Origin of the sequence: Williamsia sterculiae (assembly GCF_900156495.1) — a bacterium.
GTDB lineage: Bacteria > Actinomycetota > Actinomycetes > Mycobacteriales > Mycobacteriaceae > Williamsia_B > Williamsia_B sterculiae.
In genome coordinates, this window is record NZ_FTNT01000013.1 from 57,672 (window position 1) to 114,795 (window position 57,124).

A 57,124-nucleotide genomic window follows, 5' to 3' on the forward strand; every position below is an offset into this window, starting at 1 on the left:
CGAGTATGCCCGCCGTGGCGGCACCACCCGTCGGTGACTGCGTGGCGGTACCGCCACCGGCGACCGGCCGCGCAAGGCATGATGACAACCGATGTCCTCTCACACCGACGGAACAACCAGCCACGACGGGACCCCCACCCGGGACGAGGCGCCCCACCCCGAGCAGAGCCACCGCCCGTCTCTGCGACAGCGCATCCTCGCCCACCCGGTGCGGGTGATCCTGGCCGCGGTTGTCGTCGGCGCCATCGTCTTCGGCGCGGTGGCGGTGGCCACCGGTCTGTTCGACCATCGTGGCAACGTCGACGAGACCGGGATCGGCGGCGACGAACGCGGACCCGCACCCAACGCGTTCAACCGCTCGGTGCCCGGTGACTGCCTGAACTGGCCGGCCGGTGATCCCGGCAAACCGGCCAAGGTGGACTGCGCCGCCCAGCACTACTTCGAGGTCGCCGGTGTGCTGGACACCGGCGTGTACCCGGGGTCGCAGTTCTCCTCCACCGCGCCGTGGCCCGGCGCCCAGTTCTTCAGCCAGTTCCGCGATCAGCAGTGCCCGCCGGTGGTGAACGGTTACCTCGGCGGCAAGTACGACCCCAACGGCCGGTTCTCGGTGGGGCTGATGTACCCGTCCCAGGCACAGTGGCAGGAGGGTGAGCGGTCGTTGCGATGCGGCCTACAAGTGGTCGGCCCGGGTGACACGCTGGCGCAGTTCCTGGGCCGGGTGGCCGGTCAGGATCAGTCGTTGCAGTGGCCCGTCGGCACCTGCGTCGGCATCGACAAGGCGTCGCGACAGCCGACCGCCCCGGCCTCCTGCGCCGAACCGCATGCGTTCCAGGTGACCGGACTGGTGAATCTGGGCAAGAAGTTCGGGCCCGCGCCGGCACCGAGCCGAGCGCAGCAGAACGAGTACCTCACCACCACCTGCCCCACCATCACCGAGGGGTATCTGGGCGGCAGGAAAAAGTTCACGGCGACCACGCTGAACGTGCAGTGGTCCACCATCGAGGCCACCGGGTGGACGGCGGGGAGTCGCACCGCGGTCTGCTACATCGGCCTCCCCGCGAAAGACGGCGGGTTCGCCACCCTGGTCGGCGACGCCAGGCAATCGCTGCTCATCGACGGCAAGGTGCCGCAGCCGGCCCCCGAGGCACCCCCGGGCCGGGTGAACCCCACGCCGGTGCCGCTGCCGTCGGGTATCCAGCCCAACCCCGAGGAGATCCCGGCGCCCGTCGGCGGCGGTGGCGGAGGCGGCTGATCGTGCCGGTCCCGATGTCGGACGCGGATTTCGAATCGCTCGTGGCGGATGCGCTGGACCAGATCCCCGAGGAACTGACCTCGGCGATGTCGAATGTGGTGGTGCTGGTGGAACCGCACCACGAGTCGGTCCCCGACCTGCTCGGGCTGTACCACGGCATCGCGCTGACCGACCGCGACACCACCTACGGCGGCATCCTGCCCGACACGATCACCATCTACCGCGATCCCCTGCTGGCGATGTGTGACACGCCCGAGCAGGTGGTGGCCGAGGTGGCGATCACCGTTGTCCACGAGATCGCGCACCACTTCGGGATCGACGACGACTGGCTGCACGCCCACGGCTGGGGCTGATCACGAGTCGATCAGCCCATCGGATCGGCCTGCGGGTCGCCCTCCTCCGGGGTGAAGGGCGCGGTGTCGCTACCCCACCGCAGCAACTCCCATCGAGCGCCGGAACCGTCCTCCGCCGAACCGCTGTCCCGGAGACCCAGTTCGACGGTGCCGGTGTTGCGTAGATGGTGGGTGATGGCGAACTCGGGAGACACCTCGGTGAGATGGGCGGCGATCAACCGGATGGCCGCGCCGTGGCTGACCATATACACGTCACCCGCGCCGTCGCCGCTGAGGTACTTGGCCACGATGTCGTCGATCACCGGCAGGTACCGCGCGAAGAGTTGCGCGAGGCTCTCCCCGCCGGCGAGGGCCGCGTCGAGGTCACCGGTGTGCCACTTCCGGACGGTGTCACCGAACAGGTCGTGGGCGTTGTCGTCGATCCGATCCTCCAGGTCGCCGACCTGGATCTCGTGTATGCCGGTGAGCACCTGCGGCTCGAGGTCCCAGACCGACCCCATCAGTTCGGCGGTCTGCCGGGCGCGCCTGGCCTCGGAGCAGATCAAGGCCACCGGCGCGGCATCCGGCCGTTCCAACGCGAACCGCACGGCCTGCCGGATGCCGAAGTCGGTGAGCCCGGCACCGGGCAGTCGGGTGTCCAGACGCTTCATCACGTTGGACGTGGTCTCGCCGTGCCGGACGAGATGCAGGGTGGGCATCTATTCTCCTCCCCGCCGCAGCGCGTCGAGCCAGTCGAGCTCCGGCCGGTGGTCGGGCGGGGGTGATCCACCGGGCCGCTCGGCGGGCCACGACCCGAGATAGGTGACGTCGCGGGCCTGGCGGTGCAGCGCGGCCAACGCCTCGGCCACCGCGGCGTCGTCGATGTGACCCACCGCGTCGAGATAGAAGTAGTACTCCCCCGCCTGCGCGGCCGGCCGCGATTCGATCCGGGTGAGGTCGATACCGCGGTCGGCGAATTGCAACATCGCGCGGACCAGCGACCCCGGTTGGTTGGGCAGGTCGAGGATGACCGAGGTCCGATCGGCCCCGGTGCGTCGTGGCACCGGGCCGGGTCGCCCGACCAGGACGAATCGGGTCGCGGCATCGGCGGCGTCGGCCACGCCGTCGGCCAGGGCGGTCAACCCGGAGATCTCCGCGGCGAGGGCGGTGGTCACCGCGGCATCGGCGCGACCGTCGGCGACGTCCTGCGCGGCGGCGGCGTTGGAGTCGGCCGGCACGAACGTCGCGTCGGGGAAGAGCTCCTCGACGCTGCGACGGACCTGACGGGCCGCCACCGGATACGCGGCGATCGTGCGCACGGACTCCACCGGGATCGATGACGCGGCGGCGACCGTGAAGACGATGTCGAGGACGCATTCGGCATAGATCTGCAGCCGCGGCCCGACGGGCAACGCGTCCATCGTCGACGGCACCGACCCCTCGACCGAGCTCTCCATCGGCACGCATGCGTAGTCCGCGTCACCGGACCGCACCAGGCTGAGAGCCTTCTCGGGGCTGCCGGTGGTGATCTTCTCGGCGTCGACCGCGATCACCGGACCCGACTGCGCGGGCAGCCGGTCGCCGAGCACACGGTCGAGCGCCATCTCGGTGAACGTGCCCGACGGACCGAAGAACGCCACGGACTGCGCGGTCATCACGCCACCCCTCCTCGCCTCGCCGATCGACCCGTCACCGTCGCCTGCCCATCATCATTACGAGGTTAACCCGCCGCGGATCGGTCCGACTCCCCCGTTGCGCGCGCATCGCGGAGACGTTTAGGTTAGGATTACCTTCATTACACTGTGGGTCGTCGCCGCCCGGTCCACCCGCACGATCTCGACTGGAGAACGCCCATGCACCAGACCGCAGGACGCCCGTCCGACGCCGAGGCGATCCGGACCGCGTGTATGAACGTGGACGGCGCCACGCTGGCCGCCGAGGGTCCGGGCGGGCCGACCGAGCCCATGGCTGTCAGCATGGTCCATCTCTTCGACGGTCAAGCGTTCGTCCTGGTTCCCAGCCACCTCGCCGACCCCCACGTGATCTCCGCGCAGGGGGTGCCCGCGGTACTCGAGATCGCCGACTGCGCCCCCATCGCACTGCGCGAGCGGGTGCGGTCCCTGATCTGGCTGAACGGGGTGCTGCACCTGGTCCCGGGCGATCTCGAACGCGAGCTGGCCATCGAGATCGCCGCGGACCACCCGCACGACGGTCTGCTCGACATCGGCCACGGCGCCGCGATGCTGCGGTTGCAGATCAGCACCGCGGTGATCGCGACGTCGTCGGGTGCGGCGTCGGTACCCGCCGACGAGCTGACCGCCGTCGGACCCGATCCGTTCTGGGAGTTCGAGGCGCACTGGTTGTCGCACCTGGACAACGACCACGGTGACCTCGTCGGACAGTTGGCCCGGCATCTGCCGGAGAATCTGCGACAGGGGCGACTGCGCCCGCTGGGCATCGACCGGTACGGGATCCGCTTGCGCGTGGAGGGCGGCGACGGTGACGCCGATGTGCGACTGCCCTTCTCGCGACCGGTCGACGACGTCGCCGGGTTGTCGCGAGCCCTACGGGCGCTGGTCGGCTGTCCCTTCCTCAACAGTCTGCCCGGCGCCGGCTGAGCCCCGCCGGTACCGGCGGTTCCCGCACACTGCCGATACCGGCGCATCCCACCGGAGACGACTACCCTGCGCGGGGTGGACGGTGGTCGGCTCGGTCGGTTGATCCGTCCGCATCCTCCGGCCGACATCGAGGTGCTGAGCGACCCACGAGAACGTCGCGCGGCGCATGTCGAGATCGTCGTGGTCCTGCTGCTCACCTTCGGCATGTCCGGCATCTCGTCGGTGCTGTCGCTCATCGAAGCCGAACTCCAGCGCGGCGGCATCGGCGGTCAGACGGTCGCGCTGAACACATCGCAGTCCACCCTCGATCTCATCGACCTGATCCGTCAGTTGCTGGGCGCGGTGCGGCTGTTCGCCATCGCCGCACTGGCCGGTTACCTGATCTGGCGGTCCGGGGTATCCCTGCACCGGGTGGGTCTGGATCGTCTCCGCCGATCCGACGTCGGGTGGGGTGTGGTGGCCGCGGCGGTGATCGGGTTGCCCGGGCTGGGGCTGTACGTGATCGCCCGGTCGCTGGGGGTGAACGCCGACGTGGTCCCCAGTGCACTGACCGACACCTGGTGGCGGCTGCCCGTGTTGGTGGTGTCGGCCTGGGCGAACGCGGCCGCCGAAGAGGTGCTGGTGGTCGGATACCTGGTCACCCGGCTGCGACAGCTGGGGTGGCGGGAGAACTCGTCGCTGGTGGCCTCCGCGGTGCTACGCGGCAGTTACCACCTGTATCAGGGCGTCGGCGGTGGGGTCGGGAACCTGCTGATGGGGTTGGTCTACGGCCGCTTCTTCCAACGCACGTCCCGACTGTGGCCCCTCATCATCGGGCACGCGCTCATCGACACCGTCGCCTTCGTGGGTTTCGCGCTGCTGCGCGATCAGCTGAACTGGCTCAGCTGACGACGGCCACGTCCGACGACTCGTCGTCGTCGGACGTCGGGAACGGGAGCGGACCCACCCCGACCACCCGGACATGCCCCCACGGCGTGACCTCGGCCAACCGCGCCGCGACGCGGTGGGGATCGTCGCCGATCAGCACCTCTGTGGCCCGACCGTCCTTCCAGGCGCGGACCTGCTCCCCGTAGGCGGTGCCCACCCAGTGCTGCTTGCCGTCGAGGGGATCGAGATGCGCCGCGAGACGCACTCGGGCCGCCGCCGACTGGTCTCCGCAGCGGATGGTGAGCTCGCGGTCGATCACCTCGTCGTCGGGGTTCTCGGGGCCGTTGAGCACGTAGAGGTTCTCGTCGAACGCGCGCAGCCGGCGGATCGTGCGGCGGGAATCGCGGTTCCGACGCCGGCACCAGGCGCGTTGCACGGGTGCGCGCAGCGTGATCCGCGACGCGCCGGACACCGTGAACGCCTCGACCGCGGCGGCCAGATGGTCGGCGACCAGTCGCATATCCGCACCTTCGAGACCGAGGGTGAACTCGTTGGGTCTGCGGTGGTCGACCACACCGAGGTAGCTGTCGTCGGCACCGCGCCGCATCCTGATCAGCAGATGGGCGCGGCGTCCGTCGTCGAGGGTCCAGCAGTCGTCGGCCGCATCGAGGACGGCGTCACCGGCATCGACGTCGAGGATGGTCGGGGACAGCCTGCTTCGCGCGATCCGGCTGATCATCCGAGCACGATCGCGGGTGCCGCCGCCCAGGACGGCGACATCCGCGACAGCCTCATGAGGCCCGACGACTCCGTCAGGCTCGCACCCCTCCTCAGGCAAGGAAACCCCCGCGACGCCAGCCCCACCGGGAGAACCGGGTCATCAGTCCGTTCTCCTCGAGGAACGCGGCCAGCGAAGCAAACCCGATGACCTGCTGTTCCCGGAAACAAGGGTTCGCGCGGGCGATCTCGGCGGTGCGCACCGGGTCGAGGCCCGCGTTCGCGTACATCCGCGGATTGGTGAACACCCGCTGGAACAGCGGCCCCGCCAGCCCGTGCAGGTTGGCGGCGAGAAACGTCTCCCAGCGACCGCGGATCGGGCGGCGCCGCCGCACACCGTCGCGGGCGAAGCCGATGTGCCGGGCCTCCTCGGTCACGTGCACCGCCATCAGTCGCGACATCAGCGGTTGCAGTTCCGGATCGTCGAGCATGCGTCGCTGCAGGGCGTCGAAGATCTCCTCCCCGATGAGGGCGGCCATCCACAGGATGGTGCCGCGCATGGGGTAGGCGAGTGTGTGCATGAGCAGTCGCTGCCACAACACCATCTGATAGGGCCGGGCGCCACAACGCTCGATGGCCTTACCGAACATGACCATGTGTCGGCACTCATCGCCCATCTCGGTGAGTGAGTAGATGGTCTCCGGCGACGACGGGTCGTGCTTCATCAGGTTCTGCAGCAGGGCGCGGTTGAGCAGGTTCTCGAACCAGATCCCGGTGGACAGGATGTTGGACATCTCCTGCCGGGACAGCTCGATCCGCTCGTCGACGCTCATCCGCTCCCACAGGTCGGTGCCGTAGACGGTGATGAGCGCGGGCGGCAGGAAGTACTTGTCGTCGTCGAGCGGCGCGTCCCAGTCGAGGTCGACCACCGGGTCGTAGGAGCGTTTGAGGGAGCCGTTGAGCAGGCGTTCGGCAACCGCGCTGCGTGGCTGTTCATCGCGCGCTCGGGCGCTACGGGTGGTGTTGGCGGCAGGCGCGGACATGGCGACTCCTCACGTGGCTGTGATCTCCGACACTATGCTCGGTGCAGGGTTCCGTCAACAGCGAATGGGCCAGTTGTCGATGGCACGATTCGGTGTCGACAGCGACGCACTCGCGGACGTGGTCGCGTCCGACCGCTCGACGGCACCCGCCGCACGTATGGTCGGTCTGTGAGCGACGAGCCCCCCTTCCTGCGGCGTACGCCGCCCCGGGAGCCACGCCGCGAGCACGGTGGGGATGCCCAGGGAAGCGACGGTCGGGATCGCGACCCTCAGCGCATCCGACGGGGCCCCGATGATCGCGGATATCCCCCACGGGATCAGTCGTATCGTCCGCGCGACGGTGGCCCGCCGCGGCGGGATCACCGCGATCCCCGCTCTCGCCACGCCCAACCGCAGAACCGGGGTCGTCACGACGGCGTTCCCGGCTATGCCCCGCCCCAGCGACCGGAACCGGTACCCGGTGCGCGCCCGGTGCAGCACGAGCGCCGGCCACCGCCGCGGCGCGGTGGTCCGGACGGATTCCGCCGCGATCCCCGCATCGAGGCCGCGCGCGCCGAACGCGGATTGCCGCCGCGTCGCGACGACGCCGATCGGGATCGCGCGCGTATCGGTGACCGCCCCCCACCCCACCAACCGCCGCCACGACGGCAGGTCGCACCGGAACGTCCTCGTCGACGTCGCACGTGGTTGCGCAGCCCCGGATCGATCGTGCGCACACTCGCTGTGCTGGTCGTGGCGCTGTTGGTCCTCGGGGTGGCACTCACCTTCTATTTCGACACCAGGTTGCACCGCGTGGACGCATTGGGCAACTACGCCGGTCGCGTCTCCGACACCCCGGGGACCAACTGGCTGATGGTCGGATCCGATTCCCGCGCCGGGTTGTCGGACGCACAGAAGAAGGCCCTGGCCACCGGCGACAGCGACGGCAGTCGCACCGACACCATCATGCTGGTGCACATCCCGGAGAGCGGGAAGGCGGTGATGGTCAGCATCCCGCGCGACCTCTTCGTCACCATCCCCGGTCAGGGGCAGTACAAGATCAACGCGGCGTTCAACTTCGGGGGTCCGCGGTTGCTGACCCAGACCGTGGAAACGGTGACGCACGTCCACATCGACCACTATGCGGAGATCGGGTTCGGTGGCTTCGATTCCTTGGTCGACGCGGTCGGCGGGGTGAACATCTGCCTCGACCAGTCGATCCGGGATCCGCTGGCAGGCATCAACCTGCGGAAGGGGTGTCAGAACCTCGACGGGCAGCAGGCCCTCGGACTGGTGCGTACCCGCGCCTTCCCCAACGCCGACATCGAGCGGGTGATCAACCAGCGGAAGTTCTTGGGAGCGTTGATGTCCAAGGCGGCGAGTCCGTCGACGCTGCTGAACCCGTTCCGCCTGTTCCCCCTGATCAACGGAGCCATCGGTTCTCTGACCGTCGCCAACGGCGACCACATCTGGGATCTGGCCCGACTCGGTTGGGCGCTGCACGGCTCACCGATCTCGACCAGCATCCCCACGCTGCCGTCAGAGGTCACCAGCGACGGCTTGGCCCTCATCCCCGGTGACAACACCGCCGCGTTCTTCGATCACATCGCCAAGGACGAACCGCTGCCCGACGACCTCATCCAGAACGCCGGCGGCGCGCTCGGCTGAGCCGCCGGCGGGACGTCGAGCGGGCCGTCGTTCGCGCCGAGCAGGCCGTCGTTCGCGCCGAGTGGCGTCTCGACGTCAGCGCAGCGTGACCTGGCGGCCGCGGATACCGTCGCGGGACCGACGTTCGGCGGTGCTCAGGTCCCCGGTCTGAGCGAGTGCCTGGGTGAGTTGACGGTCAAATTCCGCGCACCCCGGCAACCATTCGTCGGGATGCATCTCCGGATCGAGGTCGAAGACCGGAACCAGCAACCCGTGGGTGCGGAACGAGCCCGCGAAGCGTGAGCCCTCGCCCAGGGTCAGACCACCGGCGGCGTGCACCCGGGCCAGAGCGCTCATCACCGCGTCCTCGTCCTCGGGCCGAATCCAGCGCAGGTGCGCGCGTTCGCCGGCGTCCACCCACCACGGCGCGCCCGGGCCCTCGACGTCGAGGCGGGCGGTCGGCAGGATCGACTCGCCGGCCTGCTCCACCATCTGGCGGATCTCGGCGGGCGGTTCGGCATCGGCGAACCACCAACGGAAGTCGTCGTGCACGGTGATCTCGAGCTGCTGGTCGGGGTCGATGACCTCGGCCAGCGGGATCGACTCATCGCCGGCGCTGAAGGTGTCGTCGGCGGCGGCGGACACAGCCCAGGCGAGCGCTGCGCCCAGTCCGCCCGCGACGTCGTCGGGCACGGGATCGGTCTGCAGTGCCGCCAACCCCACCTGCTCGCGCCCCACCGCGCCGACGGCTCCCGGGAGGATCGTCGCCAACCGGACCTCGTTGTCGCCGTGCACGTCCGAGCGCACGGTCACCGGCGACGTGGCCGACGCGACGAAGGTGCGCAGGGCCACCAGATCGCACTCCGCCGCGAGTCCGGCGAAGGGCCGGGGCGGCGGCGCCATCGCCGCCGACTGCCGGTCCCGCCGCGCGGCGACCCGTTCCGCGCGATTGCTACCCGGCCGTGGTCCACTGCCCCGTTTGCTCTTGCCCATCCGGTCAACCTATCGTGCCGCCGGTTGTGAACATGGGCACGGTCGCTGCCGACAACGGCCCAGTCGACGTGAACAACGGCCCAGTCGACGTGAACGAGGGCACGCTCGACGTATGGCCGGGTCGGTCAGGCGAGGTCGGCGAACCAGCCGCCGAGGCGCGCGGGAAAGTTGGTGGCGACCCAACGCACTCCGAGGTCGGCGCACAGCTCGGCGTCGGGTCGTTCGTCCACGGTCCAGCAGTAGGTCACCCGACCGGCGGCGGCGTCCCGGTCCACGGTCCGCTGGTGGTCACGCAGCGTGGTGATCGACGGCCCGGTCCCGGTGGCGCCGACCACCCGCGCGGCGCTGCCGCCGAGGAACCGCGCGGTGTCGCCGAGCAGCACGGTCGGCAACAGCGGCGCGTGTCTGCGGATCCGCCACAAACTGGCCGCGGAGAACGAGATCACCGCGGCGCGACTGTGATCCGCCGACGGTGGTGCGGCCACCCCGAACCGGTGCAGTTCGGCGAGCAGCTTCTGTTCCACCAACCCGCCGAAACGCACCGGGTGTTTGGTCTCGATGAACAGCCGGACGGGGCGTTCCCAGTCCAGGGTGAGGGTGAGGAGCTCGGCGAGGGTCAGCACCTGCGCGGAAGCACCGTGCGGATGCCAACTGCCGAAGTCGTGTTCGCGGAGTTCGTCGAGCGTCAGCTCACTGACCACCCCACTGCCCGACGACGTGCGGTCGATGGTGCGGTCGTGCACACAGACGAACTGCAGATCCTTGGTCAACCGGATATCGCATTCCAGGCCGTCGGCCCCCTGCGCGAGGGCCAGTTCGTAGGCCGCGACGGTGTGTTCGGGCAGCTCACCCGACGCACCCCGATGCGCGACCACCGCCGGACCCGGCCGACGATCCACCGCGAGGGGCTCGGGTCGAGCCGCACCATCCGGCCGTCCGACGGTCTCGTCCACACCGCTCTCACTCATACCGGGCCTCGTCCGTCCGGTTCGCCCGTCTCATGCCACGGCCAGCCAACGGGTCGCGGGCACCTCGACGGCGCGCTCGGTGAACAACCGGTTCAGCACCCATAAGGTGCCGGCCAGGAACGCGGCGCCCGCCAGATCGGAGGCGGCGGTCAACCACACACCGTTGGCCGCCCACTGCACCGAGTCGGCACACCACCGGACGAGGACGGTCAGATAGGCCAACACACTGACCGCCACCCAGCCGACCCACCAGCGGCGCAGTATGCGCGAACACCGCGGGGACAACACCTCCAGGTCGTCGCCGGGCATCGGCCATTGCACGTCGGTCCGACGGTTGTCGGGATAACGGGCGGCGAGTTCGTGGAAGAACGCGGCAGGCCAGGCCAGGTTCAGCACCGGGACCACGCATCCGACGACGAGCTGCCAACGTCCGCGCGGATCCACCCGGTCGTCACGGCGATAGCGGTCGACACGTTCCTCCCGCAGCCAGGCGATCATCGTCGCGAACACCGCGACCACGGCCAGCAACGACGCGATGCCCACCACCAGATTGATCCCGATCGCGATCGCCGCGTGGGTGCGGTTGACGGGTTCGGTTCGGTTGGCGATCAGCAGTGCGTAGACCCAGATCTCGGCGGCGGCGGCCAGGATCAGCAGCACCATCGCGATGATCACCGAGTTCCGCAACACCTGCCGGTTGGCATGTGCTCGTGGCCGTGGCGGTTCGGGGGCCGGGTCGGGCACGTCGACCAGCCCCCACCGCGGGATCTGCCGATACCGGGGAATTCCGGGTGGCCGCGGGGGCGGCGGTAACTCGGGGGGAGGTATCGCCTCCGGTGGGCGTCGAGCGATCCACCGCACGTACCGGTTGGACGGCCGACGGGCGGCCGACGGCGGGGCGGGACGCGGCGGCGACTGGGCACCAGTCGCGACGGGTCCACCGCCGATGACCATCAGTGGACCCCCGCACCGAGGACAACCGGGGCGGTCCGGACGATGACGCGCCTGGATCCGACACCGGGGGCAGTAGTCCATCATCGGCATCGCTCCATCACCGGTGGCGGCCCACTGCCGACGGGTCGACCGTCGCGCAACAGCGTGGCACGGTCGGCCTACGCACCCGTCACGACGGGCCGGTTGTGCTCGGCCCAGGCGATCATGCCGCCGCGGACGTTGGCCCCTTCGTAACCCCGTTGATTCAGGTACTCCAGCACCCGCATGGACCGACCACCTGAGTGGCAGATGACGAGTAGATCGGCGTCCATGTCGATCTCCTCGATACGCGCCGGGACGTCACCGAGCGGGATGTGCAGGGCCCCGCGGACGTGTCCTGACTCCCACTCGTCGGGTTCTCGCACGTCGAGCAGAATCCGCGACTCGTCACCGGTGAAATCCTCGGGGAGGTCTGCGACGGGGACCATGCGGATGTCGGACATGCTGCCATCGTGGCACGCGGTCGTCGGGGTGTCATCCGAGCCTCGATCGGACGTCTATGGCGACGCGAGGACCGCTGTCTCCACACGTTGTCCACAGGGGTCCGCTCGTATGCGCGATCGTGAACTCGAGTGATGAGATCGCGCAGGTTAAAGCCATTCGGGGCCTAATTCGGCCCAATCGACGTGATCGCGGTCACCATCACACCGGATCACACCCCTGTTTTCCACAGTTTCCACAGCCTCATCCACAGGTCGAGGGTGGTTGTGCACCCTCTCAGCCAGCCGAAGTGCACTTCACCTGTGGATGAATTCGGGTGCCGGCCACAGCTTGCTCACAGGCCGAAGGAGGCCCGACGAGATCGGACATCGGCCGCGGACACCAATCCTCCGATCGCGTCGCCGACGACCGCCGACACCACCGCCGAGCCGGCCTCCACCGCGCTACCGGTGAGACGGGACAACAACGGTCGGGGCGGTGCGACGACCTCGATCTCGGCATCGGGATAACGCTCGGCGACCACCGACCGCACCACCCCCACCCCGTCGACCAGACCGACGTCCACCGCGCGCCTGCCGATCCACACGTCGCCGGTGAACAACGTCTCGTCGCTCTCGGTGAGTTTGCCCGCGCGTCGCTGTCGTACCCACCCGATGAACACCTCGTGCAGATCGGCCTGGATCCCCGCCAACCACGCCACGTCGGCGGGGCTCTCCGGCAGGAACATGTCCAACCGCGCCTTGTCGTCACCCGCGGCGTGCACCCGCCGTTCCAGTCCGAACCGGGACAGCAGGTCCACCGCGCCGAACCCTGACGAGACCACGCCGATCGACCCCACCACCGAGGTCTTCGCCGCGAAGATCTCGTCGGCCGCACACGCCACCCAGTACCCACCGGAGGCGGCGACGTCCTCGCAGAACGCCAGCACGTGCACCGCGTTCTCCGAGGCGAGCTGGCGGATACGTTCGGCGATGTACTCCGACTGGGCGGGTGACCCACCCGGCGAGTTGATGACCAACACCACGGCCTGCAACCGGTCCATGGTGAACGCGCGCTCCAGGGTCTCCTCCACACCGTCGGCGCTGAGCCCGTGCCGCCCGACTCCCGCGTTGCCGATGATCCCGTCGAGTCGGACCATCGCGATACGGTCGGCGTGCGCGGAGGTGACCTTGTTGACCAGGGACTTCCAGGGAGCGGGACTCATGGCGACCACTGTATGCGGCGGCCCGTGACAGACTCGCACGATGTGTGTGTCATCTCGTCGCAGCCGGTGAGGGCCGACCGCTGACCGGTCCGGAGATCCGCTGGGCGTCGGTGCTCTTCGACTTCCCCGCCGACGAGTTCGGTGAAGAGGTCACGTTCTGGCGTGCGATCGCCGGCAGCACGGTGTCACCACCCCGCGGCTCGCGACGACAGTTCGCCTCGCTGGAACCGTTCAACGGTGATCCGCATCTGCGCGTGCAGCGCACCGACCACGGAGAAGCCGGCGTACATCTCGACCTGCACGTCGAGGACGTCGGCGCGATGGTGGGGTGCGCGGTCGACCTCGGCGCCACGGTGGTCGCCGAGCGCTCCGACGACGAGTCGGTGACGCTGCGCTCCCCTGCCGGATTCCCGTTCTGCGCGGTCCGTTGGCAGGGCGAGGCAACCCGCTCACGACCGATCCGCTGGCCGGGCGACACCATCAGCATCATCGACCAGCTGGCGATCGATGTCCCCGCCGCCGACGCCGAGGCAGAGGCGGCGTTCTTCGTCGGGTTGACCGGTTGGCAGCCATGGCCGGGACGACATCCGGAATTCGTCACCCTGCGCGGCCCCCGGACGTTGCCGATACAACTGCTGATCCACGCCACCGGTTCCGGACCGTTGAGCGCTCACGTCGATCTGGCCAGCACCCACCCGGAGGAGGAGGTCGCACGTCATGTCGACTGGGGTGCCACGGTGGTGGCGCGGATGTCGGATTGGACGGTGATGGCCGACCCCACCGGGATGCCGTATTGCATCACCCGCCGCAATCCCCGCACCCACGAACTCCCGGGGTGACGCGGCACCGCCTACGTTCCCGGCGGCGTCCGCAACAACGTGGTGAGCAGGTCGACCTCGGCGTCCACTGCGGCACGGTCACGCGTTCCGACGGGCCGCAGCAGGTCCACCGCGACCGCGTCGTCGGCGCCCACCGACCACGTACCGCTCACCCGGCCGTCGACCAGCACAAAACCGGGTGAGCGTCCGTTCGGGGTGGCGATGGCGGCCATGACGTCCTCGTCGATCACCCGCCGACGGTCGGCCTGCGCGAACACGATGTTGTCGTAGGGGGCGACCAGGCGCACCGGCGCCGGCGTGTCCTCGTCGGCCACACCGAGACCGTCGAGGTCGAAGAGTTCCTCCCCGTCCGGGCCCTCGATGCGTTCGAGTTCCCAGTCCGCCTCCATCGCCTCGACGAGCGGACCCAACCCGGTCAGACCGGCCCAGGTCTGGATGCCGGCAACGGTCGCCGGACCGAAGCCCCGAAGATACAGACGGATCAGCTCCGCGCGTGCCTCGTCACCGGTGAGCGCCGGGTCGCCGGGACCGACCCAATCGTCGAACAGGGCATACGTGGGGCCGCCGCTGCGCCGCCACAGTCCGCGCGGCGGTATCTGCACCAGCGGGAGTCCACAGCGGGCGATCGCGACCAGGGTGCCGGGTGCCTCGTCCGGCCGGCGCTCGGCCAGTGCGATGCCGAGATCCCTGCCCGACAGCGCCGTCCCCGACAACACGGCCCGGGCGTCGTCGACGATCTCCGCCGGTGCGGCACGGACCAACCGCTTCGCGTGCGCGGTGCGGACCTCGGCGTCCAGCGCGGGCTGCGCGGCTGACCGCACCCAGCGGGCGTCCTCGGCGTCCATCAGGAACAGGGTGCTGCGCAACGACGCCATCCGCACCACCTCGCGATCGGTGAGCAGTGCGTCGAGGTCCGCCGGGACAAAATCACCGATGCGCGACCACAGGCCGACGAACGCCGCCCGCGGGTCCTGACTCTGCAGTCCGACACACCGATCGAGCACCTCGAGCAGGTCCTCATCGATCCGGGCGGTGAGGTGTTGGCGGGTCAGCAGCGTTCGGTTCCACTGCCGCAGGCTGATCTTCACGTCGCGCGCCTCAGGCGGTCCCACCGTGCCTGCGCACCTCGGCCAGCTCACCGAAGGTCGCCATCCGCGCATCCGAGTGGGCTCCCGCCGGGGTGACGTGCTTGTCCACCAGGATGACCTGGCCGATGAACGGTTCCACGATGCCGACCATACGGATGGGCGCGGCGATCATCAGCTGGAAACCGAACTGTTCGAACGCCCGCAGCGATTGGCTGCTGAACGTCTCGTCGCTCTTGCTGAACGCCTCGTCGAGCATCAGCGGCGCGAACCCGGGCCGGTGATCGTCACCGGTCCGCAGCGAGAAGCTCAGCGCCGCGGCGAGACAGAAGGCGACCAGTTTCTCCTGTTCGCCACCGGAGTTGGTGGCGGTGTTGCGATAGGTGTGCACCGGTGCGGCGTCCGCGGCGGAGCCGGCCGCCAGTTCCTTGCCGTAGAAGGTGTAACTGTTGCGGACGTCGAGAACGTTGTCGCACCAGCGCCGCCCGTCGGTGTCGGTGGCGGTCAACCGGGTGACCAGGTTGCGGATCCGGTAGAACTGGCGGGCCAGCACCGCCCCGTCGCCCGCACGGGCCGCGGGCGCGTCCCGGGTCATCGCGTCGACGATCCTGGTGAACTCGCGGGCCTCGTCGGTGGGGTTGTTGACCACCGCGATCTGCAGGTAGGTGTCGGAGTTGAAGTCGACCTGACACAACCCCGAGTTGACCTCGGCGATACCGGCTTTGATGCGCTTGTTGGTGTCGGCGATCTCCTTATACAGATTCGACACCGAATGCGAGATGTCCGTGGTGATCAACCGCCGGAACCGCTGCTGGGTGCCCGCGAGCCCGTGCGCCACCAGACTCTCGTGGACGGCGACGAAGTCGGGGGCACCGTCGATGGTCGCGACCAGGTTGTTCCCGGCCTCCGGCCACTCCCGTAGGAACGCCTCCATGGCCCGGAGGATCCGGTTCTCCGCCGCGTCGCGGTCGGTGTTGGCCTTGTTCTGCACCGCCTCCAGCGCATTGCGCAGATCGGAGCGGACCTCGCCGTAACTGTCCAGGGTCAACGACTTCTGCGTCTGTGCCAACGTGCCCGCGAGCACCTCATCCAGGTAACCGCGGTCGTCGTCGTCCAATGCGGAGCCGGTGTCCCGGATCTGTTCGAACTCGGCCAGCCACCGGTCCCAGTCGGAACCGATGTGACGCAGCTGGTCGTTGATGGCGCCGACGCGGGCCACCGCTTCGCGCCAGTCGGCGCGGGCGATCTCCACCTCCTCGGAGAGTTCTGCGAGGTCGACGCGGTTCTCGCGGACGGCGTCGATACGGCGGTTGAGCTCGTCGGCGTCGCGACGCACCGACCACCAGTTCAGCTCGGCCCACGATGCGTAACCGGCCAGCGTCTCGGCCTGTTTGGCCCGCTCCCGGTTGGCCTCCAGGAGCTCCCGGGTGTCGGTCGACGCCTGCCGGGCGGCGCCGTACCGCTTGCCGAGCGCATCCAGTCGCGCGGTCAGTGCGCTGTGTTTGGCCTGGGTGTTGGTGCCGAGGATCCAGTGCATGCGATCCCCGACCGGTCTGCGGTCGTCCTTGCGGTACCGATCGCGGCCCGCCTTGACCAACCCTTCGGGGGTCACGGCGATCTCGTGGTCGTCCAGCTCGCGGGGCAACCGCACGCAGATGTGTTCGGCAGTGCGTGCGACCACTCCGACCAGCCAGTTGCCCGCCGGGTGACCGGTGTGCACCCGTACCTTGGCGGCCAGCGACCCGGGCACCGGCGGTCGATCCGGCGCCACCCTCGGGGTGTAGGTCCGGAACTCCAGCACCGACCCGAGGTCGGTGGAGTTGACGAAGGCGGCGACCTCGCCACGCCGGGCGTCGGGGACCAGCAACGTCATCCCCAACCCGCGCAGCACACGTTCGGCCGCGCCCGCCCAGGTGTCGCGTTCGTCCTCGATCACCTCGATCAACTCTGCGGCGTAGGGCAGTTCAGCCGCCGGGATGTCGAGGGCGTCGGCGATGGTGTCACGCTGGGCCAGCGCCGCCCGCGGCAGCAGCGACCGCCGCGACGAGACGGTGCGCAGTTCCTCGGCGACGGCGTCGTGTTCGCGCCGCGCATCGGATTCGGCGCTGAACGTCTCGTGCGCCGACGCGGCGATCGAGGACGCGGCGGCGGAGGCGGCCCGCGCGATCTGCGGCGCCCGGTCGCGCAACGCGCTGAACTCGGACTCCGATTCGGGTACCTGCTCCTCGAGTCGCGCCACCACCGCGGCGTAGCGCTCGTAGGCCCGGTTGCGCGCGGTGACCTGTTGCTCGAAGGCCTTGAGCTCGAACTCCAGCGCGGTGAGCTCACCCTTGTCGACGGTGAGCTGGTCACGCAGCGAGGTGTGCCGGTCCTCGCGCTCGTCGGCGGTGTTCTCCCAGGACGCGATCTCGTTGTCCAAACGGATGCGTTCGGCCTCGATGCTGTCGAGTTTGTTCTGCAGCAACGTCACCCGGTGTTCGCGCATGAACGCCCGCATCGGTGGTCCGAGCAGCCCGGCCGCGCGGGTGGTGGACTCGTCGGCGCCTCGATATGCCGCCCAGGCGGCGGGTATCGGCCGCAGCGCCTCCTCCTGGGCGTGCGCCCGGGCGGCGGCCTGATAGGCCTCGTCGAGCTGGGTGAAGTTCTCCACCAACCGTTCGGCCTTGGCGTAGGTGTCGGGGCGGTCGAGCATGTACGTGCGGATGAACAGGTTGAGGTCGCCGACGTTCTTCATCGCCTTGGCCTTGCCCATCAGCGACAGCGCCGCCGACGATGCCCCGATCCCCACCCTGCGCCGCAACGCCTCCTGATACGCGGCCTGGACGTCGAAGCACTCCACGTCCGGGTGCTCGTGACGGTATCGGCGGATGTCGAATCCCCCCGCCGCCCAGTCGTTGAGAGTCATCAGACTCACCGATCCGTGGTGCAGCTGATACCACGAACGCAAGGACGACCCGTCGATCCCTGACCCGGCGAACCACTTGATCGCCACCGCGGTGGTGACCGCGCCGGCACCGTTGTCGTAGGTCGCGGCGATGGCAGACCAGGTGGCACCGGAGCCACGCAGGTACTGCACCTGCGACTGCTGGTGTTCGTCGTCGTTCTCCGCCCAGGCACCGCGCACGTAGTCGGCCATCGATCGGGCGGCGCGTTTGGCCCCCTTGGCGGTCAGGTCGGCCGAGGCGTTGAACACCTGGTCGTAGGTCGGCAGCAGCACCACCGAGTGTGCGTCCATCATCGACGACTTCCCCGAGCCCGACGGACCGGTGAGCATCACCCCACGCTCGTCGATCGGGTGGTCTTTGTACCCGTGAAAGGTTCCCCAGTTGACCAGTTGCAGGCGGGTCAGCCGGAACTGCCCCACGTTGCGGGTGCGGGAGCCGGGGACGTCGGGCCGCTCCAGGATCTCGGTCACCGGACCACCTCCTCGGTCGGGTCGGGTTCGGTGGCCGCCTCCGCGGCGTCATCCACCTCGTCGAGGTCGACCCCGGCGCCTCGTCCGGCGAGGGCGAGGTACGCGTCGGTGTGGGCCTGTACCTGTTCGGGGGTGAGCAGTGCCGCGATGACCCCGAACACCGCGTACCGCTGCGTACCCGCGATCTGCCGGATCACCTTGCGGCTCTCCAACAGGTTGATCGCCGCGTCCACCCGGCGGACGAACCCCGCCTCGTCGGTGTCGTCGGTGGGCTTGTAGCCGAGCAGGTGATCGACCATCTCGTCGCGCTCCACCGTGACCGGGTCGTCGACAGAGGTCAGGTACTTCTGCCGCAGGAACAACGCGAGCACCGACCCGGCGAGGGTCAGGGTGGCCGACCGCAGGATGTTGCGCTGCCGGGGGTCGTTCTCGCTGACCTGACGCGTGAAGGCGTACCGGTTCTCGTGGTCGAGGACCAACACCAGGTTCAGTTCCGAGAGCCGCGAGCGGATGATCTCCTCGTGGGCCTCGACCGTCCGCCAGTTACGCGACCGCCCCGACACGTGGGCCGCGGCGACGAGCTCCTGGAGGGCGTAACAGACCGGTGCGGGCAGCTGTGAGGTGTCGCCGTCGAACCGGGGCGCGGCCTCGCGCTCCTCACCGAGGGTCCCCACCGGCGTCGAGTCGTCGAAGGTGAAGTGCGAGAGGTCCACCGAGGCGTTGTCGGTGATGTCGTCGACGGGGATGAGGCCTTCGACGTTTGCGGCGTCGGCGGCGGCGGCGGCGGCGGCGGGATCGATGTCGCGGGGGTCGGTCATCGAGGGGCTCCTGTCAGGCCGTCGAGCAGGTGGACGGCGGCCGGCGCGGACACGGGTGCGTCGGGCAGCGGTGCGCTGAAAGTCATCGCGGGCAGCCGCATCTCGCGGGCGCCTGCGGCAGTGTGCGCGAGGACGGTGACCTCGCGGACCTCGTCGACCTCCCCATGCCGCAGGGCCAGCGACCAGACGCCGACCACGTCACCGGCACGCGCGCCCGGCAGCACGGCCAGCACGTCGGCCAACCCGGTCGGTCCGTCGCCTGCGTCCACGGCCAGGTTCACCGCCTCGGTCAACGACTGCCAGTCGATCGATTCCACCGCCATCAACGCAGCTGGGTCGATGACCATCTCACCGCCGGTGTCGTGCACCACATCCGGCAGTTCGATCACGCCGTCGTGGAACGCCAGCGCGCCCACCGACGCGGTGTCGACAGTGCTGAACGGCACCGGTATGCCGATGTCGCGCGTGGGTGCGACGCGTTCGAAGGCCGCCGCGGCGGCCTTCTGCGCGGCGGCGATCTGCTCGCGGAGCACCCGGTGATGCAGCACATCGCCCTCTTTGACGAAGGTGTTGATGCGCCGGTACACCTGGCCGCGCACCTCGTCGACGCGTTGCACCTCCGCCCACATCCGGTCGATGAACCCGGTGAGGGTCTCGACGAGGTCGTCGGGCAGGTCCGGGATACCGGCGACGATGTCCTCGATGTGCTGTTCGAGCACCTGGCGCATCCGGTGGTCGGCGATCAACCCGTAGAAGGCGTCGAAGGCTTTGCCCTGCGGTGATTGTGCGAGTTCGTCGTATCCGTCGAAGAGGCGGTTCAACGCCTCGGCGTAGCCACCGGTGGAATCGTCGGCGCCCTGGATGAGCAGCGCTCGCGAGTTCTGCCGCAGCCGTTCGCCGTACCCGATGATGTCGGCGGGCATACGCTCGGCGAGCGAGCTGACCATCCGGATGTCGTCGAGGACCCGGCGCCGATCCACGGCGGGCAATGCACCGGCGGCGAGCTCGTCGCGTCGGCGTCGGAGGTCGGCGATCTTGGCGTCGATGTCGCGGATGTGTTCGCCCGGATCCGGATTGATCGCCACGGCGACGTCGCCGAGACGCCCGACGACCATCTCCATCACCGTCTCGGTGGCCACGGACCGGTCCCGGCGCACCGCCTGGATCTGCGCGATGGCGCTGGTCGCCCCGCGGGTCAGGTGGTAGCGGTCCACGTCACGAACGGGATCCAGGGTGCGCGAGACGAAACCGTCCTTGACCCATCGGTCCAGCAGGTCGGTCGCGCCGGGTGGGGTGAAACCGCGGTCGGTCCAGTGCTCGGCGAGCTGATCGATGTCGGTCTGCACCTGGGCGGTCAGCAGATCACCCGCGACCTGTCCGTCGCCGAGACGCGCGGCCATGATCGACAGGTGGACCACCGCGTTGCGCGACCGCAGGAGCCGCAGCGTCACGTCGCCGTCCGCGCTCTCGGCGAAGTCGGTGAAGAACTCCGCTGCGGTGCTGCGGCTCATCTCACCTCCAGGTGCGCGGCGCGGTCTGCCCCCGGCCGGGGGCCGGTCGTGGTGTGGCCAGTAGGCGATCCTAGTTCGCCGCCGGTTCGACGTGACGGCCCCGGGCCGGGGGTTCCGATGCGAGGTGTCCCGCTGCGCTGACCTGCGCCGACGACGGCGAGTTGAGCGTTCGGACATCCACCGCCTATGCTGCAACTCACAGACGGGACTGTGACTCCGTTCACAATCCCCTCGACGCAGCGGATGCGATGAGGAGGGCGACGACGCCATGGCGAGTGACATCGGCTCGACGGGGAGCGTCGGGCACACCACCCGTCGCGCGGTCGCGGACGGATCCCACACCAAGACCACCGGTTCGCAGTGTCTCGGCATCGGCGTCTCCGTCATCGCACTGGCGCTGGTGTTGGCCGTGCTCATCCTCATGTGACGACCGCCGTCACACCGTCGTCGCCGGCGGTTCGGTCTGCCCGCGAGACGGCCGGACAACCTGAACAAGGGTTCAGGTCATCTATTGCGCGAATGTTGCATTCACCCTGGGTCTCGTGAACTCTGGATCGTGTCCAACAAGTCGATGACGAGGGAACTCACTGCGCGACGGGTTCCCCACGGAGAGGAACAACGTGTCTGAATACACCTTGCCGGATCTGGATTACGACTACGGAGCTCTCGAGCCCCACATCTCCGGCAAGATCATGGAGCTCCACCACGACAAGCACCACGCGACCTACGTCAAGGGTGCGAACACCGCGGTCGAGAAGTTCGCCGAGGCGCGCGCGGACGGCACCATCGCCGACAAGGTCTACGGACTCTCGGCGACCCTGGCCTTCCACCTCGGTGGCCACACCAACCACTCGATCTTCTGGAAGAACCTCTCGCCGAACGGTGGCGGGGAGCCCGACGGTGACCTCGCCGCGGCGATCGCCGACCAGTTCGGCAGCTTCGACGCGTTCCAGAAGCACTTCACCGCCGCCGCGACCACGCTGCAGGGCAGCGGATGGGCCGTGCTGGCATACGACACCATCGGTCAGAACCTGCTGATCTTCCAGCTGACCGACCAGAGCGGCAACATCCCGGCCACGATCATCCCCGTCGTGCTGCTCGACATGTGGGAGCACGCCTTCTACCTCGACTACCAGAACGTGAAGCCGGATTACGTCAAGGCCTGGTGGAACGTCGTCAATTGGGCCGACGCGGCCGAGCGGTTCGCCAAGGCGCAGAGCCAGGGCGCCGGACTCGTCGTCCCCGCCTGACCTCGGCGCCGCCGCACGCGGTCGCACCTCATCACGAACGGCGGTCTCCCTCACAGGGGAGGCCGCCGTTCGTCGTGTCCGGACCAGCGCACGGTCCGCGGATCGCCGACCCGCCGCCGACAACTGCGGCAGATCCGATCTCCCGCAGTTGTCGGCCGTTTCCCGCTGATGCATCGACAGGAGATCGTCAGACCTGCGGGAAGTCGGGTTGTGACGAATGTGCTACGTGCCGGAAACGAGTCTGTTGATCGCCCCGTCCCACCCCTGCGGTGTCCGATGACCGGAGGCAAGCTGAGGTACTCGGTCCCGACGGGGTCGACAGTCCGCTGCAGGGAGGACCATGAGCACACAGTCTGACGGCGGGAGCGGTCCGCGTCCGCGAACGGAGTCCATCGGCCTCACCCCGTTTCACCAGAGCGGCCAGCTCAAGGGAATGCTCATCTGCGGGCGTTGGCCGGACACCACCCTGGAGTGGACACAGACCCTGGTCGCGTCGGTGCGGATCGCGTGCCGCCCCGGGTTCCTGCGTTCGACCACCGTCTTCGGTGTGCTCGAGGACTGTCCCGAGGACAGCGGACCGGATGTCGTCGGGATGATGGTCGCCATCGGCAGCGTCATCGGCGACGGTGTCGTCAAGGCCGGCCGGGCCCTGTCCGGGCACCCTCCCGCCCTGGTGATGTTGCATCCACCCTCGCACACCCGACCGTCGTTGCCGGAATGTCCCGAGGTCGGGTCGGGCTGTGTGTTGTTGCCGGGGTTGCCCGAGCTCGGTCTCGAGCACCGTGCCGGATGGGCGGAGGCGGAGGCCGACGGCACCATCATCACCATGCGCAACCAGACCGGGGTGGACCCCAACGCCGATCCGGACACCGCGGTGTTGGCCATGCTGCTCGCCTCCTGACGGCGCGGCCGAGCAGCGTTTTTCGGCTGCCCCAACTCTCGATGTCCGGGTCGCCGAGCGCTTCCGTCGCAGCGTTTCCGACAGTTGTGTTCGGTTTTAGGGTCGCCTTACTGTCGAGTCATGTTCACCGCCCTGCTCGTCAGCTTCGGCGTCGTCTTCGTCGCCGAACTCGGCGACAAGTCACAGCTCATGGCGATGACCTACGCCATCCGCTACCGCTGGTGGGTCGTGCTGTCGGCGATCCTGGCCGCGACCACCCTGGTCCACCTGGTCTCGGTGGCTGTCGGTCACTTCCTGGGTCTGTCCATCCCCTCCGATCTGATCTCCGTGGTCGGCGGCATCGCCATGCTCGTGTTCGCGGTGTGGACCATCCGCGGCGACGACCTCGACGACGGTGAGTCCGACAAGGCCAACCGCGTCGGCGCATCGGTGTTCTTCGCGGTCATGTCGTCGTTCTTCCTCGCCGAACTCGGCGACAAGACGATGCTGGCCACCATCACGCTGTCCACCGACCACAACTGGGTCGGCGTCTGGTTCGGGTCGACCATCGGCATGGTCGCCGCCGACGCGCTGGCCATCGTCGTGGGCGCGATACTGGGTCGTAAGCTGCCCGAACGGGTCATCGCCCTGGGTGCCGCCGCGTTGTTCCTCGTGTTCGGCGTCTGGTTGTTGACCGAGGGCATCCTCACCGCGGGCAGTCCGCTGGTGGCCGGTATCGCCCTGGCCACGGCCGCCGTGGTGCTGATCGGCGGAGCCTTCTACATCCGCTCGGTGCATCGCCGCCGGGCTCTCGACCAGCAGCGCAAGGATGCCGAACCCGCCTCGATCGGCGCATCACCGAGCGATCGGTCGGTCTGAGCGGATCCGGTGCGCGCCCACCTGTCCACCTCCCGCTATGGTCTCCACTGACGCCACAGCGGTCGCATGTCCCCATGCGCTCCTCGCAGCCGGGACACGTGCCGCGCGATCAGGGAGAACAGATGGAGATTTCCGGTTCAGCAGTACTCGTCACCGGTGGTGCGTCGGGCCTCGGTGCCGCGACCGCCCAGCGTTTCGCCGCCGCGGGCGCGACCGTTTTCGCGCTCGACCTCGCCCCATCGATCGAGAAGGCGGGTGAGGTGGAGGGAGTGACCTTCATCGCCACCGACGTGACGTCGGAATCGGAGGTACAAGCCGCGCTCGACACCATCACCGGCTCGGGCGCACCGTTGCGGGTCGCCGTCAACTGCGCGGGGGTGGGCTGGGCCAGCCGCATCCTCTCCAAGAAGGGCCCGCACGATCTCGACCTGTTCCGCAAGGTCATCGACATCAACCTGGTGGGCACCTTCAACGTGATGCGGCTGGCGGCGAACACCATGCAGTCGCAGGCGACCGTCGACGACAACAATCAGCGCGGTGTCATCATCAATACCGCCTCGGTGGCGGCCTTCGAGGGTCAGATCGGCCAGATCGCCTACACCGCCTCCAAGGGTGCCGTGCACGCCATGACCATCTGCGCGGCCCGCGACCTCGCGCAGGTCGGGGTGCGGGTCTGCACCATCGCGCCGGGCACCATCGAGACCCCGATGCTCGCCGGCATCACCGAGGAGTTCAAGAAGACCCTGGAGGCGGGTATCCCGTTCCCGCAGCGTCTGGGACGTCCCGACGAGTACGCGCAGCTCGCCGAGTTCATCACCCAGCACGACTACCTCAACGGCGAGACGATCCGGATGGACGGCGCGCTGCGGATGGCCCCGCGCTAGCGGTCGCGCTCGTCGACGGGTCCGATGCCGCCCGGTGCCGGCCGGTGTCGGATCCGTCGACCGGGTTCTCGCCACGCGCACGCCGCTCGGCGACGACCCGCGACAGCCGCAACAGCGGTGCCGCATCACCCTCGATGCCCGGTCCTTCGGCGGCCAGCACCGGCCGGGCCGCACCCGGACCCGCGGTCGCCGCGCGATGCTGGTGCAGGGCGATGTCCAGGGCACCGAGTTGCACCTGCGGTGACAGGTCGTCGAAGTCGGCGGGCAGATAGGGGCTGATACGGACCAGTGCGTCGCGGATCTCCACCACCCGTCGGCGCAGCTGAGCGCTCTGGTTGCCGCGGAAGTCGGGCAGCACCAACGCCGGGAAGTCGGCGGTGAGCAGTTCCCACAGCGGCGTCAGTTCCCGCATCCGACGCCGGTCTCGCACGCGGTCCCTGGCCGCCACCCGCATCGAGTGCAGCATGGGGAAACACAGGCCGAGGAAGAAGATGGCCAACCCGATGATCTCCAGTGTGGTCGCCGCGGGGACGAATACCGGCAGGGTCCACCAACTGGTGAAGGAGCCGATCACGAAGGCGGTCTGGACCACCGTGCCCAGCGCCATGACGATCAGTCCGCAGAACGTGAGTGCCAGCGAGATGCGCAGGTATCCGTCGGCCAGCAGCAGGTAGCGGCGGATCGAGTTCACGCTCGCGAACAGACCGTAGACCAGGTAGCAGCCCGAGATGACGAAGAACAGCGCGAACCCGAGGTCACGGGTGGTGAACTCGGAGATGTTGGACGAACGAATCGACACCGGAGTCGCGAACATGGCGACGTTGAGGCCGATGACCGCCACGACCAGCGGCACGGCTTCCGCGCCGATCTTGCGGCGCTGGGTCTCGTCGGTGCTGTCGCGGAAGAAGAAAAACGTGATGACCAGGGCCGCGACCCCGATCGACAGCAGACAGTAATAGGCGATACGCGCCAGCCCCGCGAACAGGTTCGTGTCCACCCAGGCACTGACCGATCTGCTCGTCACCACGAACGAGATCGTCAGGGCGGCGATGGCGACGGTCATCGCCCACGACTGCAGTCCACCCTCGCCGCGGCGCAGGCGCTCCAGCCGCCAGCACAGGGCAACCGCGAACAGCACGACCGCGACGACGTTGACGATCCCGACCAGCGCACCGCTGGTGACCGCTCCCGCTACAACCATCCGCGATGACCTCCCAACGCGCGTTGCACACCGCGCAGTCCGCGGTGTTGGACGGCGTGTCCGACACCCCGGGTGGCGGTCGCCGCCCAGTCCACGATCTGGGTGGCGAGCACCTCGGCCTCCCATTCCCGCTCGTCGGAGTAGCAGGTGCGGCCGAGCGCGGCGTCCGATTCCGCATCGGTGGGAAAGGTCGGGGCCGATGATCCGGGATCCACCAGCTGATGCCCTGCCATCAGATGACTGAACTCGTGGACGATGATCTGCTCGCGATGCAGAGGGGTGGTGTTGGCCTGACAGAAGAAGTAATCACCGTCTTCTGCCGCGAGCCAGATGCCGCTGGGCGCGTCGGCGGGCAACGGGTGATCGAGTATGCGGATGGGACGTCCACGACGGGTACCGTACCGCTCGCACAGTTGCTCCGCGCTCAGCGGAAGGTCGAGGTGGAGCCCGGCGAGCTCCCGACGGCACAAAGCCCTCAGGGAACGCTCGGATCGCATGTCGTCGACAACTCCGGTGGTCAGGGGCGTGGTGGGGCGGTGGTGTCAGGAGTCGTCGCCGCGGAACACCTGGGCTCCGCGGGCGTCGTCCTCTGAGCGCGACGTCGCACCGGACTCACCCTCGGCCAACAGGTCCGGCGGATCAGCGGGTAGGCCCTGTTGCGTTCGCAGTACCTTGATCAACTCGTTGACCACGCTGACCGAGTCTCCGGACAGGCCGGCCAGACGGAATGCGGCGAGCTGGACGTTGCTGTCGGCCTGCAACCGCATCAGATCGATCTGGTCGCGGGTACGTTGCGCCGCGCGGTCTTCGAGGAAGTAGTGCACGTCCACACCGAAGGCCGCCGCGATGCCCTCCACGGTCCGGAACGACGGCGACTTCGCCTTGCCGGACCGGAGCTGCGACAAGTAGGACTCCCCCAGACGAAAACCTCGCTCGGTGGACCGGGCAGCGATCGCCTTGGCGCTGAAGGCACGACCATTGGGTCCGGGGACGGTGCGGAAGAGCTCTTCCAGGCGTCGAGCGAAAAGGCCCGGATCCACGGTGGGGCCGTCGGCAGAGATGCGGGTACCGCTCAGCCCCGATTCACCGTCCGAATTGCCGTTTCCCACGCTATCGCCTGCATTTCTCATAGCCCGCGCCCCTGGTCCGGTGTACTCGTGGCCCAACCGGCAATCTGCGTCCGGCGAGACGACCGTCACCAAATAGTTCACACGAGCACATCACGTCTTGCAACCTGTATATATCAGAAGAACGCCGGTCATCGCCAACGCCCGCGTACATGTCACGAATGATTTCGCCCTCAGCTTAGTGGGCCGCGTCGCGACACCGGAGTCTGTGCGTGGCGTCACACCGTGTCGCAGGCGGGCGGGCACACCGAGGCTCCTCTTTGCGCTGAGCACGGGATTGTGATGACAATCGAGGAGATAACGTCGCGGCGTCTGCCATGACACTCGCGCGACATGCGGTCACCAGTGTGGTGGATCCCGGAGGATTTGCAGCAGATGAGCCATCGGTTCGATGACACGAACGTGTCCCAGCGTCGGCGGCGTCGGTTGCGTCGAGTGGTGCTGCCGACGGTGCTGCTCTGGTTGACCTTGCTCGGTGGCGCCGGCATGGCGTTGGCCACCCCCGGTGACGCCCCGTCGGGATCGGGATCCGACGCGGGCCCGGGGTCGGGGTCGGTGCACCACGGCTCCTCCGGTCATGGCCGGCAATCGGACCGATCCGGGACGGACGAGGGCTCGACCTCGAACGAAGGTCCGGGTAGGGCGACGTCCGACGAGACCGGTCAGACGGCTGAGCCCACCTCGATGCAGACCAGTGCTCCCCAGACCTCCCAGCCGGATACGTCCCAGCCCGGGACCTCAGAACCCGCGACGTCCCAGCCCGGAACCTCAGAGCCGGCGACCTCGGTGCCCGGGACCTCGGTGCCCGACACGACGCCCGATACCTCGGATCCCGAGACGACGCCCGACACCTCAGAACCGGCGACCTCCCAGCCCGACACCTCAGAGCCGGCGACCTCCCAGCCCGACACCAGTACCCCGACGTCGCACAAGCCGACGCACAAACCCACGCACAAGCCGACCTCCGAGACATCGACGTCCTCGGAGACCACGACGGCCGACCACTCCGGGGGATCGAGCCGCTCCGCGACCCCGACCCCCCACGACCCGCCCTCGTCAGGCGGTGCGGGTCCCGGCGCTCCTCGTGGTCCGGGTGGGTCCGGACCGGCACGTCCGGCCCCGCCTGCTCCCGCGGCGCCGGGTGGTGCGGTGGCGATGGCGCCCGCCCCCGGCGGCGCGGCACCCGTCGCCCCCGCACCCGGTGCACCGTCATCCGGTGCCCCCTCGAACAACGCCGCACCATCGCCCGGTGCGGGCGGCGGTGGCGGCGCTCCCGCCCCGGCCGCGCAGCCCGCCACACCGACACCTGTCGCCCATGCCAGCTGCCTGTTCGGCACCGACGGCCACGGCGGTTGTGTCGGTGGTCAGGTGTTCGCCGACTACCTGCCCGCCGCCCTGCTCACCATCGGTGCGGCCGCATTGGCCGGCAGCGGCACGTTCCTGCAGGCCGTCCGGGGCACCCGCTGACCCCCGACGGTCGGTGGACCCCGGGTCACGCCCACTGCTAGAGATCGTCGCGGTGTGGGATGTCGATCGCGGCCCGGTCGGTGATCCATTCGCGCAGCACCTTGGTGGCGCGCACGTCGTCCTCGTTGTAGATCAGCAGTCGCCGTCGCTGCCCGACGTCGGGCATTCCGCCGTCGAGTCCCACCGCATGCCGGTACCACTCCATCGACGCCTCGCCACCGGCCTCCGCATCGCGCCAACCGAAGCCGGCAACCGGGGCGACGACCTTCAGTCCCTTGCCCTGCGGACAGACGAAGTTGGCCCCGACCGCCGCGAAGATGTCGACCCAGTCGGGTGAGTCGATGAACGCCTGCACCTCGGCGCGGGTGGGGACACCTGGCTGTGCTCCGAACCGGTCCGCCGAGGCCAACAACCACCTGTTCTCCGCCGACTGCGAGTAGCAGTAGGCGGCGAAGGTGCGCCCGGTCTCGTACGCCCGACGCCGCTCGGCGGTCAGCCAGGTCCAGAACTCCGCGAAGTTGCGCCCCTCGTCGGCCGTGGGTAGCGGGTCCCAGGTGACGAACCCGCGGTAACCCGGTGCGTCGTCGGGGTCGGTGTTGTCGGTGCGCAACACCCCCCACAGGTAGGCGCCGTCCTCGCCGAAGCTCTCCATGTCGACGTCTATCTCGACGTCGGCCCTGGTCACGGTGGGGGTTCGGGTGCGCAGCACCAACGGCACGCCGTGCTGCCAGGCCTTGGCCGTGGTCACCGCGTCGGCGAAGCTCCCGGTCCAGTCCCGCGGTGGACCGTCGGACCGCGCCACGAGGTCGTCGACGGTGTCGACCCCCGCGGCACGCAGTGCCGTGACCTGGGATCCGTTGACCACCAGACTGACGTCACGACGTTCGGTGAGCTGCGGTCCGCACCGCACCGACCACCACGGACAGCTTCGGCACTCCCCGACGCGGCTGGGTCGGGTTGCGACGTCACCGCGTGCGATGGCCAGTCGTCGAGCGAACACGGCGTCGTGTTCGGCCAGCAGCGGCGCCACGTCGACCACGACGATGCAGTCGGCGTCGAGACCGATCACCCCGGCACGCTGCGCGGGCGAGGCCCAGCCGGCGGCCTGCAGCATCCGGTAGAGCTGCGCCACCCGCATCCGGTCGCGACGCTGCAGTCGGGGAGTCCGGGTGGGGTCGGGCACCGGCAACCACGACCACAGCGGGCTGGTCATCGCGGGCGGCACGGCGATGTCGGGTTCGCGGTCGGGCGGGACCGGCACGGTGACGCGGTGGTTGACCACGATGACCGGTAGGTACCCGGCGCCGTCGGACACCAGGCCGTCCGCCCCGCCGCGCCTGCCGTCCGGATCGATGGGCGGAACCGCGTTCCAGATCCACCCCACCCCGGCAGCGATCGCCCGGGCGGTGCCCGCCGCACGCGAACCGTCGGCCGTCCCCGCGACGTCCATCCAGTCGTCGATGTGCTGGTCGGCCATCAGATCGCGCACCCACGTCCGGTGCAGGGCGGCCGCCTCCTTGCGGCGGGTGACACCTGCGGGTTCGGGCAGTTCCACCCGCCGACCGGTCGCCTCGTCGACCGCGAGGTGGTCGAGGGCGACGCGGTGTTCGCAGCCGGTGAGCGCGCGGGCGCCGAGGGTGACGGGTCGCGCCGACATACTCGTCAAGCGTCCGACCACCCTTCTCTCGACGAACCTGCCCCTGTGTAATGCTTGTACAGCACGCGTCGGACGGCTGTTCGTCGCACCCGCATCTGTGCAGGGTCGTCCCGGCACCGTGCGGTGTGGATCTCAGCCGCACCACAATGTCGGTCCCGGTACCTCGGCGGTATCGGGTACGCCCCCGCGAGAGGAACCGAGCATGGGCCTGTTCACGTCGAAGCGCACGAGTAAGCCGACCGGTAGAAAGGCCAGGAAGGCGCAGCTCAAGGCCGAGGCCAAGGCCATCAAGGCGCGGGCCAAGCTCGAGGCGAAGCTCGGCGACAAGACGCACCGCAAAGCGCTGAAGGACGACCGTAAGCAGGAGCTCAAACTCGCCAAGCAGGGCGCGAAGATCCAGGAGAAGCAGGACAAGGCGCGGGTCAAGGTGGCCGAGGAGAACGCGAAGGCCGCCGCCGACGGCAAGGCGCTGAGCACCGCACGGGTCAAGCGGTACCTGCAGGTCGCCAAGCTCGTCGCGCCGGTGCTCGCGCCGCTCGCCTACCGCGGCGCCACCCTCACCCGCGCCCAACTCACCGCCTTCCAGGCCAACCGCGCGGGCGTCCCCATCGAGGAATACGGCAAGTTCAGCGGTCACGGTGCCGCCCTGTCGGCGCGAATCGCCGCAGCCCAGCGATCGTTGGACAGGCTGGTCGCCGACCAGAAGGACGCGGCTGCGGGTGCCGAGGCGAAGGTGTTCGCGCAGACAATGCGCACCCGCCTCCAGGAGCTGTCCGACGCCGTACAGACTGCCGAACACATGCCCTCCGCGCGCCGCAAAGGCGCACACCGCGCGATCGAGCGGGAGCTCGGGGGCATCGACGCCGACCTGCTCGCCAGGTCTGGCGTGCACGCCTGAGCCACCGGATGCGAACCACCTCGGCGACGCTCGGCTGCGGCCGGATCGCGGTCGGAGTGGTGGTCCCCGTGGTCGCCGTAGCCGCTCACGGCACCGCCGACGGACATTTTCCGGGTTCCGCGGGGCTGGTCCTGTGCGCGCTCGTGGGCGCGGTCGCCGCCGCGTGTGCCGGCCGGATGGTCACGGCACCGCGGCTGTTCGCTCTGCTCAGCGGCGGTCAGGTCGCCTGCCACCTGATGCTGTCAGCGTGTATGGCGGGTGGCCCCGGGTCGATGTCCGACGACCCTGCGGCCATGCCGTCGGGGCATGTTCACGCGGGGTCGATGGTGGACGCCCGCGCCGCGGCCGCGGCCGCGGGGACCACCTGGGCGATGTTGCTCACCCACCTGATCGCCATCCCGGTCTGTGCCGTGCTCATCGCCGCGGTCTGTCGGGTGGTCGCGGTGATCACCGCGATCGCGCGGTCGTTGCGCCGAGCCCCTGTCGCGACCGTCGTCCCGCGGCCGAGGCGCGTCGTCGTCCACGTCCCGTTCGCCGCCACCGACGCACTCCTCTGCGGCGGTCCGGGCCGTCGCGGCCCTCCCGTCTGTGTGTGACATCGACATCTTCGTTCTCCCACACACAGAAAGACCCGATCTCTCATGAGTTCATATCGTCATGCCCGCATGCCCGCATCCCGGGCCCGCGGAACCGCATCGTCGCGCGCCAGACGTCACCGTGCCGGCCTGGCGGTCGCGACGTCCTGCCTGGTCCTGGGGGGTGGTGTGCTGTTCGGCACCGCCCCCGCGACGGCCCACGTCCACGTCGACGCACCGGACATCGCCCAGGGTGGTTACGGGGTGCTGCAGGTCCGCGTTCCCAACGAGTCCGACACCAGCGCCACCACGTCGGTGACCGTCACCCTGCCGAAGCTGAAGTCGGCGATGACCGAACCGATGGCCGGGTGGACGTCCACGGTGGTCAAGGACCCGGCGTCTGCCGAGGCCACGTCGGTGACGTGGACGGCGCAGCCCGGGACACCGGGTATCCCCGTCGGACAGTTCGAGATCTTCCGGCTCAGCGCCGGACCGATGCCGACGACCGCGTCGGTGAGCTTCCCGGCCGTCCAGACCTACGCCGACGGGCAGCGCGTCGACTGGGATCAACGGGCCAACCCCGACGGTTCCGAACCCGAACACCCCGCACCCGAGGTGACCCTGGCCGCGAGCAGCGGGGACGGTCACGCGGCGGCGTCGCCCGACCGCACCACCTCGTCCGACAGCACCGCGGGGTCCGACGACACCGCCCGCTGGTTGGGTGGCGCCGGTCTGGTCATAGGTGCGCTCGGTGTCGCACTGGCGCTGGGCACCACGCTGCGCGGGCGGAAGCGATGACCCGCTCACGGATCACCAGTGCCCTGCTCGCGCTCGTCGCCGTTCTCGGCTTGTCGACGATCGGTACCGGTCCCGCCTCGGCGCACTCCACGCTGGTCGGGTCGGATCCCGCGGACAACACGTCGCTGTCGGCGGGTCCGCAGCGGGTGACACTGCGCTTCAACGAGGCGTTGCAGTCGTCGTATCCGGCGATGACGATCGTCGGCCCGGACGGCAACCAGTGGCAGGACGGGACTCCGGTGATCGCCGGTGCGTCGGCGTCGGTGTCGGTGCGCCCACTCGGTCCCACCGGCGAGTATCGGGTCAACTGGCGGGTCACCTCGGCCGACGGTCACCCGGTGAGCGGGACGGTCCGCTTCACGCTGACCACCGCGGGCACCGGAACGCCCGGTCCGAAGGCCGGTACGACGAGCGGTTCCGGCGGTGGGTCCGGTGGGGTCCCGGTCTGGCCGTTCATCGTGGGCGGCGTCGTGTTGTTCGCCGGTGGGTTGCTGGTCACGGTACGCCCGCCGAAGTTCCTGCGGTCCGCTCGGCGGTAGCGCTGAACACCGCCCGACCGGATGACGCCGCGGCCGCGGCCCGACGGACCTGGTTCGTCGTGGTCGCGGTCGTGGCGCTCGTCGGCGTGCTCGTCGCGCGACTGCTGTCTGCCGACGAACCCTTCTCGGTGGTCACCTCCGCCACGCGCACCGTGTCGTCGGGTGCCGGGACCCTGCTGATCGGGCTCGGACTGGTCACCCGGATCGGCGCGACTCGTCCCGGTCGGTCGGTGGTGGTGGTCGCGGCGGTGTGGGTGCCGGTGTCGTTGTCGGCGTTGCTGTTCGACGTCGGGTCTCGGACGGGGACGTCGCCGTTCGCGGTGTCGGTGGATCGCTTCTGGTCACTGGCCCGCGCGGGGACAGCCCCGGCCATCACCGTGATGGCGGCCGTGCTCATCGCCGGCGTCGGCGCGGTGATGGTGCGCCACGACAAAACCCTTCCCGGTGACGCGGTCGCCGCGGTCGCGGCCGCGGGGTTGCTGGCCGAACCGGTGACCGGACACCTCTCGTTGATCCGGCTGGGGTCATTGCTGATCGCTGTCCACGTGCTGGCCGCCGCGTGGTGGTCCGGCACCCTCGCCGCACTGGTCGTGATGAACCGCGGGCGGGCGGCATGGTCGCGCACCCTGCCGCAGTTCTCCCGGTGGGCGCCGTACGCGGTGATCGGGGTGACGGTGGCCGGTGTGGGTGCGGCCATCCTGGAGCTGCCGTCCGTCCCCGCGGTGTGGGACAGCGCCTACGGCCGTCTCCTGATGGCCAAGAGCGTGCTGCTGGTCTGTCTGGTGGCGTTGGGCTGGTGGTACCGCACACGCTGGACCGTGCGGGTGACGAGCCATCGGATCACGGCCGGGGTGTCGGTGCGCAACGCCGGGATCGAGATCGCGGTGATGGCGCTGGTCTTCGCCCTCGCTTCCGGGTTGTCGATGGTGCCGCCGTGACGGGCGGTTCGACGGTGAGTCCGCCCGAACACAGGATCTGCCCATAGGCTGAGACCATGACCGACTCGAATGGGCCCGCGCCGTCCGCCGACGAGCCACCCGCGAAGAAGGCACCCGCGAAGAAGACGCCCTCGGGCACGTCGTCTCCGGCACAGAAGTCTCCGGCCAAGAAGTCGCCCGGAAAGAAGGCAGCCGCGAAAAAGGCACCGGCGAAGAAAGCACCGGCCGCAGGGACCTCCGGTGACAACACACGGTCTCGGGATACGGCCGCCAAGAAGGCGGCACCGAAGAAGTCGCCCGCCAAGAAGAGTCCCGCCGCCAGCGCCGCGAAGAAGACGGCGAAGAAGGCTCCCACCTCCAAGGCGACCACCCAGCCTCCGGGCGGCACGACCCCGGTCAGCAAGGGTCGGGCCACCCCATCCGGTGACAAGTCCGGTCCGGGCACGGGTGGCCGCGCGGCGACCCGACCGGCGGGCCGTGCGGGCACCACCCCGTCGGCACCGAGCTCCCCACCCGCGGGCGCACCGCCGACCGACACGCGAGAAGAGCAGGCACCTGACCGGCTCGCCCTCGACATCCCGACCTTCACCCAGCTGCGTCGCACCGCCCCGACCGCGCTGTCCAACCCCAAGCGGTTCGCCAAACGGCAGGTGCTGATGACCTTCGGCGCGGTGGCCACCACGGTCGCGATCGGTCGCCGCTGGCTCGGTCACAAGGACTGATCGGCGCCCGCCGGTTCCGGGCTTGACCCTGACGTGACGTGAGGTCGGAAGGTGATGGGTGTGAGCGAGAATCCCTCCGAACCCCGCCTCGACGATCGACACGCACATCGTTCCGTGGGGGCGACGGCCCGGTTGGTCGGCGTCAGCGTGCGCACCCTGCACCACTACGACCACATCGGTCTGGTGCAGCCCAGCGTCCGCGGTCACAACGGGTATCGCGGATACACCGACGCCGACGTGGCCCGGTTACATCGGGTGCTGGTGTACCGCGAGGTGGGATTCGGTCTCGAGCAGATCGCGACCCTGCTCGACGATGCGACCGTCGATGAGCGAGCCCAGCTCGCCCGGCAGCGCCACGAGCTGCTGACGCGCATCGACCGCTTGCACCACATGGTCGCAGCCGTGGAGGACATGATGAGTGCACAGAACGACGGCGTCGCATTGAGCGCCGAGGAACAACGGGAGATCTTCGGCGACGACTGGCTCGGTGAGGAGTACCGCGCCGAGGCCGAGGAACGGTGGGGTGACACCGCGGCCTGGGCGCAGTCCCAACAGCGCACCGCCGCGTACAGCAAGGCCGACTGGCAACGGATCGCCGCCGACACCGCGGCTCTCGATGCCGACCTGGCCGCGGCGATGCGCACCGGTGCCGCCCCGGGATCACCGCAGGCGAACGCGTTGGCCGAGCGTCACCGGGCGTCGATCGAGCGGTTCTACGACTGTGATCACTCGATGCAGATGTGCCTCGGTGACATGTACGTCGCCGATCCGCGCTTCCGCGCCCACTACGACGACCAGGCACCCGGCCTTGCCGAGTACCTCCGTGACGTCATCGCCGCCAACGCGGCACAGCACGCGGACTGAGGGTCACCGCGCCAATCCCCACCAGTTTCGGCAGTCCGCACCCTCTGCAACGGACCAGAATCGCGGAAACTGGTGCGAATTCGGGTGTGCCAGCAAGCAGCCGGACGCTGCGCCCTACCGCCCGGGCACGTACTTCAGCGCCTTCATCGCGGTCGGGACCGTGCGCAGGAACACCGATCGCGGAACGCCCTTGATACCGCCGATTCCGATCACCCGCTGGGTCGCGATCGTCTGCGGCTCGGTGTATTTCAGCAGTCCCTCGTCGCCGTGCCGTCGCCCCACCCCGGACGCGCCCATGCCACCCATCGGCGCGGCGGTACTCCCCCAGGCGGCGGCATACCCCTCGTTGAGGTTGACCGTGCCCACGTGCAGTCGAGCGGCGATACGTCGGCCCTCGGCCGGATCACCGGCGAACACCGCGGCGTTCAGGCCGTAGGTGGTGTCGTTGGCCAGCTCGATCGCCTCGTCGACCGAGTCGACCGGGTAGATCGAGACCAGCGGGCCGAAGGTCTCGCTGCCGAAGCACTCCATCGCCTCATCGACCCCCGACAGCACGGTCGGCGAGTAGAAGAAGGGTCCGAGGTCGGGTCGGGGGCGACCACCGGCGAGGACGGTGGCGCCCTTGGCCTTGGCGTCCTCGACGTGAGCGGTCACGGCGTCGACCTGGGCCTGCGACGCCAACGATCCCATCTCGGCGGCGAAGTCGTAGTCCGCGCCCACCTCCATCCGTTCCACCCGGGCCGCGAACCGCCGGGTGAACTCGTCGGCGACGGGCCGTTCGACGTACAACCGCTCGATGGAGATGCACAGTTGCCCGGAGTTGGAGTAGCAGGCGCGCACCGCACCCTCGACGGCGTTGTCGACGTCGGCGTCGGCGGTCACGATCATCGCGTTCTTCCCGCCGAGTTCCGCGGAGAACCCGATCAGTCGGCGACCGGCCTGCTCCGCCAGCAACGACCCGGTGGCCGTGGACCCGGTGAACATCAGGTAGTCCACCTGCTCGACGAGTTCACGTCCCACCACACCGCCGCTCCCGGGTACCACCGCGAACAGTTCGCGGGGTAGCCCCGCCCGGTACAGAAGATCGGCCACGGCCAGCGCGCAGTACGGGGTCTGGCTGTCGGGCTTGATGACCACCGCGTTGCCCGCCATCAGCGCGGCGACGGCGTCCGACGCAGCCAACGTCAACGGGTAGTTCCACGGCGAGATGACGCCGACCACACCCTTGGGCTGGTACCGGATCCGGACGTCGGTGGCCCCGGGGATCATCCCCTTGGCCCGCTTCGCGGCGAGCAGTCCCGGCGCGACCTTGGCGTAGTGGCGGGCGGTCAACGCGACGTCGACCACCTCTTCCTGCGCATAGGCCCGGGCCTTGCCGGTCTCTGCCTGGGCGAAGTCCATCAGCGCGTCCCGATACTCGAACACCAGGTCGGCGAACCGGGCGATCACCGCGGAGCGTTCCTTCGGCCATGTGTCCGCCCACGCACGCTGCGCCTCGCGTGCCCGGTCGACCGCCGCCCGTACGTCGTCGGCGGTGCCGACCGGTATCCGCGCCATCGGCGTACCGGTGAATGCTTCGAGCACGTCGCGCTGCTCACGCGTGTCCGGGTCGTCGATGGCCGACAGAGCGCGCAAACGGTCGAAGGTGGCGGAGGTGGGACGTGACATGAGGTTCTCCGGCTGGGTCGCAGGGTTCGGTCAGGAAGCGACGAGCACGATGCCGTCGTCGTCGCTGTAGAGCAGGTCGCCAGGGCTGAAGACCACACCGCCGAGCTCCACCGGGACGTCGGTCTCGCCGTCGCCGGTCTTGGTGGACTTGCGTGGGTTGGTGCCCAATGCCTTGACCCCGAACTCCATCGTGCGCAGGGTCGACGAGTCCCGGACCGCCCCGTTGACCACCACTCCGGCCCAGTCGTTGCAGCGGCCGAGTTCGGCGATGAGGTCACCGATCAGCGCGGTGTGCAGCGATCCGCCACCATCGATGACCAGCACCCGGCCCTCACCGGGCGTTCCGAGCACGGATTTCAGCAGGGCGTTGTCCTGGAAGCAGCGGACGGTCGACACGGTGCCGACGAACTCGGTGCGGCCGCCGTACTGGGTGAACTGGGTGTCGCAGCTGCGCACGTCGGCGCCGATCTCGTCCACCAGATCCGCCGTGGGTGTGAAGGTCGGGAGGCTCATGGGCACAGCTTAGGGTGCGACGCCGCGAACTCCGCACACGGTGACACGCGCGTCACTCACTGCGAGACCACCCGGGCCGAGCGGCCGTCCACCTCCACCCGGTCGCCGACCACCAACTGCCTGCCACGGCGTAATTCCACGTCACCGTTGACGGCCACCAGCCCGTCCGCGATCACGATCTTGGCCTCGGCCCCCGTGTCGATGAGATTGGCGAGTTTCAGGAACTGCCCGAGTCTGATGGACTCGTCACGGATGGGCACGTCGTCGACGGGCATGCTGGACACACCATGATCCTGCCGGAGATCCCCCGGATCCGGGCAATCGACATCGCGATAGGACTGCCATGACCGCGCCGGAGAACAGCGCGCCCACACCCGACGACCACGCGATCGCGCCGCCGGGTGAGCGGGTCGATCTCGGCGGGCAGATCGTGCACGTGGTCACCGAAGGCGCCGGACCGCCGATCCTGCTGTTGACCGCCCTCGGCAGCAACTGGTTCGACCTGGATGCCCTGGCCGCGCGGTTACGGGGGCGATGGCAGGTGATCCGCTACGACCGGCCCGGATATGGATTCAGCGCACCCCTGCCCCGCGACGCCGTGCCCACCCTCGCGGCGGAGGTCGGGCGGATGGCCGCAGTGCTCGACCACCTCGGGGTGGACCGTCCGGTGGTCATCGGCGCGCACTCCATCTCGTCGCTCTACGCCGAGGGGTTCGCCCGGAACCATCCCGAGCGGGTCGCCGGCGTCGCCATGATCGACGGCACCTACGTGCTGCTGCCCTGGCGCATCCTGCCCACCCGGTGGAGGGTGGCCAACTGCTACCGGGCGTTGTGGGTGATCGAGGCACTGCGACTGACCGCGCTCGGTGGCGTCCGCAGTCGGGACATCTTCCTGCCCCGACCTCCCGGCGGGTACACCGAGCGTCAGTCCGCCTGGATCGACGGCTTCTTCGCCCGCCCCGCCACGTTGCTGGCCACCCTCATCGAGAACGCCGGGTTCCCGGCGATGAACCAGCAACTCGAGGACCTGCGTAAGCGGTCACCGATGCCTCCGGTCCCCACCGTGGTGCTCGCCGCCGTCCCGCAGCGGGGCCCGGTGCGGACGGTGTGGGGGTGGAAGCAGCGGAGATTCGCGCGACGTCTCGGGGCGATCTTCACCGAACTGCGGCCCGCCGGACACTTCGTGGTGCTGGAGAGTCCGGCGACGGTGGCCGACGCCCTGAACCGGCTCGGTGAACGAGCCGGCATCCGGTGACGATCTGCCGGGCCTCGGTGGTCCGGCGGATCCGTGAGTTGGTCAGAGATTGAAAGAACGCAGGTCAGCTGCGGTGACGAGGCGTTCGGCCTCCTCCGGCAGCATCCGGGCCATCCGGTGACGGGTCAACAAACCCGTACCCAACGGTCCGAAGACATGCGAGCGACGACGTCCGGCGCGGCTACCATTCGTCAGCTTCACGACTGATCACATCCCGAGATCTTGTGATTAACAAATAATCTGTTCTCGATACCGTATCTCACCGCGAGCGCTTGTGCGTCGCGGCCGACGCGGATCACATCGTCTTCATCGTTACCAGACCGTTGTCTGGTTACACGGTCGCGAGGACTTCGGCCCCCGTGTGACTGACGTTACTCATGTGAATGTTGTTAGCAGTCGCGACACGCAGAGATGCCGCGGACCCGGCGGATCCGCGGCATCGTCCGTCCGGCTAGCGCTGAGGCGCCTGCGTGGGATGGATCGGGGCAGGCAGCAAGGTCTCGCCGGTGAGAAATGCGTCCACCCCGGCGGCCGCCGACCGACCCTCGGCGATGGCCCAGACGATCAGGGACTGACCGCGACCGGCGTCACCTGCGACGAAGACACCCGGCACCGTGGTCTGGAAGTCGTCGCGACGCACCACGTTGCCGCGCTCGTTGTACTCCACGCCCAGCTTGTCCAGCAGATCGACCCGCTCGGGCCCGGTGAAGCCCATCGCCAGCAACACCAGGTCGCACTCCAGCTCGAACTCGGAGTCCTCCACCTTCTCGAAGCGGCCACCCTTGCTGACCACCTCGTGCGCGCGCAGCGCGGTGACGCGACCGTTCTCACCGACGAAGCACTCGGTGTTGACCGAGAACACCCGCTCGCCACCCTCCTCGTGGGCCGAGGAGACGCGGTACATGAGCGGATAGGTCGGCCACGGGGTGGACTCTGCCCGCTCGTCCGGCGGCCGCGGCATGATCTCGAACTGGTGCACGATCTCCGCACCCTGACGTAGCGAGGTACCCAGGCAGTCGGCACCGGTGTCGCCACCGCCGATGATCACGACCTTCTTGCCGTCGGCATTGATCGGCGGGTGTCCGGTGTCATCGAGGACGTCGTCGCCGAGTTGCACCCGGTTGGCCCAGGGCAGGTACTCCATCGCCTGGTGAATCCCGTCGAACTCACGTCCGTCGATGGGCAGATCACGCCCGGTGGTCGACCCGACCGCCAGCACCACCGCGTCGAACTCGGCGCGCAACTCCTCGACGGTGACGTCCACACCGACGTTGACGCCGGCACGGAACACCGTCCCCTCGGCCTCCATCTGCTCGAGACGGCGGTCGATGTGGCGCTTCTCCATCTTGAACTCGGGGATCCCGTACCGCAGCAACCCGCCGATCCGGTCGGCCCGTTCGAAGACGGTCACATCGTGTCCGGCGCGGGTGAGCTGTTGCGCGGCGGCCAACCCGGCCGGCCCCGACCCGATGACCGCGGCACTCTTGCCCGTCTTCACCGACGGCGGCTCCGGTCGCACCCAGCCCTCGACGAAGGCGTTGTCGATCAACTCCACCTCGACCTGCTTGATGGTCACCGGAGGCTGATTGATCCCCAGCACGCACGACGCCTCACACGGAGCCGGACACAGCTTCCCGGTGAACTCCGGGAAGTTGTTGGTGGCGTGGAGGCGGTCGATGCCCGCCCGCCACTGGCCGTGGTACACCAGATCGTTCCACTCCGGGATCAGGTTCCCCAGCGGACAACCGTTGTGACAGAACGGTATACCGCAGTCCATACACCGACTGGCCTGCGTCTCGAGGGTGTCGTGTTTGAAGTCCTCGTAGACCTCTTTCCAGTCCAGCAGACGCAGGTCCACCGGGCGTCGCTGCGGCACCTCGCGGTCGGTGTGCTTCAGAAATCCCTTGGGATCAGCCACGTGCGGCCTCCATGATCGCCTCGTCCACGTCGCGGCCATCCTTCTCGGCCGCGGCGATCGCCTCGAGTACCCGTTTGAAGTCGCGCGGCATCACCTTGGCGAAGTCGCCGACTCTCTCCGACCAGTCGTCCAGGATCGCCTGGGCGACCGGCGAACCGGTCTCGTTGGCATGAGTGTTGAGCGTGGACTGGAGGAATTCGGTGTCCTCGTCGTCCAAGGTGTCCAGTTCCACCAGCTCACTGTTCAGGTTCGCGGGCAGCTTGCCGTGCGGGTCGTACACGTAGGCGACGCCCCCTGACATCCCCGCGGCGAAGTTCCGCCCGGTGTCACCGAGCACCACCACCCGGCCACCGGTCATGTACTCGCATCCGTGGTCGCCGACGCCCTCCACCACAGCCGTCGCCCCGGAGTTGCGGACACAGAACCGTTCACCCACCACACCGCGGAGGAAGAGCTCGCCACCGGTGGCACCGAATCCGAGCACGTTGCCTGCGATGATGTTGTCCTCGGCGATGAAATCGTCCCCGGCGTCGAGGGCGGGGCGCACCACGATACGCCCGCCCGAGAGCCCCTTGCCGACAAAGTCGTTGGCGTCACCGGCCAGTCGCAGGGTCACCCCCTTGGGGACGAACGCGCCGAAGCTGTTGCCTGCGGACCCGTCGAAGTCGATGATCACCGTGCCGTCGGGCAGGCCCGCGGCTCCGTAGGCCTTGGTGATCTCGTGTCCGAGCATGGTGCCGACGGTGCGGTTGACGTTCGCGATCTTCGAGCTGAAGCTGACCCGTTCACCGCGATCGATGGCCGCACGACTCTGCGAGATCAATTGTTGATCCAGCGCCTTGTCCAGCGAATGATCCTGCGAGCCGGAGCAATACCGGTCCTGGTTCATGAACGGCGACTCGATCTCGGCAAGGATCGGCGACAGGTCGAGCTTGCCGGCCTTCGCCGAGCTCCAGTGCGCGATCGCCTTGGCGGTGTCCAGCGCGTCCACGTGACCGACGGCTTCCTGCAGGGTCCGGAAGCCGAGGCGGGCCAGCAGTTCACGCACCTCCTCGGCGATGAACAGGAAGAAGTTCTCCACGAACTCTGGCTTGCCGGTAAATCGTTCGCGCAGCAGGGGGTTCTGAGTCGCCACACCCACCGGACAGGTGTCGAGGTGGCAGACCCGCATCATCACGCAGCCGGACACCACCAGCGGCGCGGTCGCGAAGCCGAACTCCTCGGCACCGAGCAGCGCGGCGACCACCACGTCGCGGCCGGTCTTGAGCTGACCGTCCACCTGGACCACGATCCGGTCGCGGAGACCGTTGAGCAGCAACGTCTGTTGGGTCTCGGCCAGACCTAGCTCCCACGGCGCACCGGCGTGCTTCTCCGACGTCAGTGGGGTGGCACCGGTGCCACCGTCGTGACCGGAGATCAGCACCACGTCGGCGTGTGCCTTGGACACACCCGCGGCGACGGTGCCCACACCGACCTCCGAGACCAGCTTCACGTGCACCCGCGCTTCAGGATTCGCGTTCTTCAGGTCGTGGATCAGCTGGGCGAGATCCTCGATCGAGTAGATGTCGTGGTGCGGCGGCGGCGAGATCAGTCCGACGCCGGGCGTGGACCCGCGGACCTCGGCGACCCAGGGGTACACCTTGTGCGGAGGGAGCTGCCCGCCTTCACCGGGTTTCGCGCCCTGCGCCATCTTGATCTGGATGTCGGTGCAGTTGCTCAGGTAGTGCGAGGTCACGCCGAACCGACCGGAGGCGACCTGCTTGATCGCGCTGCGCCGCCAACTGCCGTCCTCGTCCGGATCGAAACGCGACGGATCCTCGCCACCCTCACCCGAGTTGGAACGACCGCCGAGGCGGTTCATGGCGATCGCAAGGGTCTCGTGAGCCTCGGCGGAGATGGAGCCGAAGCTCATCGCACCGGTGGAGAACCGCTTGACGATCTCGCGCGCCGACTCGACCTTGTCGATCGGGATCGGGTCGCGGTCACCGAAGTTGAACTCGAACAGACCCCGCAGCGACGCGATCTTCTTGGAGTTGTCGTCGACGAGTCGCGTGTACTCCTTGAACACCCCGTACTGCCCGGTACGGGTGGAGTGCTGCAGCTTGAACACGGTGTCCGGGTTGAACAGGTGGTACTCGCCCTCACGACGCCACTGGTACTCCCCGCCCACCTCCAGCTCACGGAAGGCGCGTTCCTCGGGACGCTCGGTGAACGCCACCGCGTGGCGGGACGCGACGTCGGCGGCGATGTCGTCGAGGCCGATGCCGTCGAGATGGGAGTGCAGACCGGTGAAGTACTCGTCGACGGTGGCCTGGGAGATGCCGACCGCCTGGAACAGTTGCGCACCGGTGTACGAGCCGAGGGTCGAGATGCCCATCTTGCTCATCACCTTGAGCACACCCTTGCCCGCGGCCTTGATGTAGTTGGCTTGGGCCTTGGCGAAGTCGATGTCGCCGAGCCGCCCACGGTCCACCAGGCTCTCGATGGACTCCAGCGCCATGTACGGGTTGATCGCCGCCGCACCGAATCCGATCAGCAGCGCCATGTGGTGCACCTCGCGGGCATCACCGGATTCGATGAGCAGACCCACCTGGGTCCGGGTCTTCTCCCGCACCAGGTGGTGATGCACCGCGGACGTCAGCAGCAGCGACGGGATCGGCGCCAGGGTCTCGTCGGACTCCCGGTCGGACAGCACGATGAGCCGCGCACCGTCGGCAATCGCCTCGGACACCTGCGCGCGTACGTCGTCGAGCGCCCGACGAAGACCGTCACCACCCTCCGCGACGGGGTAGAGACCGCGTATCTGCACGCTGCGGAAGTCGGGATGCTCGCCGTCGTCGTTGATCCGGACCAGTTTGGCCAGGTTGTCGTTGTCCAGCACAGGCTGCGGCAGGGTGATCTGCCTGCACGACTGCGGGGTCGGGTGTAGCAGGTCGCCCTCTTTGCCCACGCTGCCACCGAGGCTGGTGACCACTTCCTCGCGTATCGCGTCCAGCGGCGGGTTGGTCACCTGAGCGAACATCTGCTGGAAGAAGTCGAAGAGCATCCGCGGACGCATCGACAACACCGCGACCGGGGTGTCGGTGCCCATCGAACCGATCGGTTCGGCACCGGTGGTCGCCATCGGTGTGACCAGCAGGTCGATCTCTTCGGTGGTGTACCCGAACACCTGCTGGCGCAACACCACCCGGTCATGAGGCATGTGGGTGTGCGGACGGTCGGGCAGTTCGTCGAGATGGAGCAACCCGGCGTCGAGCCACTCCTGGTAGGGCTCCGCGGCGGCCAGTTCGTCCTTGATCTCCTCGTCGTCGACGATGCGGCCCTCGTCGGTGTCGACCAGGAACATCCGACCCGGTTGCAGGCGCAGCTTCTGCACCACCTCCGAATGCGGGATGTCCAGCACACCGACCTCGGAGGCCATCACCACCAGACCGTCACGGGTGACCCAGATCCGGCTGGGCCGCAGACCGTTCCGGTCCAGGACGGCCCCGACCTTGGTGCCATCCGTGAAGCACACCGACGCCGGACCGTCCCACGCCTCCATCAAGGTGGAGTGGTACTCGTAGAACGCCCGATGGGCCGGCTTCATCGACTCGTGACGCTCCCAGGCCTCCGGGATCATCATCAGCACCGCGTGCGGGAGGCTGCGACCCCCGAGGTGCAGCAGCTCCAGCACCTCGTCGAACCGAGCGGTGTCCGACGCACCGTTGGTGCAGATGGGGAAGATCTTGTCCCCGGTACCCGCACCGAACACATCGGTGTCGATCAGCGCCTCGCGGGCCCGCATCCAGTTCTCGTTACCGGTGACGGTGTTGAACTCGCCGTTGTGGGCGACCGCGCGGAACGGCTGGGCCAGCGGCCACGACGGGAACGTGTTGGTGGAGAACCGCGAATGCACCAGACCCAGCGCGCTCTCCACCCGATCGTCCTGCAGGTCGAGGTAGAAACCTCGGAGCTGCGGGGTGGTCAGCATCCCCTTGTAGACGAAGGTCCGGCCGGACAGGCTCGGGAAGTAGACGGTCTCGCGACCGGGGCCGTCCTGCCCGGCGCCCTTGGTGCCGAGTTCGGACTCCACCCGCCTGCGGATGACGAAGGCGCGCCGTTCGAGGTCGATCCCGGAGGCCCCGCCGACGAACAACTGCCGGAAGGTGGGCATGGCGTCACGGGCCAATGCGCCGAGGGACTGGTCGTCGGTGGGGACGTCACGCCATCCGAGCAGGGTCAACCCCTCGGCTTCCACGATCTTCTCCACGGACTCGCAGGCCGCCCGCGCATCACCGGAGCCCTGCGGCAGGAAGGCGATACCGGTGGCGTACTCGCCCTCGGCCGGCAGCTCGAAGTCCACGACGGCGCGGAAGAAGGTGTCGGGGATCTGGATGAGGATGCCCGCCCCGTCACCGGTGTTCGGCTCGGCACCGGCGGCACCGCGGTGTTCGAGGTTGATCAGTGCCGTGATGGCCTTGTCGACGATGTCGCGGCTGCGACGGCCGTACATGTCCACGACGAAGGCGACACCGCAGGAGTCGTGCTCGTTGACCGGGTTGTAGAGCCCGACCCTGTCGGGGTACCGGTGACCGGCAGGCCTGTCACCGGCCGGGATGGGAGCCTGGTTCATACTCACCTCACGTCGCACCTGCCCGCGAGCGGCGCTTGATAGTTCATGCGTGCGGCCGATCCCGGCACGCGTCCTGGTCGTCGAGGCCCGATGGTGGGGGCTGCCCACATCGTGACCGACGACCCGCCGAGTACGACTGCTCCGAACTCGGCGCCGTTGCCGGATCGGACGTACGATGTCCACGCCCGCCCTGTTCGGGATCGCCGTCGCAGACGGGCCTCATGATATTTTGTCACGCCGCTCGGTGAGTACCGAAATCGCATCCTGTGACCTGGCTGTTTGCCGCGAATCCGACATCTCCGGAGACGCGAGACGCGTCGGCGGCGAATTGCCTGGACACAACAGGGGTGCGACCACCGATTCGGTGGTCGCACCCCTGTGTCGTGCGCGACGCTACTGCCGGAGCGTCACTTCTCGGTGACTGTGCCGTCCTTGTCGACCAAGGTGCCCCCGTCGAAGGTCTGCACGAGACCCTCATCGGTCTTCTTCTCGTCACTGGTCGGGTAACCGAGCTTGCCGTTCTCGTGGTTCTGGGTGCCCCAGTACCCGCCGATCGCACCCTGGACGGTGTACGCCTTCTTGTCCTTCGGGTTCTCGTAGATCGAACCGCCCTCGAAGGTGATGAACTTGCCCCCACTGGGCAGCGTGACCACCGGGCCGAGCGGCTTGCCCAGGAAGCCCTTCTCGTAGCCGCGCGACGCGTAGACCGCGATGATGGCCGGGTCGGTGATGGAGACGTCCTTGCCCTCGGGCGACGCGATGGACGTCGACGGCACGGCGGGCTCGGCCGCGGCGGTGGTCGTCGGCGAATCGAGCACCGAACCAGCTGCACCGGACTCTCCCGCCGCGCCGGCGGAACCGGATTCCCCTCCGGCGCCCGGGATGGCTGCGCCCGCCGACGATGCGGCGCCCGACGCACCGGCCGCCGCCGACCCCGCGGCGGATCCGGCAGCGGAGGTGGCCGACGATGCTGCGTCCTTCGCGTCCGAGCAACCGGCCACCGCTGCGCCGATGGCGGCGACCGCGGCAACAGATCCCGCCAGCTTGACGATCATGTGTTTGCTCATCGAATCCCAATCTCTCTGTGAGTGTCCCGGGTCACGAGTCCCTGGGGACCCGCCGGGACGGCGTGGAATCGGCCGCACACACGGGTACCGGGGTACCGCGTGAGCGCATCCTTGTGGTGGGTGGTGCCGCACTCAGGTGCATACCCGTCGGCCGGGCACATGTTGCGGGCATGGACGCGGTCTCACATACGACGATTCGCCGGCACACGGTGTCGCGACCACCACCGTTCACGAATACGTCCACCGCTCCTCCCTCGAACGCGACGATGCATGTCAGAAAACTTTTGTTTTGCCAGCGTGCGTCACCGCAAAGGACCGTAGCCGGTGAGCCGGGGTTACGCCACTGCAGCGAGCGGGTGTGACCTGCTGTGATGCCACCGTTACCGCAGCCGGTCAACGTCTCGTTTTGATCTCGAATCCGGCCTTCAGGCCCGGACACGACGATGCGCGCGACGTGGGACGTCGCGCGCATCGTGATAGGACCGGCTCAGCCGGTGTGACCTCAGGACGAGGGCATCGAGGGCGCGTACGACTTGCACGCTGCCATCGCCTTGGTCCAGGTCGCGGAATCCACTCCCGGCGGTGCCGACATCGTCTTGCCCGCCGATCCCGACTGCTGACCACCCTGGCCACCCGCCGGCGGCGTACCGGTCGGTTTCACCCCGCTCGGGGCGGTGCCGCCACCCTGGGCTCCACCACCCTGTCCGCCGCCCTGTGGCGCGCTGACCCCGTTCTTCGTCATGCACTCCTGGAATGCGGCCATCTGCGTCGACGACCCGCCGCCGCTCGCAGTCGACGTCCCACCGGATGTCGAACTCGTCGCCGCCGCAGCGGCGGTGGTACCGCTCGCGGTGGATGTCGAACCGTCCGAGGAGCATCCACCCACCAGGGCGGCCGCCGAGAGGGCCAGCGCACCGACTCCCATCGTCATCCATCGTTGCTTCACAACATCACCTCACAGTTCACTGATGGCACAACCGTTGCGCCGAGTCGAACCGTGTGTAGTCACCGAACCTGGGGTACGGCTCGAATGTTGTTGTGAGGTCGCCATCAGCGTCGGGAACGCGATCAGATCCAGCCCCGCATCCGCGCGACGGTCGCCGCCTGCGCGCGAGTACCGGCGCCCGTCTTGCCCATCGCACTGGACAGATAGTTGCGGACGGTTCCCGGGGACAGGTGGACGTCGGCGGCGATCGCCGCGACGGTCGCCCCGCCCAACGCGGCCAGCAGCACCTCCTGCTCCCGGTCGGTCAACGGACTGTCACCCGTGGTGAGGCTCTCGGTGGCCAGCGTCGGGTCGAAGACCCGCAACCCCGCATGCACCCGACGCACGGCGTCGGCCAGTTCGGCGGCAGGGGTGTCCTTCACGACGAAACCGGATGCCCCCGCCTGCACGGCCCGACGCAGGTACCCGGGGCGACCGAAGGTGGTGACGATCAGCGAACGAACCTGCGGGAGTTCCGCCGCCAGAGCCGCGGCCGCCTCGATGCCGGACGCACCGGGCATCTCGATGTCCAGCAGGCACACGTCCACGCCGCGCGCACGCGCCGCATCGACGACGGCCGTTCCCTCCCCCACCTGGGCCACCACCGTCAGATCCGACTCGAGGTCGAGAAGAGCGGCCAGCGCCCCACGCACCAGCGCCTGATCGTCGGCCAGCAGAACCCTGATCTCGCTCACGGCAACGACACCCGCACCCGGGTGCCGGGTCGGACCTCGCCCGAACCGCTCCCGTCCACTGCCGACACCTCCAGTACGCCGCCCGCATCGCGAACCCGCTCGTCCAGCCCCCGCAGCCCGTTGCCGTAACAACTGCCGTTGATCCCGCGCCCGTCGTCGACGATCTCGATCCCTCTCTCCCGCAGCGCTACTCGACACGTACGGGCATCGCTGTGGCGCACCACGTTGGTCACCGCCTCCCGCAGCACCCAGGCGAGCACCGGATCATGGTGCACGCCGTCACCCACCGGTATCTCGGCGCGGATCTCAGCGGCGTCCAGAGCGCTGCGCGCAGAACGGAGTTCGGTGTGCAGATCCGGGGCCCGCAGATCACCGACCGTGGTACGCACCTCGCCGAGCGCGGCGCGGGACAACTCGTGCAGTTCGTTCAGTTCCACCTTCGCCCGCGCCGGATCCACGTCGACGAGGCGGGCCGCCAGTTCTGATTTCAGGGCCATCACGGTCAGCGAGTGGCCCAGGATGTCGTGCACGTCGCGGGCCACGCGCTCTCGTTCGGCGACCACCGCGAGTTGTTTCTGCAGAGCCCGTTCCTGTTCGGCGGCGAGGTCGCGCAGGCGTTCCCGCATCTGCAACGACCGCATGACCACCAGGACCAGACCCACGACGATCAGCGTGACGGTGGTGCTCGGATCCGGCGACCACCCGCCGATCAGCTCCGGGAGTACCACCGATGCCGCGATGATCCCCATGACCGTCGCCGCGGACAACACCGCGGGGAAGAGGAACAGCGCGAGCGCCATGAAGTACGGGCCCAGCCCCAGGACCTGCTGGCCGATGATCGGCGCCAACCCGGCCGCGAGACACCCGAGGCCCGTCACCCACAACACGGGGTGATGACCACCGCGGTCGCCGCTGCGCATGCAGGGCACCATCACGTAGACACACATCGCGGTGTAGACCATCGCGAACACGGTCAGCAGGACCAGCCCCGCGATCCGGACGGGGGTCGACAACGTCGTCGACGTCACCATCCCCACGTAGGGGTAGGTCAGGAACAGCAGCCAGATCGCACCGAAGACCCAGCGCAGGTCGCGCCAGGCCTTCAGATGCTCGCTCACCTTGATCATTGTGGACCAGTCACGCTCACTGGCGTTCGCCGCTGGAACATCCGGGCGCGCTCACTGGCGTTCGCCGCTGGAACATCCGGGCGCGCTCACTGGCGTTCGCCGCTGCGTCGGTAGAAGAACACGGCCAGCGCACCGAAGATGCCCGCCCAGACCACCACGTTGAGCAGGGCCACCCAGACCGAGCTGTGCTGGCCGTAGGCCGAGTAACCCTCGGTGAGCGGATAGTTGGCCAACGCGTTCACTCCGAACATGGGCGTGAACTGCGAGAATGTGTACATGGCACCCCGCAGCGGCACGAACACGTTGCCCGCGAAGGCGAGCAGGGTGAGCACGCCACCGGCGAGCTGCATTGCCGCCTCCGTGCGCAACGCGCTACCGATCGCCATCCCGAAGGCCGCGAAGATGGACGCACTCAGCCAACCCAGCAACACCGACCCGGCCCAGAGTCCGATGGGAGCGCTCGCTCCCGTGACCGCACCCGCCACCGAGAGCAACAGCAGTGGGAGCAATGCCATCGTCAGGGCGACACCGGTCTTGGTCAGCACGTATGACACCGGGGTGAGCGGGGTCAGTCGCAGAGTGCGTGTCCATCCGGCCTGTTGTTCCAGGACGACCGAGGCGGCGTTGGTGGTGGTCGCGATGACAGCCCCGTACACGGCCATGTGCACCATCACGTAGGCCGCGACGTTCGCGTGTCCGATGCGATCCGAGGTGTCACCCTGCGTGGAACCGAAGACGAAGTACATCAGCGTCGGCATGATGACGGTGAAGATCAGCGCCCGCCGATTCCGCAGCACCCGTCGCAGATCGGTGACCAGGTAGGTGATGCTGAAACCGCCGAGCGCGCCGGATCGCGGTCGGCTGGCGGGGGCGAGTGCTGCGGTCATCGAAGGATCTCCTTGTCCTCGGACGGATGGGTGAGGGCGACGAACGCGTCCTCGAGGTTCTGCGCCGCGATCTCCACGTCGTGGGCGTCGGTGGCGGTGAACAGGTAGCGGGCGACGGTGTCGGAATCACCGGAGGCGAAGAACGCGCGACCGCCGCGGATGTCGATGTCGGTGATCTCCGGGACGGCCGTGCGCACGCGCTCGATCTCCTCGGCCGTGAGGACCGCCGAGACCACCCGACCCGAGGCCTGCGCGCGGATCTCGGCGGTGGTCCCGTCGGCGACCACCCGTCCCCCGGCGACCATCACGATGCGGTCGGCGAAGTCGTCGGCCTCCTCGAGGTAGTGCGTGGCGAACAGGACGGTGCGGCCCTGCCCGGCATCGGCGCGCATGGTCGACCAGAACGCGCGCCGCGATTCCACATCCATTCCCGCGGTGGGCTCGTCGAGGACGATCAGGTCGGGGTCGGGGAGCAAAGCCAGCGCGAACTTCAAGCGTTGTTGTTCGCCACCCGAGCATTTCGACACCTTGCGCCCGGCGATACCTGCGATGTCGGCACGGCCCATGACGTCCTGTATCTCGTCGGTCGCACCGAAGGTCGCGGCGATGATCCGCACGGTCTCTTCCACGGTGAAGTCGGGCAACAGGCCCCCCGACTGCATCACCGCGGCCACCCGACCCTCGCGGGCGGCCTGCTCGGGGGTCCGATCGAACACCCGGATGGTCCCCGATGCCGGGGTGGTGAGTCCCAGGATCATGTCGATGGTGGTGGTCTTGCCCGCGCCGTTGGGTCCGAGGAACGCCACCACCTCCCCCGCCCCGATGGTGAGGTCGATGCCGTCGACGGCGGTGACCGTCGCCCCGTGGGGCCCGCGAAAAGTCTTGCGCAGATCGCGCACGTCGATCGCCGTGGCGGTCGCGGAGTGCGCCGCCCCGGTCTTGTCCGCTGTGATGTTCATGTGCATGACACTGCCGCGAACGGGGCCGCGATACCGCACCCAGTTGTCATCGGTTGGTGATGACATCTGTCATGGTGAGTGACAGCAGGAGAAGGTGAGGAGGTGCGGGTGTCCGAGAACGCGCCACGCGCGACCACCGTGGTGGTAGCGGACGATCAGGGCATCATCCGGGAGTCGGTGGCGGCCATGCTCGATCTGCAGAGCGACATCTCGGTGGTCGCCACGGCGTCGAACGGGATCGAATTGGTGGCCGCGGTCGCCGAACATCGACCCGACGTGGTGCTCACCGACCTGCGGATGCCCGAGATGGACGGGGCCGAGGCCACACGTCGCCTGCTGACCGACGATCCAGACCTGCCGGTCGTGGTGCTGACCACCTTCGACGACGACACCTCCGTGTTCGCCGCGCTGGACGCCGGCGCGCGCGGATACCTGACCAAGGACGCGGGCCGCCACGAGCTGGTCGCCGCCGTGCGGGCGGCCGCGTCCGGACAGTCGGTACTCGACCCCACCGTGCAGGCGCGGCTGGTGAACTCGGCGTTGCGTCGACCGGCGGCCGCACCCGCCGAAACCGCCCCGGCGCCCCAGTCCCCTGCACCTCTCGCCGACCGGGAACTCGACCACCTCACCAGCCGTGAACGCGAGGTGTTGGGCCTGATCGCGGACGGACTGTCCAATCGCGACATCGCCGGACGGCTGTTCGTCTCCGAGTCGACCATCAAGACTCACATCAACAATCTGTTCGCCAAGATCCACGTCCGCGACCGCGGGCAGGCGGTCGCGGTCGCCTTTCGCGCCGGCCTACGCTGACCGGTCCTCCCGCAGGCGATCGGGTGGATACCCGGACCGGCGATCCCTGGATGAATCGACAGTGCCATCCGTACTCGCGTGCGGGCAGTCTGGACCGTGTTCGATCCCAGTGAGTTCGAACCGAACTGAATACGACGGACACAACGATCAGGAGTGTGGATCCATGACCACGACGACCCTTCCCGGCGGCACCTTCTCCCTCGGCGGCGATCTCACCGTGACCCGCGTCGGTTACGGGGCCATGCAACTCGCGGGTCCCGGCGTCTTCGGCCCGCCCGCCGACCGTGACGCCGCCGTCGCCGTCCTGCGCGAGGCCGTCGACCTCGGGATCACCCACATCGACACCAGCGACTTCTACGGCCCCTTCGTCACCAACGAGATCATTCGCGAGGCACTGTCCCCGTACCCCGAGTCGCTGCACATCGTCACCAAGGTCGGTGCCCGCCGCGACGACGAGGGCAACTGGCCGCAGGCCCTCGAGGCCGACGATCTCCGGCGCGCGGTCGAAGAGAACCTGGAACACCTGGGTCTGGAGGCGATGGACGCGGTGAACCTGCGGGTCGGCGACTTCGACAAGCCGCGTGCGGGTTCCATCGCCGAACCGTTCGGCGTGCTGGCCGCCCTGCGCGAGGAGGGATTGATCCGGCACCTCGGGGTCAGCAACGTCACCGCCGAGCAGGTCGCCGAGGCCCAGGGCATCGCACCGGTGGCCTGCGTACAGAACTTCTACAACATCGCGCACCGGGTCGATGACGATCTCATCGACTCGCTGGCCGAGCAGGGCATCGCATTCGTGCCGTTCTTCCCGCTGGGCGGATTCTCGCCGCTGCAGGCCGATGAGCTGAACACCGTGGCCGCACAGCTCGACGCGACGCCCATGGCGGTGGCGTTGTCGTGGTTGCTGCAGCGCTCGCCCAACATCCTGCTGATCCCCGGCACCTCGTCGGTGGCGCACCTGCGGGAGAACGTGGCCGGCGCGGGTCTGGAGTTGTCCGCCGACGCGCTGGCCGAGCTGAACGCGATCGGCGGTCAGTCGACGGACTGATCTCGCAGCAGATCCCGGAACGCGGTGGCCGCGGCGCTCAACGGTGCGCCGCGGCGCCAGACCACCCCGACGTCGCGGGTGGATGCCGCACCGCTCAACGGGATCAGCCGCAGGCCCGGGGGTGGCACCACATCCTGTTCGACCGGCAGCACGGCCACCCCCAACCCCGTGGCCGCGAACCCGGCGACGGTCTGGAGATCGGTGGACTCGAAGGTGATCCGCGGCGTGAATCCGGCCTCGGCACAGAGCTCGTCGACGATGTGGCGCATCCCGAACCCCGGTCGCATCACGATGAACGGCTCCGCGGACACCTCGATCAGCGGGGCCGACGGCCAGTCGGCCAACCGGTGATCGGCGGTGACCGCGAGGGCCAACGGTTGACTGCTCACCCTCGACCACCCCAACCCCGCGGCGGCGGGTCGCGGTGACACCAGGCCGAGATCGGCGGAGCCGTCCACGACCTGCCCGACCACCACGTCGGCGGCGTCCTGAGAGAGCTCGAACGCCACGTCGGGATGATCGCCGAGAAAGCGATCGACCAGCCGCGGCACCAGATGTACCCCGAAGGAGTGCAGGAACGCCAGACGTACCGTCCCAGCCGTCGGGGTGAGCGCGTCGGCAACCTCCCGACGACCGGCGTCGACCTCCGCCTTGGCCCGGCGCAGCCGCTGCAAGTAGATCCGACCGACGCCGTTCAGGGTCAGTCTCCGGCCGTGTCGGTCGAACAGCGGGGTCGCGAGAGTCCGTTCCAGCTCGCGCAACCGTCGCGACAACGTCGGCTGCGACATGTGCAGGGCGGTGGCCGCCGCGGTGACGTTCTCCAGCTCGGCGAGGGTCACGAACCAGAAGGCTTCCGACGTGTCATTCATCAGTGAATGATATTGGTCAAAAAGATTCATTTCCGTCGGTAATCGATCTGCGTGATGCTGGTTTGCGATGACCACCACCGACCGCACCGCACCCGTTCGGTACCGACTCGGCACCCCGGCCTACCGCCGTGCGACGTTCGCCTTGTTCGCCGCGGGGATGACGACGTTCATGGCCCTGTACTACGTGCAGGCGTTGCTCCCGGTGTTCTCGGAGGCGTTCGGGGTGTCTCCCACGACCTCCGCACTCGCCGTGTCACTGACCACTGGTTTCCTGGCCCTGTCGATCATCCCCGCGAGCGTGTTGTCGGAGCGGTACGGGCGGGTGCGGGTGATGGTGATCTCGGCGATCTCGGCATCGATCATCGGCCTGTTGCTGCCCTGGTCGCCGTCGATCGAGGTGCTGCTTGCCGGTCGGGCTCTGCAGGGGGTGCTGTGCGCCGGAGTTCCCGCGGTCGCCATGGCGTATCTCGCCGAGGAGGTCGACGGCGCTTCGCTCGGAACGGCGATGGGTCGCTACGTCGCGGGCACCACCGTCGGCGGACTGACCGGGCGTCTGGTGCCCAGCCTGGCGGTCGACATCACCAGTTGGCGCTGGGCGCTGGAGATCGCGTGTCTGGTGTCGCTGGCCTTCGCCGTCGCCTTCTGGCGACTGGTGCCATCGTCCCACTTCTTCGCACCGAAACCCGTCTCGGTGCGCAGCACCCTCCAGCGGCTCCGCGGGCACCTGCGCGATGTCCCGCTGCTGTGCCTGTTCGGACTGGCTTTCGTGCTCATGGGCGGGTTCGTCACCGTGTACAACTACCTCGGCTACCGATTGCTGGCCGGCCCGTTCCACCTGTCTCAGTCGGTGATCGGTGCGGTGTTCCTGTTGTACCTCGCCGGCACCGTCAGCTCCGGGCTCGCCGGTTCCCTGTCCGACCGGATCGGTAGGCGCCGGGTTCTCACCGCCTCCATCGCCACGATGGTGCTGGGACTGCTGATCACGTTGCCCGACAACATCGCCTCAACGCTGTTCGGCGTGCTGTTGTTCACCGCGGGCTTCTTCGGGGCGCATTCAGTGGCCAGCGGCTGGGTCAGCGCGCGGGCGACCACCGACCGGGCCGAGGCGTCGTCGTTGTACCTCTTCGCCTACTACCTCGGGAGTTCGGTGGTCGGCGCCGTCGGCGGAATCGCCTATTCCGTGGCCGCGTGGGTGGGAGTCGTCGTCTACGTCGGCGCGCTGTCCGCGGTCGCCGTTGCACTCCTCGCGACTCTCGTCCTGCGCACCCGTCGACTTTCGCCCACAGTGATTTAATACCCTCGGCGGTACCGGCCGCGGGCCGGAAATCGCCAGCCCGCAACGGTCGTGACCAGCGGCTGACCCGCGCGGCCGATGTTCGACGACGCCTGCGGAAATCGGTACGCCGCGTTTGCCCGTCGTTTACTGTTTGACCTCAGCCTGCGGCGCTCACCTCCACACACGGGGTTTCGCCCATTCACCACCAGCTCGCCAGTGGAGAGCGCGTCAGCACGACGAGGGGATCAGAGCCGAGTGAACCTGTGGAGTTTTCTTCATGGACGTGGTGGTGATCTGGCGTTCCTGACGTATCAGCACGCCTCGCTGGCCTTCCAGTCCGTACTGGTCGGCACCGTGGTCGCGATCATCATCGCCGCGCTGGTGTACCGGACATCGCTGTTCTCGTCGCTCACGCTCACCACGAGCCGCGTCGCCTTGACCATCCCGTCCCTCGCGCTGCTCGCACTGTTGATCGTGCCGTTCGGCCTGGGCGTGGTGCCGTCGTTCATCATGTTGGCCTTCTTCGCCGCGTTGCCGGTGATCGGCAACGGCATCGTCGGACTGCGGTCGGTGCCGCCCACGGTGGTCGAGTCGGCGAAGGGAATCGGCCTGTCGCGGTGGCGGATCCTGCTGACCGTCGAGTTGCCGATCGCCTGGCCGGTGATCCTGACCGGTATCCGGGTCTCCACCCAGATGATCGTCGGTGTCGCGGCCATCGTCGCCTATGTTCTCGGCCCGGGTCTGGGGTCGCTCATCTTCAACGGCCTGTCCCGTCTCGGTGGCGCCAACGCACTCGAGATGGCACTCACCGGAACCATTCTCATCGTCATCGTCGCCTTGGTCTTCGATGCCCTGCTCGTACTACTCGGCCGCCTCACCATCGCCAAAGGACTGTCATGACCAGCGAGACCAGTACCCCCGTGTCGGGCGGACGCACCGTCGCCGGGGAGAGCATCCGCCTCGAGGGCCTCGTCAAGCAGTACCGCGGGCAACCCCAACCCGCGGTGAAGAAGCTCGACCTGCAGATCGACGCCGGTGACATCGTCGCGTTCGTCGGACCGTCGGGCTGCGGTAAGACCACGACGCTGAAGATGATCAACCGGCTGATCGAGCCGTCGGCGGGACGCATCTACATCGGTGACCGCGACGTCACCACCGAGAACCCCGACAAGCTGCGCCAGTCCATCGGTTACGTCATCCAGTCCGGCGGTCTGTTCCCGCACTGGTCGGTCGCCAAGAACGTCGGTGCCATCCCGCGGGTGCTGGGCACCGACAAGAAGAAGATCGCCGAGCGCACCGACTACCTGCTCGACCTGGTGGGTCTGGACCCCGAGGAATACTCCTCCCGGTTACCCAAGGACATGTCCGGTGGTCAGCAGCAGCGCGTCGGCGTCGCTCGCGCGCTGGCCGCGGACCCGCCGGTCCTGCTGATGGACGAGCCGTTCAGCGCGGTGGACCCGATCACCCGGGTCCGTTTGCAGGACAGTCTGATCGCCATCCAGCACGAGCTCGCCAAGACGATCGTCATCGTCACGCACGATTTCGAGGAAGCCACCAAGCTGGGTGACAAGGTGCTGATCCTCTCCGAGGGCGGGCACGTCGAGCAGTACGCCGCGCCGGAGGAGATCCTGGCCAACCCCGCGACCCCGTTCGTCGAGGAGTTCATCGGTTCGGGGGCCACGCTGGCTCATCTGACACTGTCGCGGGTGAAGGACGTCGAGCACAACGCGGTGGTCACCGCGCGGGTCGGCGAACCCTCGGGCGAGGTGATAGGGCGGGCCAAGGCGGCGGGTCAGACGTGGGTGGTCGTGGTCGACGACAACGGACGCCCGCGGTCGTGGCCGTCGCTGGACGAGTTGCAGACCAAACCACAGGTCAGCGACTACCTCGATCGGCGCTTGCCGACGGTCGCCCAGTCGTCGACCCTCAACGACGCGCTCGACTCCATGCTCGCCGCCAGTCAGGGCGGCACGCTGGTGACCGACGGTCGCGGTGCGGTCATCGGGGCGCTCACCGTGGCGCGGGTCATGGACG

Annotated in this window: 55 protein-coding genes and 1 pseudogene (1 of these 56 running past the window's edge); 24 read left to right on the forward strand and 32 right to left on the reverse strand. The window is 68.6% G+C overall.

Translation table 11 applies throughout. The features are described from left to right. Nucleotides 1-91: 91 nt before the first annotated feature. Entirely contained in the window at nucleotides 92-1,252 is a 1,161-nt protein-coding gene (locus BW971_RS18385) for a septum formation family protein (RefSeq protein WP_083710343.1), read from the forward strand. Between the two features lie 2 nt (nucleotides 1,253-1,254). Then, the gene (locus BW971_RS18390; protein ID WP_076482530.1) at nucleotides 1,255-1,605 is read left to right on the forward strand and encodes a metallopeptidase family protein; all 351 of its coding nucleotides are present in this window, start codon (nucleotides 1,255-1,257) and stop codon (nucleotides 1,603-1,605) included. Between the two features lie 11 nt (nucleotides 1,606-1,616). Here the strand turns inward: BW971_RS18390 and BW971_RS18395 are convergent, their stop codons facing one another. Continuing rightward, complete coding sequence (locus BW971_RS18395; RefSeq protein ID WP_076482531.1) at nucleotides 1,617-2,303, reverse strand: histidine phosphatase family protein; 687 nt, start codon at nucleotides 2,301-2,303, stop codon at nucleotides 1,617-1,619. Next, nucleotides 2,304-3,239, reverse strand: a complete 936-nt coding sequence (gene pheA / locus BW971_RS18400; RefSeq protein ID WP_076482532.1) for a prephenate dehydratase — start codon at nucleotides 3,237-3,239, stop codon at nucleotides 2,304-2,306. Nucleotides 3,240-3,437: 198 nt separating this feature from the next. Here pheA and BW971_RS18405 point away from each other — a divergent pair, with 198 nt between their 5' ends. Further along, complete coding sequence (locus tag BW971_RS18405) at nucleotides 3,438-4,202, forward strand: DUF2470 domain-containing protein (RefSeq protein ID WP_076482533.1); 765 nt, start codon at nucleotides 3,438-3,440, stop codon at nucleotides 4,200-4,202. Nucleotides 4,203-4,277: 75 nt separating this feature from the next. Then, entirely contained in the window at nucleotides 4,278-5,090 is an 813-nt protein-coding gene (locus BW971_RS18410) for a CPBP family intramembrane glutamic endopeptidase (protein ID WP_234974481.1), read from the forward strand. Here the strand turns inward: BW971_RS18410 and BW971_RS18415 are convergent. From BW971_RS18415 to BW971_RS21990, 3 genes are all read right to left on the reverse strand, one after another. Next, nucleotides 5,083-5,808: a DUF4873 domain-containing protein gene (locus tag BW971_RS18415; protein WP_076482534.1), complete on the reverse strand. Its 726-nt coding sequence runs from the start codon at nucleotides 5,806-5,808 to the stop codon at nucleotides 5,083-5,085. The two genes, BW971_RS18410 and BW971_RS18415, sit on opposite strands and share 8 nt — an antisense overlap. 91 nt (nucleotides 5,809-5,899) lie before the next feature. After that, nucleotides 5,900-6,829 (reverse strand): AurF N-oxygenase family protein, encoded by a 930-nt coding sequence (locus BW971_RS18420; RefSeq protein WP_076482535.1) that lies wholly within the window; start codon nucleotides 6,827-6,829, stop codon nucleotides 5,900-5,902. Between the two features lie 54 nt (nucleotides 6,830-6,883). Next, on the reverse strand, nucleotides 6,884-7,240 hold the full coding sequence (locus tag BW971_RS21990) for a hypothetical protein (protein WP_143690457.1): 357 nt from the start codon (nucleotides 7,238-7,240) through the stop codon (nucleotides 6,884-6,886). A gap of 60 nt (nucleotides 7,241-7,300) precedes the next feature. On the opposite strand from BW971_RS21990, the gene BW971_RS21745 reads away from it, so the two are divergent. Beyond that, nucleotides 7,301-8,476: an LCP family protein gene (locus BW971_RS21745; RefSeq protein ID WP_234974482.1), complete on the forward strand. Its 1,176-nt coding sequence runs from the start codon at nucleotides 7,301-7,303 to the stop codon at nucleotides 8,474-8,476. 75 nt (nucleotides 8,477-8,551) lie between these two features. Here the strand turns inward: BW971_RS21745 and BW971_RS18435 are convergent, their stop codons facing one another. The 5 genes from BW971_RS18435 to BW971_RS18455 form a co-directional block, all read right to left on the reverse strand. Next, on the reverse strand, nucleotides 8,552-9,448 hold the full coding sequence (locus BW971_RS18435; protein ID WP_076482537.1) for a DUF5926 family protein: 897 nt from the start codon (nucleotides 9,446-9,448) through the stop codon (nucleotides 8,552-8,554). A gap of 125 nt (nucleotides 9,449-9,573) precedes the next feature. Continuing rightward, entirely contained in the window at nucleotides 9,574-10,416 is an 843-nt protein-coding gene (locus BW971_RS18440; protein ID WP_083710345.1) for a glycerophosphodiester phosphodiesterase family protein, read from the reverse strand. 30 nt (nucleotides 10,417-10,446) lie between these two features. After that, the gene (locus tag BW971_RS18445; protein ID WP_159441884.1) at nucleotides 10,447-11,370 is read right to left on the reverse strand and encodes a DUF4328 domain-containing protein; all 924 of its coding nucleotides are present in this window, start codon (nucleotides 11,368-11,370) and stop codon (nucleotides 10,447-10,449) included. 158 nt (nucleotides 11,371-11,528) lie between these two features. Next, nucleotides 11,529-11,852, reverse strand: a complete 324-nt coding sequence (locus BW971_RS18450) for a rhodanese-like domain-containing protein (protein WP_076482539.1) — start codon at nucleotides 11,850-11,852, stop codon at nucleotides 11,529-11,531. 332 nt (nucleotides 11,853-12,184) lie between these two features. Then, nucleotides 12,185-13,054 (reverse strand): S49 family peptidase, encoded by an 870-nt coding sequence (locus tag BW971_RS18455; RefSeq protein ID WP_076482625.1) that lies wholly within the window; start codon nucleotides 13,052-13,054, stop codon nucleotides 12,185-12,187. 44 nt (nucleotides 13,055-13,098) lie between these two features. On the opposite strand from BW971_RS18455, the gene BW971_RS18460 reads away from it, so the two are divergent. Next, nucleotides 13,099-13,893 (forward strand): VOC family protein, encoded by a 795-nt coding sequence (locus tag BW971_RS18460; protein WP_234974483.1) that lies wholly within the window; start codon nucleotides 13,099-13,101, stop codon nucleotides 13,891-13,893. A gap of 11 nt (nucleotides 13,894-13,904) precedes the next feature. Here BW971_RS18460 and BW971_RS18465 read toward each other — a convergent pair whose 3' ends face one another. Genes BW971_RS18465 through BW971_RS18480 form a run of 4 tightly spaced genes read right to left on the reverse strand, consistent with a single transcriptional unit; the run spans nucleotide 13,905 to nucleotide 20,722 of the window. Then, on the reverse strand, nucleotides 13,905-15,005 hold the full coding sequence (locus BW971_RS18465) for a winged helix DNA-binding domain-containing protein (protein ID WP_234974484.1): 1,101 nt from the start codon (nucleotides 15,003-15,005) through the stop codon (nucleotides 13,905-13,907). Continuing rightward, nucleotides 14,992-18,393 (reverse strand): ATP-binding protein, encoded by a 3,402-nt coding sequence (locus BW971_RS18470; protein ID WP_076482540.1) that lies wholly within the window; start codon nucleotides 18,391-18,393, stop codon nucleotides 14,992-14,994. Before BW971_RS18470 ends, BW971_RS18465 begins: the two co-directional genes overlap by 14 nt. Next, nucleotides 18,390-19,211 (reverse strand): DUF4194 domain-containing protein, encoded by an 822-nt coding sequence (locus BW971_RS18475; protein ID WP_076482541.1) that lies wholly within the window; start codon nucleotides 19,209-19,211, stop codon nucleotides 18,390-18,392. The genes BW971_RS18470 and BW971_RS18475 overlap by 4 nt, the downstream gene beginning before the upstream one ends. Further along, on the reverse strand, nucleotides 19,208-20,722 hold the full coding sequence (locus tag BW971_RS18480; RefSeq protein ID WP_076482542.1) for a DUF3375 domain-containing protein: 1,515 nt from the start codon (nucleotides 20,720-20,722) through the stop codon (nucleotides 19,208-19,210). Before BW971_RS18480 ends, BW971_RS18475 begins: the two co-directional genes overlap by 4 nt. Before the next feature lie 268 nt (nucleotides 20,723-20,990). On the opposite strand from BW971_RS18480, the gene BW971_RS21555 reads away from it, so the two are divergent. The 5 genes from BW971_RS21555 (at nucleotide 20,991) to BW971_RS18500 (ending at nucleotide 24,615) form a co-directional block, all read left to right on the forward strand. Continuing rightward, nucleotides 20,991-21,149, forward strand: coding sequence for a hypothetical protein (locus tag BW971_RS21555; RefSeq protein WP_159441885.1), 159 nt, complete (start codon nucleotides 20,991-20,993; stop codon nucleotides 21,147-21,149). Nucleotides 21,150-21,342: 193 nt separating this feature from the next. Next, nucleotides 21,343-21,972: a superoxide dismutase gene (locus BW971_RS18485; RefSeq protein WP_076482543.1), complete on the forward strand. Its 630-nt coding sequence runs from the start codon at nucleotides 21,343-21,345 to the stop codon at nucleotides 21,970-21,972. 340 nt (nucleotides 21,973-22,312) lie between these two features. Further along, the gene (locus BW971_RS18490; RefSeq protein ID WP_076482544.1) at nucleotides 22,313-22,873 is read left to right on the forward strand and encodes a peptidase; all 561 of its coding nucleotides are present in this window, start codon (nucleotides 22,313-22,315) and stop codon (nucleotides 22,871-22,873) included. Between the two features lie 120 nt (nucleotides 22,874-22,993). Then, nucleotides 22,994-23,731, forward strand: a complete 738-nt coding sequence (locus tag BW971_RS18495; RefSeq protein ID WP_076482545.1) for a TMEM165/GDT1 family protein — start codon at nucleotides 22,994-22,996, stop codon at nucleotides 23,729-23,731. Between the two features lie 122 nt (nucleotides 23,732-23,853). Beyond that, nucleotides 23,854-24,615, forward strand: a complete 762-nt coding sequence (locus BW971_RS18500; RefSeq protein ID WP_076482628.1) for an SDR family NAD(P)-dependent oxidoreductase — start codon at nucleotides 23,854-23,856, stop codon at nucleotides 24,613-24,615. Here the strand turns inward: BW971_RS18500 and BW971_RS18505 are convergent. From BW971_RS18505 to BW971_RS18525, 5 genes are all read right to left on the reverse strand, one after another. After that, nucleotides 24,563-25,816 carry an MAB_1171c family putative transporter gene (locus BW971_RS18505; protein WP_076482546.1) on the reverse strand — a complete coding sequence of 418 codons (1,254 nt, stop codon included), beginning with the start codon at nucleotides 25,814-25,816 and terminating at the stop codon, nucleotides 24,563-24,565. The two genes, BW971_RS18500 and BW971_RS18505, sit on opposite strands and share 53 nt — an antisense overlap. Next, a complete protein-coding gene (locus BW971_RS18510; RefSeq protein ID WP_076482547.1) occupies nucleotides 25,807-26,313 on the reverse strand; it encodes a hypothetical protein in 507 nt (168 codons plus the stop codon). Before BW971_RS18510 ends, BW971_RS18505 begins: the two co-directional genes overlap by 10 nt. 45 nt (nucleotides 26,314-26,358) lie before the next feature. Then, on the reverse strand, nucleotides 26,359-26,946 hold the full coding sequence (locus BW971_RS18515) for a helix-turn-helix transcriptional regulator (protein ID WP_076482548.1): 588 nt from the start codon (nucleotides 26,944-26,946) through the stop codon (nucleotides 26,359-26,361). Nucleotides 26,947-27,605: 659 nt separating this feature from the next. Beyond that, on the reverse strand, nucleotides 27,606-28,280 hold the full coding sequence (locus tag BW971_RS21325) for a hypothetical protein (RefSeq protein WP_143690458.1): 675 nt from the start codon (nucleotides 28,278-28,280) through the stop codon (nucleotides 27,606-27,608). A 167-nt stretch (nucleotides 28,281-28,447) separates the two neighbouring features. Then, entirely contained in the window at nucleotides 28,448-30,067 is a 1,620-nt protein-coding gene (locus BW971_RS18525; protein WP_076482550.1) for a TM0106 family RecB-like putative nuclease, read from the reverse strand. Between the two features lie 202 nt (nucleotides 30,068-30,269). On the opposite strand from BW971_RS18525, the gene BW971_RS18530 reads away from it, so the two are divergent. From BW971_RS18530 to BW971_RS18560, 7 genes are all read left to right on the forward strand, one after another. Further along, the gene (locus BW971_RS18530; protein WP_076482551.1) at nucleotides 30,270-30,965 is read left to right on the forward strand and encodes a DUF6474 family protein; all 696 of its coding nucleotides are present in this window, start codon (nucleotides 30,270-30,272) and stop codon (nucleotides 30,963-30,965) included. A gap of 8 nt (nucleotides 30,966-30,973) precedes the next feature. Further along, a complete protein-coding gene (locus tag BW971_RS18535; RefSeq protein ID WP_076482552.1) occupies nucleotides 30,974-31,561 on the forward strand; it encodes a hypothetical protein in 588 nt (195 codons plus the stop codon). A 69-nt stretch (nucleotides 31,562-31,630) separates the two neighbouring features. Beyond that, nucleotides 31,631-32,338, forward strand: coding sequence for a YcnI family copper-binding membrane protein (locus tag BW971_RS18540; RefSeq protein WP_083710352.1), 708 nt, complete (start codon nucleotides 31,631-31,633; stop codon nucleotides 32,336-32,338). Further along, the gene (locus tag BW971_RS18545; RefSeq protein ID WP_076482553.1) at nucleotides 32,335-32,877 is read left to right on the forward strand and encodes a copper resistance CopC family protein; all 543 of its coding nucleotides are present in this window, start codon (nucleotides 32,335-32,337) and stop codon (nucleotides 32,875-32,877) included. Before BW971_RS18540 ends, BW971_RS18545 begins: the two co-directional genes overlap by 4 nt. Nucleotides 32,878-32,936: 59 nt before the next feature. After that, a complete protein-coding gene (locus BW971_RS18550) occupies nucleotides 32,937-33,815 on the forward strand; it encodes a copper resistance D family protein (RefSeq protein ID WP_076482554.1) in 879 nt (292 codons plus the stop codon). 56 nt (nucleotides 33,816-33,871) lie between these two features. Beyond that, nucleotides 33,872-34,537: a hypothetical protein gene (locus BW971_RS21330; RefSeq protein WP_076482555.1), complete on the forward strand. Its 666-nt coding sequence runs from the start codon at nucleotides 33,872-33,874 to the stop codon at nucleotides 34,535-34,537. 60 nt (nucleotides 34,538-34,597) lie between these two features. Next, nucleotides 34,598-35,401 (forward strand): MerR family transcriptional regulator, encoded by an 804-nt coding sequence (locus tag BW971_RS18560; RefSeq protein ID WP_234974486.1) that lies wholly within the window; start codon nucleotides 34,598-34,600, stop codon nucleotides 35,399-35,401. A 114-nt stretch (nucleotides 35,402-35,515) separates the two neighbouring features. Here BW971_RS18560 and BW971_RS18565 read toward each other — a convergent pair. The 3 genes and pseudogenes from BW971_RS18565 to BW971_RS18575 all read right to left on the reverse strand — a co-directional run. Continuing rightward, nucleotides 35,516-37,075, reverse strand: a pseudogene (locus BW971_RS18565) (succinic semialdehyde dehydrogenase); the annotation flags it as partial. 24 nt (nucleotides 37,076-37,099) lie between these two features. Further along, complete coding sequence (gene rraA / locus BW971_RS18570) at nucleotides 37,100-37,582, reverse strand: ribonuclease E activity regulator RraA (RefSeq protein ID WP_076482558.1); 483 nt, start codon at nucleotides 37,580-37,582, stop codon at nucleotides 37,100-37,102. 56 nt (nucleotides 37,583-37,638) lie between these two features. Further along, on the reverse strand, nucleotides 37,639-37,857 hold the full coding sequence (locus tag BW971_RS18575) for an RNA-binding S4 domain-containing protein (protein WP_076482559.1): 219 nt from the start codon (nucleotides 37,855-37,857) through the stop codon (nucleotides 37,639-37,641). Between the two features lie 68 nt (nucleotides 37,858-37,925). Between BW971_RS18575 and BW971_RS18580 the strand changes: the two genes are divergently transcribed. Beyond that, on the forward strand, nucleotides 37,926-38,837 hold the full coding sequence (locus tag BW971_RS18580; RefSeq protein WP_076482560.1) for an alpha/beta fold hydrolase: 912 nt from the start codon (nucleotides 37,926-37,928) through the stop codon (nucleotides 38,835-38,837). A gap of 42 nt (nucleotides 38,838-38,879) precedes the next feature. On the opposite strand, the gene BW971_RS21750 is transcribed toward BW971_RS18580, so the two are convergent. The 9 genes from BW971_RS21750 to BW971_RS18620 form a co-directional block, all read right to left on the reverse strand. Further along, nucleotides 38,880-39,038 (reverse strand): hypothetical protein, encoded by a 159-nt coding sequence (locus BW971_RS21750; protein ID WP_200799470.1) that lies wholly within the window; start codon nucleotides 39,036-39,038, stop codon nucleotides 38,880-38,882. A gap of 250 nt (nucleotides 39,039-39,288) precedes the next feature. After that, a complete protein-coding gene (locus tag BW971_RS18585; protein WP_076482561.1) occupies nucleotides 39,289-40,755 on the reverse strand; it encodes a glutamate synthase subunit beta in 1,467 nt (488 codons plus the stop codon). Next, the gene (gene gltB, locus BW971_RS18590) at nucleotides 40,748-45,370 is read right to left on the reverse strand and encodes a glutamate synthase large subunit (RefSeq protein WP_076482562.1); all 4,623 of its coding nucleotides are present in this window, start codon (nucleotides 45,368-45,370) and stop codon (nucleotides 40,748-40,750) included. The genes BW971_RS18585 and gltB overlap by 8 nt, the downstream gene beginning before the upstream one ends. A 407-nt stretch (nucleotides 45,371-45,777) precedes the next feature. Beyond that, the gene (locus BW971_RS18595; RefSeq protein WP_234974487.1) at nucleotides 45,778-46,437 is read right to left on the reverse strand and encodes an LGFP repeat-containing protein; all 660 of its coding nucleotides are present in this window, start codon (nucleotides 46,435-46,437) and stop codon (nucleotides 45,778-45,780) included. A gap of 502 nt (nucleotides 46,438-46,939) precedes the next feature. Further along, nucleotides 46,940-47,383, reverse strand: coding sequence for a hypothetical protein (locus tag BW971_RS18600; protein WP_076482563.1), 444 nt, complete (start codon nucleotides 47,381-47,383; stop codon nucleotides 46,940-46,942). Nucleotides 47,384-47,505: 122 nt separating this feature from the next. Beyond that, a complete protein-coding gene (locus BW971_RS18605; protein ID WP_076482564.1) occupies nucleotides 47,506-48,117 on the reverse strand; it encodes a response regulator transcription factor in 612 nt (203 codons plus the stop codon). After that, entirely contained in the window at nucleotides 48,114-49,235 is a 1,122-nt protein-coding gene (locus BW971_RS18610; RefSeq protein ID WP_234974488.1) for a sensor histidine kinase, read from the reverse strand. Before BW971_RS18610 ends, BW971_RS18605 begins: the two co-directional genes overlap by 4 nt. A gap of 95 nt (nucleotides 49,236-49,330) precedes the next feature. Further along, nucleotides 49,331-50,131, reverse strand: a complete 801-nt coding sequence (locus BW971_RS18615; RefSeq protein WP_076482566.1) for an ABC transporter permease — start codon at nucleotides 50,129-50,131, stop codon at nucleotides 49,331-49,333. Beyond that, nucleotides 50,128-51,090 (reverse strand): ABC transporter ATP-binding protein, encoded by a 963-nt coding sequence (locus BW971_RS18620; RefSeq protein WP_076482631.1) that lies wholly within the window; start codon nucleotides 51,088-51,090, stop codon nucleotides 50,128-50,130. Before BW971_RS18620 ends, BW971_RS18615 begins: the two co-directional genes overlap by 4 nt. 108 nt (nucleotides 51,091-51,198) lie before the next feature. On the opposite strand from BW971_RS18620, the gene BW971_RS18625 reads away from it, so the two are divergent. Both BW971_RS18625 and BW971_RS18630 read left to right on the forward strand, forming a co-directional pair. Next, complete coding sequence (locus tag BW971_RS18625; RefSeq protein WP_076482632.1) at nucleotides 51,199-51,900, forward strand: response regulator transcription factor; 702 nt, start codon at nucleotides 51,199-51,201, stop codon at nucleotides 51,898-51,900. Between the two features lie 163 nt (nucleotides 51,901-52,063). Continuing rightward, nucleotides 52,064-52,945: an aldo/keto reductase family oxidoreductase gene (locus BW971_RS18630; RefSeq protein WP_076482567.1), complete on the forward strand. Its 882-nt coding sequence runs from the start codon at nucleotides 52,064-52,066 to the stop codon at nucleotides 52,943-52,945. Here BW971_RS18630 and BW971_RS18635 read toward each other — a convergent pair. After that, the gene (locus tag BW971_RS18635) at nucleotides 52,930-53,814 is read right to left on the reverse strand and encodes a LysR family transcriptional regulator (protein WP_200799471.1); all 885 of its coding nucleotides are present in this window, start codon (nucleotides 53,812-53,814) and stop codon (nucleotides 52,930-52,932) included. The two genes, BW971_RS18630 and BW971_RS18635, sit on opposite strands and share 16 nt — an antisense overlap. 67 nt (nucleotides 53,815-53,881) lie before the next feature. Between BW971_RS18635 and BW971_RS18640 the strand changes: the two genes are divergently transcribed. The 3 genes from BW971_RS18640 to BW971_RS18650 form a co-directional block, all read left to right on the forward strand. Continuing rightward, nucleotides 53,882-55,108 (forward strand): MFS transporter, encoded by a 1,227-nt coding sequence (locus BW971_RS18640; protein WP_076482568.1) that lies wholly within the window; start codon nucleotides 53,882-53,884, stop codon nucleotides 55,106-55,108. A gap of 237 nt (nucleotides 55,109-55,345) precedes the next feature. After that, nucleotides 55,346-55,990, forward strand: a complete 645-nt coding sequence (locus tag BW971_RS18645; protein ID WP_076482569.1) for an ABC transporter permease — start codon at nucleotides 55,346-55,348, stop codon at nucleotides 55,988-55,990. Then, nucleotides 55,987-57,124: the 5' portion of an ABC transporter ATP-binding protein gene (locus tag BW971_RS18650; RefSeq protein ID WP_076482570.1), read on the forward strand. It continues 83 nt past the right edge of the window; the window shows 1,138 of its 1,221 coding nt (coding positions 1-1,138); it begins with the start codon at nucleotides 55,987-55,989; the stop codon falls past the right edge of the window. The genes BW971_RS18645 and BW971_RS18650 overlap by 4 nt, the downstream gene beginning before the upstream one ends.

Bases quoted from the DNA above. Each gene is read 5' to 3' on its own strand.
- BW971_RS18385 (WP_083710343.1), top strand. From the start codon at position 92: ATGTCCTCTCACACCGACGGAACAACCAGCCACGACGGGACCCCCACC.
- BW971_RS18395 (WP_076482531.1), bottom strand. From the start codon at position 2,303: ATGCCCACCCTGCATCTCGTCCGGCACGGCGAGACCACGTCCAACGTG.
- pheA (WP_076482532.1), bottom strand. From the start codon at position 3,239: ATGACCGCGCAGTCCGTGGCGTTCTTCGGTCCGTCGGGCACGTTCACC.
- BW971_RS18405 (WP_076482533.1), top strand. From the start codon at position 3,438: ATGCACCAGACCGCAGGACGCCCGTCCGACGCCGAGGCGATCCGGACC.
- BW971_RS18415 (WP_076482534.1), bottom strand. From the start codon at position 5,808: ATGATCAGCCGGATCGCGCGAAGCAGGCTGTCCCCGACCATCCTCGAC.
- BW971_RS18420 (WP_076482535.1), bottom strand. From the start codon at position 6,829: ATGTCCGCGCCTGCCGCCAACACCACCCGTAGCGCCCGAGCGCGCGAT.
- BW971_RS18435 (WP_076482537.1), bottom strand. From the start codon at position 9,448: ATGGGCAAGAGCAAACGGGGCAGTGGACCACGGCCGGGTAGCAATCGC.
- BW971_RS18440 (WP_083710345.1), bottom strand. From the start codon at position 10,416: ATGAGTGAGAGCGGTGTGGACGAGACCGTCGGACGGCCGGATGGTGCG.
- BW971_RS18445 (WP_159441884.1), bottom strand. From the start codon at position 11,370: ATGGTCATCGGCGGTGGACCCGTCGCGACTGGTGCCCAGTCGCCGCCG.
- BW971_RS18450 (WP_076482539.1), bottom strand. From the start codon at position 11,852: ATGTCCGACATCCGCATGGTCCCCGTCGCAGACCTCCCCGAGGATTTC.
- BW971_RS18455 (WP_076482625.1), bottom strand. From the start codon at position 13,054: ATGAGTCCCGCTCCCTGGAAGTCCCTGGTCAACAAGGTCACCTCCGCG.
- BW971_RS18475 (WP_076482541.1), bottom strand. From the start codon at position 19,211: ATGACCGACCCCCGCGACATCGATCCCGCCGCCGCCGCCGCCGCCGCC.
- BW971_RS18480 (WP_076482542.1), bottom strand. From the start codon at position 20,722: ATGAGCCGCAGCACCGCAGCGGAGTTCTTCACCGACTTCGCCGAGAGC.
- BW971_RS21555 (WP_159441885.1), top strand. From the start codon at position 20,991: ATGGCGAGTGACATCGGCTCGACGGGGAGCGTCGGGCACACCACCCGT.
- BW971_RS18490 (WP_076482544.1), top strand. From the start codon at position 22,313: ATGAGCACACAGTCTGACGGCGGGAGCGGTCCGCGTCCGCGAACGGAG.
- BW971_RS18495 (WP_076482545.1), top strand. From the start codon at position 22,994: ATGTTCACCGCCCTGCTCGTCAGCTTCGGCGTCGTCTTCGTCGCCGAA.
- BW971_RS18500 (WP_076482628.1), top strand. From the start codon at position 23,854: ATGGAGATTTCCGGTTCAGCAGTACTCGTCACCGGTGGTGCGTCGGGC.
- BW971_RS18505 (WP_076482546.1), bottom strand. From the start codon at position 25,816: ATGGTTGTAGCGGGAGCGGTCACCAGCGGTGCGCTGGTCGGGATCGTC.
- BW971_RS18510 (WP_076482547.1), bottom strand. From the start codon at position 26,313: ATGCGATCCGAGCGTTCCCTGAGGGCTTTGTGCCGTCGGGAGCTCGCC.
- BW971_RS18515 (WP_076482548.1), bottom strand. From the start codon at position 26,946: ATGAGAAATGCAGGCGATAGCGTGGGAAACGGCAATTCGGACGGTGAA.
- BW971_RS18525 (WP_076482550.1), bottom strand. From the start codon at position 30,067: ATGTCGGCGCGACCCGTCACCCTCGGCGCCCGCGCGCTCACCGGCTGC.
- BW971_RS18530 (WP_076482551.1), top strand. From the start codon at position 30,270: ATGGGCCTGTTCACGTCGAAGCGCACGAGTAAGCCGACCGGTAGAAAG.
- BW971_RS18535 (WP_076482552.1), top strand. From the start codon at position 30,974: ATGCGAACCACCTCGGCGACGCTCGGCTGCGGCCGGATCGCGGTCGGA.
- BW971_RS18540 (WP_083710352.1), top strand. From the start codon at position 31,631: ATGCCCGCATCCCGGGCCCGCGGAACCGCATCGTCGCGCGCCAGACGT.
- BW971_RS18545 (WP_076482553.1), top strand. From the start codon at position 32,335: ATGACCCGCTCACGGATCACCAGTGCCCTGCTCGCGCTCGTCGCCGTT.
- BW971_RS21330 (WP_076482555.1), top strand. From the start codon at position 33,872: ATGACCGACTCGAATGGGCCCGCGCCGTCCGCCGACGAGCCACCCGCG.
- rraA (WP_076482558.1), bottom strand. From the start codon at position 37,582: ATGAGCCTCCCGACCTTCACACCCACGGCGGATCTGGTGGACGAGATC.
- BW971_RS18575 (WP_076482559.1), bottom strand. From the start codon at position 37,857: ATGCCCGTCGACGACGTGCCCATCCGTGACGAGTCCATCAGACTCGGG.
- BW971_RS18580 (WP_076482560.1), top strand. From the start codon at position 37,926: ATGACCGCGCCGGAGAACAGCGCGCCCACACCCGACGACCACGCGATC.
- gltB (WP_076482562.1), bottom strand. From the start codon at position 45,370: ATGAACCAGGCTCCCATCCCGGCCGGTGACAGGCCTGCCGGTCACCGG.
- BW971_RS18595 (WP_234974487.1), bottom strand. From the start codon at position 46,437: ATGAGCAAACACATGATCGTCAAGCTGGCGGGATCTGTTGCCGCGGTC.
- BW971_RS18615 (WP_076482566.1), bottom strand. From the start codon at position 50,131: ATGACCGCAGCACTCGCCCCCGCCAGCCGACCGCGATCCGGCGCGCTC.
- BW971_RS18620 (WP_076482631.1), bottom strand. From the start codon at position 51,090: ATGAACATCACAGCGGACAAGACCGGGGCGGCGCACTCCGCGACCGCC.
- BW971_RS18630 (WP_076482567.1), top strand. From the start codon at position 52,064: ATGACCACGACGACCCTTCCCGGCGGCACCTTCTCCCTCGGCGGCGAT.
- BW971_RS18635 (WP_200799471.1), bottom strand. From the start codon at position 53,814: ATGAATGACACGTCGGAAGCCTTCTGGTTCGTGACCCTCGCCGAGCTG.
- BW971_RS18640 (WP_076482568.1), top strand. From the start codon at position 53,882: ATGACCACCACCGACCGCACCGCACCCGTTCGGTACCGACTCGGCACC.